This window comes from Gluconacetobacter aggeris (assembly GCF_014174395.1).
GTDB lineage: Bacteria > Pseudomonadota > Alphaproteobacteria > Acetobacterales > Acetobacteraceae > Gluconacetobacter > Gluconacetobacter aggeris.
The window spans coordinates 57,672-99,270 of the sequence record NZ_JABEQD010000014.1 but is presented as its reverse complement, the minus strand read 5'-3'; the positions used below and the strand labels follow the sequence as shown (position 1 = coordinate 99,270).

The 41,599-nt window shown below is 66.9% G+C and carries 40 protein-coding genes and 1 pseudogene; 12 read left to right on the top strand and 29 right to left on the bottom strand.

Going from position 1 to position 41,599, the window contains the following annotated elements:
* The 4 genes and pseudogenes from HLH36_RS16440 to HLH36_RS16425 form a co-directional block, all read right to left on the bottom strand.
* Nucleotides 1–111: pseudogene (locus tag HLH36_RS16440) on the bottom strand (efflux transporter periplasmic adaptor subunit); the annotation flags it as partial.
* Nucleotides 112–143: 32 nt separating this feature from the next.
* A complete protein-coding gene (locus HLH36_RS16435) occupies nucleotides 144–338 on the bottom strand; it encodes a DUF1656 domain-containing protein (RefSeq protein WP_182987389.1) in 195 nt (64 codons plus the stop codon).
* An 8-nt stretch (nucleotides 339–346) separates the two neighbouring features.
* Nucleotides 347–2,533 carry an FUSC family protein gene (locus HLH36_RS16430; protein ID WP_182987406.1) on the bottom strand — a complete coding sequence of 729 codons (2,187 nt, stop codon included), beginning with the start codon at nucleotides 2,531–2,533 and terminating at the stop codon, nucleotides 347–349.
* Between the two features lie 20 nt (nucleotides 2,534–2,553).
* Nucleotides 2,554–3,081: a MarR family winged helix-turn-helix transcriptional regulator gene (locus HLH36_RS16425; RefSeq protein WP_182987388.1), complete on the bottom strand. Its 528-nt coding sequence runs from the start codon at nucleotides 3,079–3,081 to the stop codon at nucleotides 2,554–2,556.
* Between the two features lie 215 nt (nucleotides 3,082–3,296).
* Here HLH36_RS16425 and HLH36_RS16420 point away from each other — a divergent pair, with 215 nt between their 5' ends.
* Entirely contained in the window at nucleotides 3,297–5,735 is a 2,439-nt protein-coding gene (locus HLH36_RS16420) for a TonB-dependent receptor (protein WP_246376969.1), read from the top strand.
* Between the two features lie 40 nt (nucleotides 5,736–5,775).
* Entirely contained in the window at nucleotides 5,776–6,849 is a 1,074-nt protein-coding gene (locus HLH36_RS16415) for a glycerophosphodiester phosphodiesterase family protein (protein WP_182987404.1), read from the top strand.
* A 186-nt stretch (nucleotides 6,850–7,035) separates the two neighbouring features.
* Here the strand turns inward: HLH36_RS16415 and HLH36_RS16410 are convergent, their stop codons facing one another.
* Nucleotides 7,036–7,272: a hypothetical protein gene (locus tag HLH36_RS16410; RefSeq protein ID WP_182967385.1), complete on the bottom strand. Its 237-nt coding sequence runs from the start codon at nucleotides 7,270–7,272 to the stop codon at nucleotides 7,036–7,038.
* 300 nt (nucleotides 7,273–7,572) lie between these two features.
* On the opposite strand from HLH36_RS16410, the gene HLH36_RS16405 reads away from it, so the two are divergent.
* The gene (locus HLH36_RS16405) at nucleotides 7,573–8,751 is read left to right on the top strand and encodes an AI-2E family transporter (RefSeq protein WP_182987387.1); all 1,179 of its coding nucleotides are present in this window, start codon (nucleotides 7,573–7,575) and stop codon (nucleotides 8,749–8,751) included.
* Between the two features lie 186 nt (nucleotides 8,752–8,937).
* On the opposite strand, the gene HLH36_RS16400 is transcribed toward HLH36_RS16405, so the two are convergent.
* The 3 genes from HLH36_RS16400 to HLH36_RS16390 all read right to left on the bottom strand — a co-directional run bounded on the left by HLH36_RS16400 (nucleotide 8,938) and on the right by HLH36_RS16390 (nucleotide 13,874).
* Entirely contained in the window at nucleotides 8,938–9,354 is a 417-nt protein-coding gene (locus tag HLH36_RS16400; RefSeq protein ID WP_182987386.1) for a c-type cytochrome, read from the bottom strand.
* Entirely contained in the window at nucleotides 9,354–10,955 is a 1,602-nt protein-coding gene (locus tag HLH36_RS16395; protein ID WP_246376967.1) for a flavin monoamine oxidase family protein, read from the bottom strand. The genes HLH36_RS16400 and HLH36_RS16395 overlap by 1 nt, the downstream gene beginning before the upstream one ends.
* Before the next feature lie 243 nt (nucleotides 10,956–11,198).
* Nucleotides 11,199–13,874, bottom strand: coding sequence for a TonB-dependent receptor plug domain-containing protein (locus HLH36_RS16390; RefSeq protein ID WP_182987385.1), 2,676 nt, complete (start codon nucleotides 13,872–13,874; stop codon nucleotides 11,199–11,201).
* Nucleotides 13,875–14,311: 437 nt separating this feature from the next.
* Between HLH36_RS16390 and HLH36_RS16385 the strand changes: the two genes are divergently transcribed.
* On the top strand, nucleotides 14,312–14,953 hold the full coding sequence (locus HLH36_RS16385; RefSeq protein ID WP_182987384.1) for a LysE family transporter: 642 nt from the start codon (nucleotides 14,312–14,314) through the stop codon (nucleotides 14,951–14,953).
* Nucleotides 14,954–14,972: 19 nt separating this feature from the next.
* Here HLH36_RS16385 and HLH36_RS16380 read toward each other — a convergent pair whose 3' ends face one another.
* Nucleotides 14,973–15,740 carry an SDR family NAD(P)-dependent oxidoreductase gene (locus tag HLH36_RS16380; RefSeq protein WP_182987383.1) on the bottom strand — a complete coding sequence of 256 codons (768 nt, stop codon included), beginning with the start codon at nucleotides 15,738–15,740 and terminating at the stop codon, nucleotides 14,973–14,975.
* 109 nt (nucleotides 15,741–15,849) lie between these two features.
* On the opposite strand from HLH36_RS16380, the gene HLH36_RS16375 reads away from it, so the two are divergent.
* Nucleotides 15,850–16,740, top strand: a complete 891-nt coding sequence (locus tag HLH36_RS16375; protein ID WP_182987382.1) for a LysR family transcriptional regulator — start codon at nucleotides 15,850–15,852, stop codon at nucleotides 16,738–16,740.
* 36 nt (nucleotides 16,741–16,776) lie between these two features.
* On the opposite strand, the gene HLH36_RS16370 is transcribed toward HLH36_RS16375, so the two are convergent.
* From HLH36_RS16370 to HLH36_RS16310, 13 genes are all read right to left on the bottom strand, one after another.
* The gene (locus tag HLH36_RS16370; RefSeq protein ID WP_182987381.1) at nucleotides 16,777–17,808 is read right to left on the bottom strand and encodes a fatty acid desaturase family protein; all 1,032 of its coding nucleotides are present in this window, start codon (nucleotides 17,806–17,808) and stop codon (nucleotides 16,777–16,779) included.
* 41 nt (nucleotides 17,809–17,849) lie between these two features.
* The gene (locus HLH36_RS16365; protein WP_182987380.1) at nucleotides 17,850–18,122 is read right to left on the bottom strand and encodes a hypothetical protein; all 273 of its coding nucleotides are present in this window, start codon (nucleotides 18,120–18,122) and stop codon (nucleotides 17,850–17,852) included.
* Nucleotides 18,123–18,138: 16 nt separating this feature from the next.
* The gene (locus HLH36_RS16360; RefSeq protein ID WP_182987379.1) at nucleotides 18,139–18,915 is read right to left on the bottom strand and encodes a hypothetical protein; all 777 of its coding nucleotides are present in this window, start codon (nucleotides 18,913–18,915) and stop codon (nucleotides 18,139–18,141) included.
* Nucleotides 18,915–19,649: a hypothetical protein gene (locus HLH36_RS16355; protein WP_182987408.1), complete on the bottom strand. Its 735-nt coding sequence runs from the start codon at nucleotides 19,647–19,649 to the stop codon at nucleotides 18,915–18,917. Before HLH36_RS16355 ends, HLH36_RS16360 begins: the two co-directional genes overlap by 1 nt.
* Before the next feature lie 213 nt (nucleotides 19,650–19,862).
* Nucleotides 19,863–20,345, bottom strand: a complete 483-nt coding sequence (locus HLH36_RS16350; RefSeq protein WP_338030479.1) for a hypothetical protein — start codon at nucleotides 20,343–20,345, stop codon at nucleotides 19,863–19,865.
* Entirely contained in the window at nucleotides 20,342–20,761 is a 420-nt protein-coding gene (locus HLH36_RS16345) for a hypothetical protein (RefSeq protein ID WP_182978447.1), read from the bottom strand. Before HLH36_RS16345 ends, HLH36_RS16350 begins: the two co-directional genes overlap by 4 nt.
* 43 nt (nucleotides 20,762–20,804) lie before the next feature.
* Nucleotides 20,805–21,713, bottom strand: a complete 909-nt coding sequence (locus HLH36_RS16340) for a phage tail protein (protein WP_182987378.1) — start codon at nucleotides 21,711–21,713, stop codon at nucleotides 20,805–20,807.
* Between the two features lie 260 nt (nucleotides 21,714–21,973).
* The gene (locus HLH36_RS16335) at nucleotides 21,974–22,663 is read right to left on the bottom strand and encodes a hypothetical protein (RefSeq protein ID WP_182987377.1); all 690 of its coding nucleotides are present in this window, start codon (nucleotides 22,661–22,663) and stop codon (nucleotides 21,974–21,976) included.
* Complete coding sequence (locus HLH36_RS16330; protein ID WP_182967409.1) at nucleotides 22,657–23,136, bottom strand: GNAT family N-acetyltransferase; 480 nt, start codon at nucleotides 23,134–23,136, stop codon at nucleotides 22,657–22,659. Before HLH36_RS16330 ends, HLH36_RS16335 begins: the two co-directional genes overlap by 7 nt.
* Entirely contained in the window at nucleotides 23,133–23,477 is a 345-nt protein-coding gene (locus HLH36_RS16325; protein WP_182967411.1) for a hypothetical protein, read from the bottom strand. The genes HLH36_RS16330 and HLH36_RS16325 overlap by 4 nt, the downstream gene beginning before the upstream one ends.
* Before the next feature lie 162 nt (nucleotides 23,478–23,639).
* Entirely contained in the window at nucleotides 23,640–24,407 is a 768-nt protein-coding gene (nagB, locus tag HLH36_RS16320) for a glucosamine-6-phosphate deaminase (protein WP_246376965.1), read from the bottom strand.
* A 44-nt stretch (nucleotides 24,408–24,451) separates the two neighbouring features.
* Nucleotides 24,452–25,213 carry a GntR family transcriptional regulator gene (locus tag HLH36_RS16315; protein ID WP_246376964.1) on the bottom strand — a complete coding sequence of 254 codons (762 nt, stop codon included), beginning with the start codon at nucleotides 25,211–25,213 and terminating at the stop codon, nucleotides 24,452–24,454.
* A gap of 7 nt (nucleotides 25,214–25,220) precedes the next feature.
* On the bottom strand, nucleotides 25,221–26,147 hold the full coding sequence (locus tag HLH36_RS16310; RefSeq protein ID WP_182987376.1) for an N-acetylmuramic acid 6-phosphate etherase: 927 nt from the start codon (nucleotides 26,145–26,147) through the stop codon (nucleotides 25,221–25,223).
* Nucleotides 26,148–26,263: 116 nt separating this feature from the next.
* Here HLH36_RS16310 and HLH36_RS16305 point away from each other — a divergent pair, with 116 nt between their 5' ends.
* From HLH36_RS16305 to HLH36_RS16295, 3 genes are read left to right on the top strand one after another with little or no spacing between them, the layout of a single operon-like run.
* Nucleotides 26,264–27,730, top strand: coding sequence for a sodium:solute symporter (locus HLH36_RS16305; protein WP_182987375.1), 1,467 nt, complete (start codon nucleotides 26,264–26,266; stop codon nucleotides 27,728–27,730).
* On the top strand, nucleotides 27,727–28,992 hold the full coding sequence (locus HLH36_RS16300) for an exo-beta-N-acetylmuramidase NamZ family protein (RefSeq protein WP_182987374.1): 1,266 nt from the start codon (nucleotides 27,727–27,729) through the stop codon (nucleotides 28,990–28,992). Before HLH36_RS16305 ends, HLH36_RS16300 begins: the two co-directional genes overlap by 4 nt.
* A gap of 13 nt (nucleotides 28,993–29,005) precedes the next feature.
* Nucleotides 29,006–29,959 carry an N-acetylglucosamine kinase gene (locus HLH36_RS16295; protein ID WP_182987373.1) on the top strand — a complete coding sequence of 318 codons (954 nt, stop codon included), beginning with the start codon at nucleotides 29,006–29,008 and terminating at the stop codon, nucleotides 29,957–29,959.
* A 30-nt stretch (nucleotides 29,960–29,989) separates the two neighbouring features.
* Here HLH36_RS16295 and HLH36_RS16290 read toward each other — a convergent pair whose 3' ends face one another.
* Genes HLH36_RS16290 through HLH36_RS16280 form a run of 3 tightly spaced genes read right to left on the bottom strand, consistent with a single transcriptional unit; the run spans nucleotide 29,990 to nucleotide 33,707 of the window.
* Complete coding sequence (locus tag HLH36_RS16290) at nucleotides 29,990–31,138, bottom strand: serine hydrolase domain-containing protein (RefSeq protein ID WP_182987399.1); 1,149 nt, start codon at nucleotides 31,136–31,138, stop codon at nucleotides 29,990–29,992.
* Nucleotides 31,139–31,157: 19 nt separating this feature from the next.
* Entirely contained in the window at nucleotides 31,158–32,459 is a 1,302-nt protein-coding gene (locus HLH36_RS16285; protein WP_182987372.1) for a serine hydrolase domain-containing protein, read from the bottom strand.
* A 21-nt stretch (nucleotides 32,460–32,480) separates the two neighbouring features.
* On the bottom strand, nucleotides 32,481–33,707 hold the full coding sequence (locus HLH36_RS16280) for an FAD-dependent oxidoreductase (RefSeq protein ID WP_182987371.1): 1,227 nt from the start codon (nucleotides 33,705–33,707) through the stop codon (nucleotides 32,481–32,483).
* Nucleotides 33,708–34,104: 397 nt separating this feature from the next.
* Between HLH36_RS16280 and HLH36_RS16275 the strand changes: the two genes are divergently transcribed.
* Complete coding sequence (locus HLH36_RS16275; RefSeq protein ID WP_246376963.1) at nucleotides 34,105–37,065, top strand: TonB-dependent receptor plug domain-containing protein; 2,961 nt, start codon at nucleotides 34,105–34,107, stop codon at nucleotides 37,063–37,065.
* 68 nt (nucleotides 37,066–37,133) lie between these two features.
* Here the strand turns inward: HLH36_RS16275 and HLH36_RS16270 are convergent, their stop codons facing one another.
* Both HLH36_RS16270 and HLH36_RS16265 read right to left on the bottom strand, forming a co-directional pair.
* The gene (locus HLH36_RS16270; RefSeq protein WP_182987370.1) at nucleotides 37,134–37,643 is read right to left on the bottom strand and encodes a hypothetical protein; all 510 of its coding nucleotides are present in this window, start codon (nucleotides 37,641–37,643) and stop codon (nucleotides 37,134–37,136) included.
* Between the two features lie 69 nt (nucleotides 37,644–37,712).
* Nucleotides 37,713–38,327, bottom strand: a complete 615-nt coding sequence (locus HLH36_RS16265) for a DUF1826 domain-containing protein (protein ID WP_182987369.1) — start codon at nucleotides 38,325–38,327, stop codon at nucleotides 37,713–37,715.
* Between the two features lie 85 nt (nucleotides 38,328–38,412).
* Between HLH36_RS16265 and zigA the strand changes: the two genes are divergently transcribed.
* The 3 genes from zigA (at nucleotide 38,413) to HLH36_RS16250 (ending at nucleotide 40,949) form a co-directional block, all read left to right on the top strand.
* Complete coding sequence (zigA, locus tag HLH36_RS16260) at nucleotides 38,413–39,624, top strand: zinc metallochaperone GTPase ZigA (protein ID WP_182987368.1); 1,212 nt, start codon at nucleotides 38,413–38,415, stop codon at nucleotides 39,622–39,624.
* A 282-nt stretch (nucleotides 39,625–39,906) separates the two neighbouring features.
* Complete coding sequence (locus HLH36_RS16255) at nucleotides 39,907–40,386, top strand: GNAT family N-acetyltransferase (RefSeq protein WP_220792894.1); 480 nt, start codon at nucleotides 39,907–39,909, stop codon at nucleotides 40,384–40,386.
* Nucleotides 40,383–40,949, top strand: coding sequence for a cysteine hydrolase family protein (locus HLH36_RS16250; protein WP_182987367.1), 567 nt, complete (start codon nucleotides 40,383–40,385; stop codon nucleotides 40,947–40,949). The genes HLH36_RS16255 and HLH36_RS16250 overlap by 4 nt, the downstream gene beginning before the upstream one ends.
* A 51-nt stretch (nucleotides 40,950–41,000) precedes the next feature.
* Here HLH36_RS16250 and HLH36_RS16245 read toward each other — a convergent pair whose 3' ends face one another.
* Entirely contained in the window at nucleotides 41,001–41,183 is a 183-nt protein-coding gene (locus HLH36_RS16245; protein ID WP_246376975.1) for a DUF1272 domain-containing protein, read from the bottom strand.
* Nucleotide 41,184: 1 nt separating this feature from the next.
* On the bottom strand, nucleotides 41,185–41,586 hold the full coding sequence (locus HLH36_RS16240) for a rhodanese-like domain-containing protein (protein ID WP_182987365.1): 402 nt from the start codon (nucleotides 41,584–41,586) through the stop codon (nucleotides 41,185–41,187).
* Nucleotides 41,587–41,599: the final 13 nt, after the last annotated feature.

Here is a 41,599-nt window from a genome sequence, read left to right as displayed (position 1 = left end):
CGTCCATGGGGCAATCATATACGTGTCCCAAAGGGTCACCCCCAGAACGATCGCCAGCACAACGACGCTCAGGGTCAGGACCACACGGATCAGGGTACGCAAAAGAGGCATCGGGGGGCTCGGATCTTTTCGTTGCCGGTACTTCAGACGTACCGGATCAGGAGGCAGAGCGTGCAGAAATACAGCGCCAGGTCGAACAGCGCGACATGCCAGAACAGGCGCATGCCTCCACACCATGCCAGCACCGCGCGGATCGCGATGCTGGGCACCAGCGCCGCCAGCGCATAGACCGCGAGCGGCGCCAGGAACACGCCATGCAGGTCGAATTCGCTCAGCATGCCGCTTATTACCCGGGCTGACGCCGCGCGCGACCCAGCAGCGGCGTATAGACCGGCACCGGCGCATCGAGCGGCCGATGCGCGTCCGGCATCTCCGGCGACAGTTGCAGCGGGCCGTGGCGATGGAAGAAACCGGGCACCGCCCGCAGGATATATGCCGCCTGTCGCAGGCAGGCGACTCCCCGCCGCGCCGCCAGCCCGTCCTCGCCCGGGCCGGCACGGTCCAGGATCGCCTGCGCCGCCTCCACCAGCCCGCGCGCCGTCGCTTCGGGGTCGCGCAGCAGACCGTCGAAGCCACGCAGCGCGGCGCGCATGGCCTGGGCATCCGCGGTGCCCAGCGCCGGCAGGTCCGCGATCCGCCGCGCCCGCACCACCAGCCGCCCCAGCGACACCGCCCCCAGCGCGGCATCGGTATAGGCCTGCCGCTCGGCCGGCATCACGCCCACCGACAGGCGCATCGCCAGCCGCCAGATCTTCTGGATCTGCAATCCTTCCCACACGATCCAGTTCTCGGGCGCCACAGGCAGCACCAGCGCCAGCCGCCGCAGCGCCCGCGACAGCGAGCCCACCAGCCGCGCCGCATCCAGCCGGTCGTCGGGCGGCAGGATGACGCGAAAGCCCAGTACCAGCAGCGCACTGGCCACCAGAAAGGCCAGCCACGTATTGGTCAGCGCGATATCGTTGTAATGCATGGGATTGGACACATCGAGCATCGCGGCGAAGAACACGCCATAGCCGAACGCCCCGATCCCGTAGCGCGGGCTGAACTGCAACCATATGCCCGGCGCCAGGAACATGCACAGCGCAAACCACAGCAGCGGAAAACCGTCGATGCGCGGCAGCACCAGCATATGGCACGCAATCCCCGCCGGCACCGACAGCGCGGTGCCCGCCGCCATCAGCACGCTGGAGCGCGAGGCCGAAGGCGTGGTCGCAACCAGGCTGGACGCCGCGACGATATACAGCATCAGCATCGGCCCGGCGCTCCAGTGCAGCACGTACCACAGCAGCCCCGCCAGCAGCGCGATCACCCCGCCGCGCGCGCCGTTGCGCAGGGCCGTCGGCCAGTCCAGGAACCAGCGCAGCCGTACCCGGCGCGGCATGGACGGCGCCCCCAGCATCCGCACCACGGCATCGACCTGCACCAGCACGTCGCGCATATTGTCGATCGCCGACAGCATCGCGATGTCCTGCTCCGCCCGCTCGGCCGCCGCCAGCGCGTCCAGCGCGCTGCCCAGCACGGAGAGCACCGCGCGCGGATCGTCCATCCAGTCCATCTGCCCCGTCAGCGCCAGGATCTCTTCCATCAGGGACGCGACGCGCGCGTGCAGGCCGCGCATCGACGCCGCGTCGTTCTCCAGGTCGTGCCAGAGCGGATGATAGGTGGCGACCACGCCCGCCAGCCCGCTCAACCCCACCCGCAGCGCATTCACCCGGCGCGAGATCTCGTACGTATCGGCCGCCGCATATTCCACCGACGACATCAGCCCGTTGATCCGCGCCAGCAGCGCGCCCCGCCGGTCGTTCAGCGGCAACGGCAGGGTGCGGAACCCGCCCAGCACCACCGCATCCTTCGTCGGCGCGTCCGGCGAACGGCCGCCGGCATACTGGAAGCGATGAAATTCCATGGCATAGGCGATCACGTCGCGCACCATCTGCCCCACCTGCGTCATGATCCGGTCGGGACGGCGCACCGAACTGGTCATGAACACCACCGCCGTCGCGACGATGCCGACCGTCACCGCCGACAGCCGCGCCATGGCGCTGAGGAAGATACCGTCCGGATCGGCATAGGACGGCGCCGCGACGATCACGATCGTATAGCCCGTCAGCACGGCGGCATAGGCGCGGAACAGCCGCAGGAAGGTCGCGACCAGGCAGGCGAAGGCCACTGCCACCGCCAGCAACATCGTGTACAGTACCGGCGACTGCGCCACGACCGCCATCAGCGCGATGCTGATCGTAGCCCCCAGCAGGGTGCCGATGATGCGCCACATGCTCTTGGCCATCAGCGCGCCGACCGTGGGATTGGCCACGATCATCACCGTCGTCACCGACGACATCGGGGATTCGAGCTGGAAGAAGAACGAGCAGGACAGGGCCAGCCCGATCGCGGCGAAGGTCCGCGCGCAGAAGGCCGCGCGCCCCACCGTCTCGCGCCACTGCGCATCGCCGGCCAGGAAGGCCGGCAGCATGCGTGAAGGGATAGTGATCGTCACGCCGCCTCGCCGCCAGCGGGCATGTCGGCGGCCGGCGGCCGCGCGGCATTGGCCAGCACATGCTCCAGCCGCGCCACCAGTTCCACGATCTCCCCGGCCGACAGGCCCTCCGTCAGTTCGGCCTCCACCCGCGCCCCGATCTCGTGGAACGCGCGGCACTTGCGCCGCCCGGCATCGGTGATGAACAGGTTGTTGGCCCGCCGGTCGACGGAATCGGGCCGGCGCTCCACCAGACCGGCCGCCTCCAGCAGGTCCAGCACCCGCACCAGCGCCGACGTATCGGTATCCAGCGCCGCCGCCAGCTCCCGCTGCGACGTGCCCTCCTGCATCATCATCAGATAGACCATGGGCCGGAAGCCCGCGACGGTCATTCCCGTCGGCTTCAGCTCCCGCTCCAGCCGCGTACGCCACACCGCACCCAGCCGCATGACGCGAAAGGTGACGGACATGCCGGGAAATGGGGATTCGTCGATATTGAGGAGCGCGCGCAGACCCGTCGCCTGCGGCCTGTTTCCGTCGGTCATGCCTGCCGCTTACGTTTTCATCAAAATAATTGCCATGCCCATTAATTGTATGGCCGCAGATTGTCCAGCCCCAAACGGCTTTCCCTTCACGGAAACGTTAATTTTTGCGGTGTGACCGCGCTGCATCGTCTTCAAAGCTTCACATGAAAATCCGCCAATCAGGCGCCAATGAAGGGGGAAACCACACCGGCGACGAAAGAACAGCGACCCCGCCCATGTCTTTCCATGTATTTTCCTCCCGTTCCGTCCACGCCACGCATGGCCGCCGCCTGCTGCTCGGCACCACATTGCTGGCCCTGGGTGCCGGCCTTTCGGCCGCCAACGCCGCCCCGGCCGACACGGCGCCACCGGCCGTCACCCACCCGGTACGCGCGGCACGCGCGGCGAAACCGGCTGCCGCTCCAGCCGCCCCCCCGGCCGCCGAGCAGATCATCTCCACCGCCCGCCGCACCCGTTCGGAACAGAGCGTCGGCCATGTCGAGATGCAGCGCATCCTACCCGGCATCAACCCGGTCAAGGCGCTGGAAATCCTGCCCGGCGTGGTGTTCGAAAATGCCGATCCCTGGGGCAATAACGAGCAGAATTCGTCGCTCTTCATCCACGGCTTCAACCAGAACCAGCTCGGCTTCACGCTGGACGGGGTACCGCTGGGCGACCAGGCCTACGGCAATTTCAACGGCCTGACCCCCCAGCGCGCCGCGATCAGCGAAATCATCGGCGCGGCTTCCGTCGCCACCGGCGCCGGCGCGCTGGGCACGGCCTCGACCAGCAATCTGGGCGGCACCCTGCAATTCCAGACGCAGGACCCGGCCCATCGCGCCGGCGGCCAACTGGCGCAGACCTTCGGAAGCTGGTCGACCTTCCGCACCTTCGCCCGCATCGACACCGGCGATTTCGGCAACGGCAATGCGGCCTATGTGGCCTGGGCGCGGCAGGATGCGCGGGCATGGGATTTCGCCGGCCATCAGGGCGGCAACCAGGTCAACGCCAAGTTCGTCCACCAGGGCGACCATGACCGGATGACCGCCTTCTTCGACTGGTCGGACAAGATCGAACCGAACGAGGACGGTATCGTCGAACCCGCGGGCGGCTCGCTCTACAAGCGCCCGTTCATGTATCCGAACCTTCAGGAAGCCATCAATTATTACAACAATTCAGCGGCCTACAAGGCAGCCGGCCTGAATTACCGCAACTACTATTCGGCCGCCCAGCGCCAGGATTTCCTGGCCTACGCCACATGGTCGCACGATTTCTCGTCGAACCTGCATTGGGACAACCAGATCTACTACCATCATGACCTCGGCGAGGGCGTGGTGGCCGGCCCGATCACGGCGGCGGGCCTGCCGACCCTGTTCGGCGCCTATTTTCCCGACAACACGGCCTCCCAGCTCTCGCAGGTGTTCGGCGGAAGCGGCATGGCGACGCGCACGACCGAATATTGGGACAATCGCGGCGGGCTGCTCTCGACGCTGCGCTATCACCTGGGCCGGCACCATATCGAACTGGGCGGCTGGTACGAGCGCAACAACAACACGCAGGCCCGGCGCTGGTACCCGTTCTCGGCCACCAACCCCACCACGCCCTACGACCGGCAGCAGAACCCGCTGATCCACCAGTACACCAACTATTTCTACACCAATAACTGGGTCACGCACCTGCAGGATTCCTGGCAGGTCTCGAAGCATTTCACCCTGAATGCCGGCTTCAAGTCCGAACTGGTCTACACCAACGGCACGCTGCCGGTGGCGGGCCTGCCGGGCTCGCTGTCACCCAGGACGGCGATCACCGTGCCCGGCGGTACCATCGCCGCCGTCCGGCCGTTCCTGCCCGCGTTCGGCGCATTGTGGAACATCACGCCGAACGAGGAATGGTTCGCGAACATCCAGGAAAACATGCGTTCGTTCCAGGATGCCGGCTATGGCAACGCAACGCCCTGGGGCGTGACCAGCCAGCAGGCGTTCGACAATTTCCGCGAGCACGGCAAGCCCGAAACCGCCTGGACCTATGAGACCGGCCTGCGGACCAACCGCGCCCTCTCCTTCGGGCCGCTGACGCATCTCGGCGGGCAGCTCGAATATTACCACGTCCATTTCTCGAACCGCCTGCTGGCGGTCTCGTCCTCGCCCAACCTGGCCTCGATCGTCGGCAGCGCCACCATCCTGACCAATGTCGGCTCGGTCACGACCGACGGCATGGATTTCTCCTTCACCGCGCAGTTCGGCCCGCATTTCTCGTTCTACAACGCGCTGTCGTACAACAAATCCGTCTATAACGACAATTATTCCAACGGCACCACCATCGTTCCCACGGCGGGCAAGAATGTCGCCGGCGTTCCCGACTGGACCGAGAAATTCGTGGCCTCGACCGATTGGGGCGCCTTCAACGCCCAGTTCATCGGCGACGTGATCGGCCGGCGCTACACCACCTTCACCAACGACCTGCATGCCAGCAGCTACGCGCTGTTCAGCCTCAATGCCGGTTACACCATCCACGGCATCCCGCATGTGCGCGGGCTGAAAGTACAGGGCAACATCACCAACCTGACGAACACGCGTGGCTGGTCGACCTTGAACACCTCCAACGCTTCGAGCCAGTATACCGCCTTCCCGATCGCCCCGCGCATGTATTTCCTGACCTTGAGCGCCCAGTTCTGAGGCTTCCCACGTGCTGACACGCAGAAACACCCTCTCCCTCATGGCGGGTGCCACGATCCTGGGGGGCGCATCGCGCGCCCGGGCGGCGGCATCGCTCGCGCCCCGGCCGCTGGTGTTCGCCCATCGCGGGGCCTCGGCCCTGCGACCGGAACACACGCTGGCCTCCTATGCCAAGGCGATCGCCGACGGCGCGGATTATATCGAGCCCGATCTGGTGCCGACCCGCGACGGCGTGCTGGTCGCCCGCCATGAAAGCAACATCGCCGGCACCACGGACATCGCGACCCGCCCGGAATTCGCCTCCCGCCGCCGCACGCTGACGATCGACGGCAAGGCAGAGACCGGCTGGTTCACCACCGACTTCACCCTGGCGGAACTCAAGACCCTGCGCGCCCGCGAGCGCCTGCCCACCATCCGCGCGCAGAACACCCGCTATGACGGGCATTTCGACATCCCGACCTTCGAGGAGGTGATCGATTTCGTCGCCGCCGAAGCCGCCGCGCGCGGCCGGACGATCGGCCTGATCCCCGAAATCAAGAATTCGACCCATTTCCACGCACTCGGCCACACGCCGGAGGAAACCTTCCTGCGCGTGATCGCGGCGCACGAGTACACGCGCTACGCCCCGCTGGAGGTCCAGTCCTTCGAGACCACCAACCTGAAGATGCTGCATGGGCGCGTGCAGGCCATCAACCCTCAGGCCCGGCTGATGTTCCTGATGGGCGAGCGGACCGAACGCGTGCCCGACCTCGTGGCGGCCGGCGCGCGCACAACCTTCGGCGACCTGATGACACCGGACGGCCTGCGCCAGGTCCGGGCCTACGCCGACGCCATCGGCCCGTCCAATACCGACCTGATCCCGCGCGACGCCTCGGGCGCATGGCAGGCACCGACCAGCCTGATCGACGACGCCCACGCCGCCGGCCTGCTGGTCCATTCCTATACCTGCCGGCCCGAAAACCGTTTCCTGCCCCGCCAGCTCCGCAACGACGCGGGCGACGACGCCCGCAACCCCGAAGGCTCGATCGCCGAAATCCGGCGCTATCTGGATCTGGGCCTGGACGGCTTCTTCACCGACGACCCCGCTCTCGGCCGCCGCGCCGTCGACGGCTGATCCGGTCGGGCGCCCGAGAACCTGACCGAAAATGCGGGCTGGCGCGCGAGAGCGGCCCAGAGGGCCGCGCCCGGCGTGTGTTGCCGAGCATCGGAGCGGAGTGGCCTTGATGGCCATGAGCACCGAAGCACAGGCAACGCGCGCTGGATCGCCGCCAGCGCGCATTTTCGGTCAGGCTCCGTCGGATCAGGCCCTGCCTGAAGCACTCCCCGCCCTCTCGGGCGCCGGCGCGCGGGGCCGGGCCGTGGCGCCGGGCTCTTCCCCCCGACCGGACCGGGTGCGCAGCCGCCTGCCCGCCTGCCGCAGCGCGCTGCGATGGGCGGCATGAATCTGTGCCGGCGTCAGCGCGACCCCATCGGACCGCCCCGCGTTGGACACGGGCGACACGGAGGCTGCTTTTCCCTCGGCGGATGAAACCGACATGACGATCCTCCTGCTCAAGGTGCCCCGGCAACGGGCCGGAACGGCTTGGCTCATCCATATAGGGTGCGCATGCGGCATTTTAAGGGCGGGTGCCCCTGAACGGGCGTATGGCGGCCTTGCATGACGGACGGATTTCGTACTGAAATCGAATCATCCCGTCCCTCACAGGGCGCCCCCCCGGGAGCCTCGCGCCGGCCGCAACCCACCCCTCGGGCTGCAACGCCAGGCACCCGGCACCGTTATCACTGTTCGCGCCACCAGCCGGCAAACCATTGACACAGCCCCTTGAATCGAGCCCGCATGCCCGTGCCCCCGCATTCCTTCGTCCACCCCGCCAAGCATGGCGCCCCCCGCCCCACCGCCACATTACCCGGTGGGCCACGCACGACGCTGCAATGCTGGGCCCAGGGCGCGCTGACATTCGGCGTGATCATACTCACCCTGTTCATCCTCGGGCGTTTCCGCTCCGCCCTGTTCTGGGGCGGCGTGCTCGCCATCGTCTGCTGGCCGCTGCTGACGAGGCTGCGGCGGAAATGGCCGTCGCCCCACGCCGCCACGATGGCACCGGCCGCCATCGTCCTCGGAATCGCGCTGGTCTTCATCATACCCTCCGCCCTGCTGATCTCGGCCGCCGCCGGCGAGGCCAGGCAAGGCGCGCAATGGGTCCGGCAGGCCACCGAACAGGGCATCCCCGCCCCGGCATGGCTCGACCGCCTGCCCTGGGGCCGCGCACAGGCCCAGCATTGGTGGCAGACCAACCTGGCGACCGCCGACAGCGTGCATGAGCTGATGGACCGCCTCCGGCCGGAACATGCCCTCGCAACGGTGGAACAACTGGGGCACGACCTGGCCAACGGGCTGGTCATCATGGGCTTCGCCCTGCTGATCCTCTTCTTCTTCCTGCGGGTGGGCCAGCCGCTCGTCACCCGGATCGACCTGCTGGTCTGGCGCCTGCTGGGCGCGCGGGGCGGCATGGTCCAGCGCCAGGTCGTCGGCGCCGTACGCGGCGCGCTGGCCGGCCTGGTGCTGGTCGGACTCGGCGAAGGCGTGCTGATCGGCCTCTCCTACGTGCTCGCCGGGGCACCGCAGCCGCTGCTGCTGGGCATCTTCACCGCGCTGGCCTGCATGATCCCGATGGTAGGCGGTTTCGCACTGGCCCTGTGCGTGCTGGCCATCCTCATCAAGGGCAGCAGCCTGGCGGCCGCCATCGGCGTGGGCCTGTTCGGCACGGTCGTGCTGTTCCTGGCCGATCATTTCATCCGCCCGGCCCTGATCGGCGGATCGATCAGGCTGCCGTTCATGTGGGTGCTGCTCGGCATTCTCGGCGGGCTGGAAAGCTGCGGCCTGCCCGGCCTGTTCATCGGCCCGGCCGTGATGGCCGTGGCCCACCTGCTCTGGCGCCTTTTCTCCGGCCGCGCCGCACGGCCCCTCCCCGAGGGGGTGGGGGCCATCCGGGTGGTGAATATCCACGAAAATTGAAAAGGCAGGCGCTTCTGTTCTTCTTTGAAAAAGAAGACGCAGGCTCTGCACGCGATGGGATGAAAACAGGATCATCCCCGCCCCGATATAGAGGGTGATCGATTGCATGTTCCGACCTTAACAGCCAGGGCCGGCCGGCGGTAGGGAAGCATTCCGGCGAGGAAAATCCCCGCCGGAATGGCACCATTATTCCTCCAGCGTGATCGGCTGGCGCATTTCGCGCACCTGCTCCGGCGTCACCGGGTCCATCCAGCGATTGCCCAGATGGCTGCGGATATAGGTCACGACATCCGCAATCTGCCTGTCGGTCAGGATGCCCGCGAACCACGGCATGCCGCCATGGCCGTTCAGCACCATCATGGTCGGATAGGCGGCGATCGCCAGTTTCGGGTCCCCGGCCAGCGCCGGGTATTTCGCCCCGGCACCGCGCGCCCCCTTGCCGTCGGCCATATGACAGGCGGCGCAGATATGATGATAGACCAGATCGCCATTATCCAGCCGGGTCATGGTGCTGGGCACACCCCCCGCCGTATCGGCCCGCGCCGGCGCACCGGACAGACTCATCCCTGCCAGGAGCAGGAAAGAAAGAGAAACGCCCCGCATCAGCCCGCTCCCTGCGCCCGCTTGTGAACCTGCTCGACGGCGGCGAGCGACGACAGGATCGCCCCCTCCTGCCAGCAACCGACATAGGACGCATGCTCGCCGGCCAGCACCAGCCGGTTCTCCATCGCCACCAGCGTCTTGTAATGCGTCTTGCGCGCCTGCTCCGACCACATGGAACAGCAGCCCAGGGTCCAGGGCATGCGGCTCCACGCCACCGCCACACCGTTGCGGAACTCCTGGCGGTAATCGGGGTGCAGCGCCTGTCCCTGCCTCAGCCCCTCCTCGATCCGCTGTGCCGGGCTCATGGTCGTGAAATCCATCGCCGCCGGGCCGAACATATAACCACCCAGCAGAACCGCCGGCCCCGGCGAGAACGTGCCGTGGCTGGGATAGGCAATCTGGCCGATCGGCTGGTCGGTAAAGCTGATCCCGCCATAGATCTGGTCGTCCTCCTCCCAGAAGCGCCGCTTGAACTCCATGCCCAGCTTGACCGACGACGCATACGGCACCGCCGCGATCGCCGCCTTCATCCTGTCGCTGACCTGCACGTCAAGCTGCGACAGCACCGGCAGCGGAATCGTGCAGACGCAGTAATCGGCCTCTTCCACCCGCGCGGCACCACCATGCGCGACGTCATCATAGAGGATCTTCACCCCATGCTCGTCCTGATGGATGGCGGTGACCATGCAGCCCAGCGTGATCAGGTCCCGGACCTGCCGTGCAAAGCCCTTGCCGATATTGTCCATCCCGCCCACGGGCTGGAACATCGTCGTCTGCATGTCGAGCTGTTCGGGAAAGGCCAGCCACTGCGCCAGACCGGACGCCATCACCTCGGCACGCGGCGCCGGGGTCGAGAAGGTCGGCGCCCCATCCATACCGGCTCCGCGCGCCTTGTCATATCCCCGGTGCTGCGACGACCGCGCACCGGCACGCCACACGCCGTCATCGTCCAGATTGGCCCAGGTCGCGACGGAGGAGAGCACATGCGCCCGCTCCTCGGGCGTCACGATATCATCCAGCCGGTGCTGGTTGATCGCCTTGGTCAGCAGCTCCGCGGTATAGCCCGAGAAATCCGCCGCGAATTCCCGATAGCGCAGACGCCTGCCGCCGTAAGCCTGCGAGGAATGCAGCCAGGCATTGTGGTTGAGCTGAATGAACGGCTCCAGCGCCACGCCGAACTTCCGGCAGTAATAAAGCAGCCCCTGATGATGGTACGGAATGCGCCAAGGCCCCGGATTGATATAATTGCCAGGAGAAAAGCCGACCGTCTGCGTGGCGCCGCCCAGTTCCGTCACGGTATCGCCACCGCGCAGCGAGATATTGCGTCCGCCCGCCCGGTTCTGGAATTCCAGCAGCCGAACCGCATAGCCCGCCTGCCGCAATTCATACGCGGCCAGCAATCCCGCCAGACCGGCCCCCAGCACCACGACACGCGTGCCCGGCTTCGCGCCCGACAGTTTCGGCGGCCCCTTGAAATCCGTGCCCATCGCATGACCCATGCTGGTCATCGCCTGATAGAGCCCGGCACTTCCGGCCAGAATCCCGATTTTTGTCAGAAGCTGACGGCGCGTCTGTGCCTGAAAGCCGGATTCTCCGGTCATTGGTCATCCTTCTCTTGTCTGGGGAGGCCATCCTGAAAATGCCATAGCCGGCACCGGCATATGGTCCTGCGCATCGCAGCGGCGGCACGGCCTGCCGGCCGCCACAAGCGCGAAGGAGATACGCGGGCCATGCCGCAGGCTATATTTTCAAAAGCGCCTGAAACAAAAAATGCCGCATACGCGGCATGAATTCCAGAACGAGGATGGATACCGAAATCGCTTCCGGTATCCATGCCGTTTTCGTCAGAACGTGGCGTTCAGACGGCCATAGTAGTAGCCGCCGGTGATCGGCACCTGCAGCGAGAACTGGTCGTAGATCTGGGCACCGTAGGAATTGACGTCCTGCGAGACCCGGCGGGGACGCACGTTGAAGACGTTGTTGGCGCCGACGGCGAAGTGCAGGTGATCGGTGAACTGATACCCGATTTCGATATCCGTCAGCCAGCGCGGCGTGTTCTTGAACTCCTTGAAGCAGGTGTTCGAATACTGGATCGACTGACCATCCGAACACATGATGTTGGAATTCGACCAATCCGCGTACTGCATCATGTCGGTCGTCTGGCCATAACGGGTCTGGCGAACGTTCACGTCCAGCTTGCCCACCTTGTAGTAGGCATTCAGGATGATCTTGCTGCGCGGATAGGCCGTGGTGATGTAGCCGATATTCTGCGCGTTCAGGATCTCCGATCCGTTCGGGGCGATACCGTTATGATGCAGGCGCGTCCGGTTCAGGTCCAGCGCCATGCTCAGATCGAGATTGCCATACTGATGCAGGTGGAACGCATAATCCGCCTTGATGTCCAGGCCCTGCGTGCGGGTGCTGGCACCGTTGGTCAGGTAATAGGCGCTGTCCTGATTCTGGTCATCCAGCGCTGGACCAGCCAGCGTATAACCCATCGCCTGGATCGCCTGCACCGCCAACGGTCCGTTAACGGTACCACCGCCGACGATACGGTTGCGCAGGTTGATCTGGTAGACGTCGGCCTCGACATGGAAGCCATTGACGGGCTCAAGAACGATACCGCCCGACGCGCTGACCGACTGCTCGGGCTTCAGCGGCTGGGCACCCAGCGCACGCGCCGCCGGCGAATCCACCGCCAGCAGGCCCGAGGCGCTGGAGGGGCCGACATTCATCGCGCTGTAATGCTGCTCGGCCAGCGTCGGCGCACGGAAGCCGGTGCTGATCGTGCCGCGGATCGCGATGCGACGCGAGAAATCGTAGCGGGTCGAGATCTTGCCGTTCTGGGTGTTGCCCACGTCGGTGTAGTGCTCGAACCGGCCGGCGAAATCCAGGTCCCAATGCTTGGTCAGGCGGAAATCACCGTCGATATAGGCGGCGAAGATGTTGCGGTTCCAGTTGCCGGAGCTCTGCGGGCCAAGGCCGGCATAGCCCTGCGTGCCGCCCAGCTCATAGGAGTTCGGATTGCCCGGCTTGATCTGGTAGGTTTCCATACGGTGCTCGCCACCCACCGCCAGCGTCATCGGAACGACGTTGCCAATGTTGAAATGACGGCGGAAATCCAGGTTGTTCGTCCACTGCGCCAGGCGGTACGTTTCCGCCAGCGTCGAGGTCGGCGAGTAACCGCACCCTTCCGAGGAATAATAGGCGCTGCTCGGATTGGTCGAGCAGGTCGCGGCCAGCATACCGGTATTCGCGGTATTCTTGTTGCCGATCTTCGTGCCGTCGGCGCCGTAGGTCGAGCTGGCGTCCCAGTCCCAGTCGCCGAACAGCTCGGCGCCCTTCAGGCCCATGGTCACGGCGTAGTCGTTTTCCTCGTTCGTCTCGCGCGGCGAGAAGCCCGACGGGTAGATCGACGGCGCGCGGGTCGGGATACGATAGTTCTCGTACGCCTCGCCATGACGGTGCGCATAGGTCAGGTTGCCGTAGAACTGCAACCGGTCGCCGATGATGTCCTTGCCCCAGTCCATCCCGAAATTCTCACGGGTTTCCTCGGGGCGGCCCATGATGTGGTTGGAATCGGTGGGCACGTTCAGCGGGCCGGTATAGTTGGCGCCCGTATAGGCCCCCACCGGCGCGGCGCTCAGCGGCAGCAGGCGATGATCGGTCGACGGCGCCACGAAGAAGTCGGTGTGATAGACCTGACCGCTGAGGTGCAGGAAGCCGTCATTGCCCCACTTGAAGCCGGCATCGCCATTGACCTGGTACTGCCACGCCTGGCCGCTATAGGCGTTCGCGCCGGTCGTGGCGCTCAAATTATAGCCGTGATCCTGCTTCTTGGTGATGATGTTGACCACGCCGGCGATGGCGTCCGAGCCATACATGGCCGCCGCGCCGTCTTCCAGCACTTCGATATGGTCGATCATGTTCGACGGCAGCGTGTTCAGGTCCGCGCCGGTCGAGCCGAACTGCGGGCCGGCATCGGCAACGATGTTCGCGGTCGAGTGACGGCGCTTGCCGTCGACCAGCACCAGCACTTCGTTGGGGCCCAGGCCACGCATCTGGATGGACTGCGTCAGCGCCGCGGAATCCGCGGCCATGGCGACCACGTTGATCGACGCATAGGTCTTGGTCAGCGCGTCCGACAGGTTCATCTGGCCCGAACGGGTCAGCGTCGCCGCCGTGACGACCGAGATCGGCGAGGAGCTCTGGCGCGCATGGCGATGGGTGTCATGGGTGCCGGTCACGATCACGGCTTCGCCCGAATCAGGCGGTGCATGATAGACGGGCTCGAGAACCGGAGCGACCCGCGCGGTCGGGGCTGCGACAGCCGGCGCCACCGTCGCCTTCACCTTCGCGGTGGAGCGGGCAGGCGCACTGACCCCCTTCTTGGCCTTCGCCGTGTGGCGATGAGTGGCCGTCGACGTCCCGGACGTCGTAGCCGTTTGCGCCACCGCAGCGGCGACGTCGAACTGAATGGCAAGAATCGTGGCCGCGATAAGGCTTCGCCTCAGGGTCATAGACTTAACGTGCTCCCGCGAACGTCGTTACTTTACCGCTACATCAGGAGACGGAAACCGACCTTAATTCAATACAAAATCATAACCACCCATAACGAATTCGGAATGTATGACATTTTTATCACAATCGCCGTGCCGCCGGAGCGCCAACAAACCAATCAATTGATATAACACGATAATTTTATGATATTTGGAACACACTCTCAGGAGACCCCGTCGCCGATCCGCCTGATCTCCCACGATTTTCAAGGGCAGGCTCAGTCCTTTCCAAATCGTTCCATTCAAAAAATATATAACATCCAGACCCAAAATGAGGATGCCGCGCGCGGACAATCGGACCGCCCGCCCGGTCCGGCGATTGCATCGCCTGCGCACCTGTCGTGAAATAGCAACGATCCACCTGCCCCAGGCGCCTGCCGAACGAAGAAGGACGTATCATGAACCTCGCACAGGATGTCTCGGTCATCGGCGCCATCTCCGCCTTCTGGCTGGTCGCCATGATCGTCCCCGGCCTCGACTTCCTGCTGGTCACCCGCCTGGCCATGATGAAGGGCCGCATGGCCGCACTCCGCGCCACGCTGGGCATCGCGACCGGCGTCGCCGCATGGGGGCTTGCGGGCTTCTTCGGCATCCGTGCGCTGTTCATCGCATCGCCCTGGCTCTACACGCTCCTGAAGGTCGGCGGCGGCCTGTACCTGTTCATCCAGGGCGCCCGGCTGTTCGCCGGAAGCTGGAAGCACGCCCCCGCCGAAGGCCAGCCCGCCAATCCCGCCTTCGCGACGACCCGCGCCTTCCGCATGGGGCTGCTGACCAACCTCGCCAACCCCAAGGCGCCCATCTTCGTCTCCAGCCTCTTCGCCGCCGCCCTGCCGCAGCATGCCTCCATCGGCCTGGGCCTGACCTGCGTGGGCACGATGTTCGTCATCGCCGTGGCCTGGTTCTCGCTGGTCGCCACGGTGCTGAGCCTGCGCCACGTCTCCCGCGCCTTCCTGCGGCTGCGCCACTGGATCGACCGCGCCTCGGGCCTCGCCTTCATGGCGCTGGGCATCCGCTTCGCCACGGAACGCACGGCCGGGTAAAGGCGGGAGGCCGCGGCCTCTAGACGAACATGCCGCCCGAAATCTCGATCCGCTGCGCGTTGATCCAGCGATTCTCCTCCATCAGCAGCGATGCCACCGCCGGGCCGATATCCTCCGGCCGGCCGGGCCGGCCCAGCGCCGTCACGCTGGCGACGAAGGCGTTGACCTGCTGGTTGTCGCGCACCGCGCCGCCGCCGAAATCGGTCTCGATCGCGCCCGGCGCCACCGTGTTGACCGCGATGCCGCGCGGGCCAAGCTCCTTCGCCAGGTAGCGGGTCAGCACCTCGACCCCACCCTTCATCGCGGCATAGGCCGCGTATCCCGGCAGGCTGAACCGGGCCAGACCGCTGGACAGGTTCACGATCCGGCCGCCATCTTCAATCAGCGTCAGCATCGCCTGAGTCAGGAAGAACACCCCCTTGAGATGAACGTTCATCAGCCGGTCGAAATCGGCCTCCGTCGTTTCGGCGAAGGACGCATGGATGCCGATACCGGCATTGTTGACCAGGAAATCGAACCTGTCGCGGCCCCATATCGCCGACAGCGCCTGCCTCACCTCCACCGCGAAGGCGGCAAAACCGCCCGCATCGCCCGTATCGAGGCGGAACATCACCGCCCGACGCCCCAGCCCGGCAATGGAGGCCACCGTGGCATCGGCCTCATCCCTGTTGCTGTGATAGGTACCGATCACGTCCACGCCCTTGCGGGCCAGCGCGATCGCCATGCTGCGCCCCAGCCCGCGGCTGGCGCCGGTGATCAGGGCAATCTTCGTGCCGTTCGTCGTCATGGTGCCGATCCTTTCATGATCCGATCGCTTCCGAGGATCTCAGGATGCCGCTTTCTCCCGCCCCCATAATCGGCCAATATTCGCGTTCACTATCCGGCGGAGGCGAATAATGGATCGCATCGACACCATGCGGGTGTTCGCAAGGGTGGTGGAACGGCGCAGCTTCATCCGCGCGGCGGAAGATCTCGCCCTGCCCGCCTCGACCGTGACCGATGCCGTCAAGGCGCTGGAGGCCCGGCTGAAGGTCCGGCTGCTGCACCGCACGACGCGGCAGGTCCGCGCAACCCTGGATGGCGAGGCCTATTACCGGCGCTGCCTGACCATCCTCGAAGAGATCGAAGAGGCCGAAAACGCCTTCAGCGACACCCGGCCGCGCGGGATGCTGCGCGTCGATGTCCAGGGCGCGCAGGCACGGCGCCTCATCATACCCGCCCTGCCCCGCTTCTTCGCCGAATATCCCGACATCACGCTCTCGCTGAGCGAGACCGACCGTTTCATCGACCTGGTCGGCGAAGGCGTCGATTGCGCATTGCGCACCGGCACGCCGAAGGACAGCGACCTGATCGCCCGGCGCATCGCGCTGCTGCCCGAAACGACAATCGCCTCACCCGACTATCTGGACCGGTTCGGCACGCCGGAACGATGGGACGGGCTGGACGGGCACCGCATGGTCGGCTTCCATTCCTCCGCCACCGGCGGCGTGCTGCCACTGGAATTCATGGTGCGGGACACACGCCGCACGGTGATGCTGCCGTCGCTACTGACGGTCAACGGCGCCGACACCTACAAGGAAGCCGCGATACAGGGGCTGGGGCTGATCCAGGTGCCGCGCTACGCCGTCGCGCGCGAACTGGCGGCCGGCACCCTGGTGGAATGCCTGCCCGACACGCCCCCCGCCGCCTCGCCCGTCCATGTGCTCTATCCGCGCAACCGCCAGCTCAGCCCCCGGGTCCGCGTCTTCATCGACTGGGTGGCGAAGCAATATGCCGGACACGCCTGAAAATCGGGCGGCGCCGGCACGCCACCCGCCCCACCGTCAGGTGACGGAGCGCAGATCCACCATGGTCCGGTTTTCCTCGTCCCACAGCACGTTGATCCGCGCCTCCCGAATCCCGTCCCGCCAGGTCAGGACCTTCACGCCCTGGAAGACGGCATGCGCATCGTGACACGCCACCAGACGATAATTGGGAATGCCGGGGGCCGCGTGATGCACATGGTGCGTGCCGATATCACCGGTAAACCAGCGCCAGACCCGTGACAGACGCATGAACGAACAGCCGGTCAACGCGGCCTCGAAATTGTTCCATTGCGGGTTCTGCGCCCATTGCACCCCTTCGAACTTGTGCTGTACCAGAAACAGCCAGACCCCGATCACGGCGGCGGGATAGATCACCAGGACGCTGACCAGCGCCACGAATTTCAGCCCGACGAACCAGACCAGCGCCCCATAGCCGAGCAGCAGGCACAGATTGGTCAGATAGACCCCAAGCCGTTCCCGAACCCAGTGACGCGGCGTGTCGAACGCAATCCGGTAGACGATGAAGAAAATGAACGGAGGCATCACGAATACGCTCAGGATCGGATTCTTGCTGATCCGATACAGCGCCTTCTTCAGCCGTGTCATCTTCCGATATTCGGCCACCGTGATGCAGTCCGAATACAGGTCCGACAGCCGCCCCCGCGTGTCCATATTGTTCCACGACCCATGATGCAGCCCGTGATGCTTCTTCCAGTGATCATAGGGCGTCAGCGTCAGCAGCGAGCAGAGCCGTCCCGCCAGGTCGTTCGCCCACCGGCTGCGGAACAGCGAACCATGGCCGCAATCATGCTGCAGCACGAAGGTGCGGATGGACAGGCCGGACGCCAGCGGCGCCAGCAGCAGCACCCCCCACCAGCCATGCATCAATCCCGCATAGAGCAGAACATAACACGCCAGGAGCAGGCCGACGGTCGAGACGATCTGGAAAAGACTGATCCCGAGATGTCCGCCCTGATATTGCCTGATCGACCTGATTGCATCATCGGAATAATCTGAAGCCGCCAGTCTGTCCGCCGCACAATGGTCCATAGATATTCCGAAATTTTCTGTATGAACCATTCCTATATTATTCACATTAAACAATCAACATCAGATATGATAAATAATCCCAATGAAACATTAAACAAAAAATACAACATATTTTCAATCACTCCGCAGGCCGCCGAGGCAGCCCCCCCCACCAGGCGCCCGGCTGCGCGCGGCCCGGAACCCACGGAGAAGAGGCTGTCTCCCTTCTTTCCGGAAACGGGAAAGATCACGACCCGTTCGGGATTCCTGTTCTGGTGCCGCAAGATTCCCGCGACCGGATAAAAGTCTCCGGTTTCTTCTTCGGCAGGAGACAAAAGACCCTCCCCGCCTTCACCCCGGCATGGCCGCCTCCCCTTCCAGAAACGCCGCATTCGCCGCCGCCAGCGCGTCCCAATCTTCGCCGGCCGGCATCAGTTGCCGCCAGGCCAGCCCGTGGCATTCCATGATCCGCGCGCGCACCCAGCGCCATGTCGCGCGCTGGATACCGCCCCAGGTCAGCAGAGACACAACGGACTCGTCCTCCACCCCGTCATAGGACCATGCCAGCAGGCAATGCCCGCCCCACGATCCCGGCGTCTGGTCTCCGGGCGTGGTCGTGTCCCACACGCCCCCTTCCGCCTGGTCGGCCGACGCCAGTTGCACGCCCAGATAGGCGGCCCCCATACCCGCCATGACCAGCCGCAGCGCGTTCAGGTCGTCCGGCGCGGCCGAACCCCAGGCCGGATAGAATGTCTGGTCCGCCAGCGCGTAACCGTCGCGCGCGGCACAGGCCAGCACATCGACCTCGACCCCACCCCGATCGGTCGCCGGATCGGCCGGCGTGTAGCCGGTCGCGCGTTCATAGAACAGGATGGCATCCGCATCCCGCACCGCCACCTGAAACCCGGCCAGCGCGGCTGTCGCGCGCAGATGGTTTCCCAACCCGGCCGACGTACAGTCCCCCAGCCGGTCATTGCCCAGCATCAGCGGCGCCGGATCGATCCCCTCCCGCAGCAGCCGCCCAGGCGCCCGCCGCGCCATCATCCGCAACCCGGCCAGCAGCGGCTGGCCGGGGCGGGTTTCGGCGGGCAGGCAACCCAGCCGCCTGCCTGCGGCACGATGCGCCATCACACGCCCCGATACAGCGCGGCGCGCACCGCCGGCGCGTCGCCGGCCGCCGCCACCGACACGCTCGCCGGTGCCAGCCCCACCGCCGCCTCGATCAGCGGGATGATCTGCTCGGCCGTGGCGATATAGCCTGCCACCGCCGGGTCCAGCGCCGAGGCCACCGTGCCCGCAATGGTCAGGATGGTCTGGAATTCCCCCGCCAGCGAAGACGCCCAGCCCTTGCCGGTCTCGATATCGATCGCCCCGCCCGACGCGGCATCGACCTGCGCCGTAATGGTGCGGATCTGTGTCAGGGCATTATTGACCCGCGCCACCTGGTCGGTGGAGAGATGCGCCGACAGGCCCGGAATCGCCTCGATCGCCTGCGCCGCGAAATCGATCGCCCCGGCATCCGCCGCCAGTTCGGCGGTATCGATCCGGGTGGACCCCCCGATCGTGGCACAGGCTCCCAGACTCGCCGCCACACCAAGCCCCAGCGCCAGCATGATCGCGGCCATACCCCCGCCATCCTTCCCCGGCGCGGCGCCAGGCTGCGCCCTGTTCGCAACATTGCGGAAATTCTGCGCCAGCAGGTTCAGCACCGCATACAGCCGCCCATAAACCGACCCCGCACTGGCCGGCACCGGCAACCACGGCATCAGCGCCGCACACACACCGCACAGCGCGGCAACATAAATCACATCCCGAACCGGCACGACCGCAATCAGGGTCTGAAGAATCGTGATAGAATCCATGGATCATTCCATCCTGTATTACGAAAGGCCCTTACACTTGGCCGATATTTTGAACCTCTGATCCTGAGGGAAAAAGTGGGCTGGCGAGCGAGAGCGGCCCAAGGGGCCGCGCCCGTCGTGTGTTGCCGAGCACCGAAGCGGAGCGGCCTTCATGGCCGTAAGCATCGGAGCACAGGCAACGCGCGTCGGATCGCCACCAGCGCGCATGTCCGATCACGCTCTGATTGCGGTGGTGAAGGCGGCTATGTGCACACTATCCACCACCCCCGCCCCCAGCGCGCTGTTATAAACCCGCTTCCAATAGGTACAGAGCCCGACCGCATCTTTCGCAGCCGGTACCGGCGCCGGATCGAAGACATACTTCACCCGCGCCATCGCGCAGCCATAGCGCAGATTGCCGATCAACTGCCGCACCCGCGGAATGTCCGCACAGGCCATGCGCGCCACGCGGGTTTGCAGATCGGCATGCTCCGCCCCCTCCAGCATGCCCCACAGCGCATCATGGGTCGCGGGCTCCATCTGCCACATACCCAGCGCCGGGCCGCCGCCATCCTGCACCAGCCGGGCGGCGCGGGATTCGACCAGCGCCGTGCCCGTCAGCAGATTCACGGCGGCCGCCCCGCCCAGCCCCAGCCGGTCGAGCACCGGCGCCACCACCCGCCATTTCAGGTCCGAGGGATCGATCCCGCCCATCATCCCCCCTCGCCGCGCATCACGCGGCCCAGCCATTCGACAAAGGGCTGATAGCCCATCAGCGCCGACACCACGCCCCCCAGCGCAAAGCCCGCATTGCGAATCAGCCTGACGCCACCGGCAATCTGCGCATTCATCGCAATCAGCGTCTGCTGCGATTCCGCCAGCGGCGCCGTGGTGTCGGCAATCACCGCCCGCATCTCCCGCCGCAGATCCACAATCGCCAGGCGCGTCTGCTCCACGTCGCGATCGGCCCGCTGGTCCTGATGCGCGCCACGGGCCCGCCCCTCGGCCGAAATCTCGACCAGCTTCATCATCATGTCCCTCTGTCCGGCCTCCAGCCGTCCGATCCGCGCATCATGCTGGCGCAGCGTGTCGGACAGCCCGGCCGGATCAGGAACGGCCTGCGCGTCGTTCATGTCACCTTCCCATCTTTTCGAAATATCAACGGCCGGCAGGGCGTCAGCCGCCCACCCCGGCATAGATGATCCTGTTCAGCATCATGGCCGGCGGCATGTTCTGGCTGTCGCCATTGCCCGCCGAGACGATCGTCAGCCCCGTGGCCGCGCTGGTCGCCGCCAGCCCCGTCGTCGCGGTGGCGGTCTGCGCCGTCGCCTTTTCCTCGACATCGCCGCCACCGGCGAACACCGCATCCATCTCGCCGCCCGATCCCTGCGGAACGACGAAGCCGCTGCCATGATTGGGCCCATGCCCATGGCCGGGATCGGTCAGAGCATGCGTATGGCCCGGATCGGCGACAGCATGCGTATGCGCCGCCGCCGACTGGCTGCCGCCCACGGCCCCCAACTGCACACCGTTGACGTTCGACCCCGCCATCGTCACCAGGTTGGCCGCTTCCCCGCCCATATTGTCGACACCGAACGTCGCCCGCCCCCGCAGATCCGGCAGACCGAAATTCGTGGCCCCATCGCCCGCGCCATACAGCGTGCCCAGCACCCCGAACAGCGCGGCATAGACCGTCCGGCTCACACTCTGCCCGCAGCACAACAGCCACCCGGCAGGCGCGACGGCCCCCGCATGATCGACAATGGCCCCCACCGGCACCCCGCCGCCCGCGTCCCCGCCGGCCGCCCCCACCGGGTCCATGGTCCAGATCTGGTTGCCGGCGGCATCGCACAGCATGACGGCATAGGCCGCCCCACCCATCAGGAAGACGTTCCCGAACTGCCCGCTCGCATCCGCCACCACCGGGTTCGGATTCGCCACCGTCAGCCCCGCATCGGCATAGGTCGCCAGCGGCGTGGTGCTGCCGCTCTGGCAGAAGAACAACCGCGCGCCGGCACGCGGCACACCCGTCGCATCCACGCTGAAACTGTTGGGCCAGACAAAACGGGCGGCAGAATAAGCCATGCACCACTCCCACGCTTCTCAGTGCGCGTCTCGTTAGGGGCGGTGCCTGTGCCCTGATGGGGTCGGATCATAACCGGCAGCTCGGCTTCCGGCAATTCCACACTGAACGATCCGAGAAATATCCTTATGAAGAATATATTTTTCTGGTCCGATTCGACGCAGGGCTCCCCCTCCGTTGGCATTCCGTCGGCAGCGCCGACGGAACCTTGGCCAACTCCGCCCTGCACCCGCAAGAGGATGGTCATCCCCTTGACCCCTGTTCAGAAGTCGTAGCTGCCGCCGTTTCCGGCGCCATACAGATTGCCCAGCACGCCGGGCGAAGCGTTCGACCCTGCCAGCAATGCCAGCGCATTGCCCACGCCGGACATCAGCGCGGCATTCGACCCCGTCGTGCCGCGCGCCAGCGCATTGCCCTGCCCGCTCAAGGCACTCAACAACGTGCCGGCCGAGCCATTCCCCTGGCTCCCCAGCGCAGACGCCGCCGAACTGCCCATATTCGCCAGGCCCGACAGCGCATTCATGTAATTGCCGAACTGCTGGCCGGCATAATTCTGGGCATAATTCTGCAGCGCATTCATCTGCCCGCCCGACAGCGCCAGCCCCCGCGCAGCGGCCGAGCGGTCCAGCGACTGCTCACCCTGCTGCAACGGAAACTGGTAATAAGGCGTATCGGTAAACGCCTGGTACGCCGCCGCCGCACCCGATCCCTGCCCCGATACCCCACCGGGCAAGCCCAGCAGAGATGCCAGGCTATACAGCGCATTGGTCCCCGCCCCCACATAGGGCGACAGGTTCCGGTCCGTCTGGTCATAGACATTCTGCTGAAACTGCTGCGCCTGGCCATAAGCCTGCGCCTGCTCCCGCGCCGCCTTCGCGGCCGCGTCAGACCCTGCGATCCCGCCCGCGATCGACCCCAGCGCCGACAATCCACCGCCAATCGCCGTTACCATGCTCCGATCCACTTCCCATACTGGCGTTCCATCTCCACCCAGCCCAGCCGGCGGAAGATCGGCCCCACATCCAGCGACCGGCCGGAGGGCGCAACATGCAGCTTGGTGCCGGTGATCATCCGCCGCACCCCGCGCGCCGCCAGCGTACGCTCGGCCTCGCGAAACAGCCTGATCCCCGCCGTCCATCGCCGATGCGCCGGCCGCACATAATACAGGTCGAAAAACGCATGGCTGACACTGCGATGATGCAGATGCGGCCACACCAGCGCCACCAGATACCCGGCCAGCACCCTGCCCTCGCGCATCGTCAGCACATGCAGCGCCCCGGCCGCCTCCAGCCGCCCGTAAGCCTCCAGGTCGGGATCGAGCGGCGCACGCTCCTGATCACTGGCCACCTCGCGGAAATGCGCCTGCCACAGTCCGCGCATCTCCCCCACCACGTCGCTCCATGGCTCGACGGCATAGAGCGTCACGATACGGTCACCAGCAGCCCGCCCGCCGAAATCGTCAGCGCCCCGGCGGCGGAAGCCTGCGCCGCAATCGCATCACCCGGCTGCAACACCCGGCCGATTTCATTGGGACTGTTCCAGGTCTGTCCGGGCAGGATCGTCTGGCCAAACGTCGTCGCCGTCCCCGGCCCCGCCACCTTTCCGGCAGGCACCAGATACAGCGTCACCGAAACCGGCACCGCCCCGACATTGCACACACCCAGACTGTCGATCCGCGCGATCACCCCACCCGGCGCGGTATAGAGCGCCGCCGCCGCGCTGGGCACGGCCTGCGCGGGAATCAGGGCAACGGGCTGAACGGACATGGCATCGACCTTCGCGCAATACCCCAGAGGGGGCCGGATGGTGGGCGATGCCTGCGCCCGATGGGTTTTTCTCCCGATGGGTTTTTCTATCGTATGGACAGTTTTCCATACAAGCGGAAACGCGCGCCGGATCGCTCCGGGCACGCAGCCCCGGACACGCGTTTACCGGTCCAGACGCAACAGCCCCGCCGCCTCCGAATCCAGTATCACCGTGCAGGCCGGATGCTGCCGCAGGGCAGAGGCGCTGACCATCGGCGTCACGGGCCCTTCCAGGGCATCGCGCACGATCCGCGCCTTGGCCGCACCGGTCGCCACCATCAACAGGCGCCTTGCATCCAGGATCGTCCCCACACCCATGGTCAGGGCCCGGCGCGGCACATCCTGCCAGCGATCATCGAACATTTCCGCATTCTGCCTGCGTGTTTCCTCATCCAGTTCGACCAGCCGGGTGCGGGTGGCGAAATCCGACGGCGGCTCGTTGAAGCCGATATGCCCCGTCAGCCCGATGCCCAGAAGCTGCAGCCCGATCCCACCGGCCGCGCGGATGGCGTCTTCATAGGCGCGGCATTCACGCTCCGGTTCGGGCGCCGCGCCGTCGGGCAGGCGCGTGCGCCCGGGCACGATGTCGACATGGCGGAAAAGCTGTTCATGCATATAGGCGTGGTAGGATCGCGGATCGTCGCGCGCGATGGGATAATATTCGTCCAGGTTGAACGTCCGGCACCGCGCGAAGGACAACCCGTCGCGATGCATCCCGACCAGGGCGCGATAGACCGCCTCCATCGTGCGGCCGGTCGCCAGACCCAGCACCGGGTCCGGCGCCCCGCGCATATAGTCCGCGATCCGCGCGGCCGCCTCGCGGCACGCCGTCATGGCGTCGGGTGCCAGGACGATCTCCATGCGGCCCTGTTCGATCACGACATGTCGCATCGTGCTTCCTTCCTGCATTCCAGCCTATTTTTCCGGAAAGGCTCTCAATCCTCGCCGCGATCCGTCCTGAGTTCGACGACGAAATCGTACAGATCGGCCCGATAGGCCGAGAACGTGACTTCCAGCAGCCGCCCGTCGGCCAGGAAAGACCGCCGTTCGATCCGCAGGATGGGATTGGGGCGCGCCAGCCCCAGCAATTCGGCTTCCCGCGCGTCGACCAGCCCGGCCCGGATGCGCTGGAGGGCCCGGACCGGATACAGGTCCCGCGCCTTCAGCGCGGCATAGAACGACGCGCTGACCGCTTCCGGCGCGGGCAGGTCGTCCCGTGCCACGATGGCGGTCTCGATCGCCATCGGCTCACCGTCGGCGGTCCGGATGCGCTTCAACCGCGACAGCGCGGTGCCCGGCGCCACCCCCAGCGCCATGGCCTCGTCCGGGCTGGCCTGCGCCACGCCCCGTTCCAGCCAGACCGACCCCGGCACCCGCCCGCGCGCGCGCATGTCTTCGGAAAAACCCAGCAGGGCGGTCAGCGGCTGCTCGATCCGGCCGGAAACGAAGGTCCCGGCCCCCGGCCGCTGGATCAGGCGACCGGTCTCGACCAGCCGTTCCAGCGCCTTGCGCACGGTCACGCGGGACACGCCCGTCATGTCCGCCAGTTCGCGCTCGGGCGGCACCGCATCGCCCTGGCACAGCGCCCCGCTCCGGATCAGCCGGCTCAACCCGGCTTCGAGTTGCAGATAAAGCGGCTGGCGGCTGTCCGGGTCCGGCGCCAGGCCGCGAAACATGCCGTCATCGGCGTGGCCCATCGCGTCCTCAGCCACCCGTGGGGACGACGGACGGCAGGATGCGCCGCAGGTCGCCGCCATGGCGGCCCAGCGCCTGCTCGGCCTCGCCGGGCGTCATGCCGGCACGGACCAGCACCGCGCGCTTGACGTTGCCGCCCGTCGCCACCAGGGCGGCGCGAACCTCCTCATCCGACCCGCCGGCCAGGTCGGCCACCATCCGCGCGGCCCGGCGATCCAGCTTCGCGTTCATCACGCGCATATCGACCATCCGCCCGCGATAGGCATGGCCCAGCCGGATCATCAGCGCGGTGGACAGCAGGTTCAGCGTCGCCTTCTGCGCCGTGCCGGCCTTCAGCCGCGTCGAACCGGCAATCGCCTCCGGCCCCGTGACGGTCACGATGCCGTATTCCGCCTCGCGCAGCAGCCGCCCCGTCGCGTTGCAGCTTATGCCCACCGTCAGCGCGCCGCATTCCCGCGCGGCGGCGACGGCAGCACAGGTATACGGCGTCCCCCCGCTGGCGGCGATGCCGAACACCACGTCCCGCGCGTCCGGCGCGTGGGCCAGCAGCTCGGCCCGGCCGGTATCCTCGCGATCCTCGGCGCCCTCGGCGGCCTGAAAGATCGCCTGCGGCCCGCCGGCCAGCAGCAGCACCAGCCGTTCCGCCGGCCAGCCGAAGGTCGGCCCCAGCTCGACACCGTCCTGCAGCCCGATCCGCCCCGACGTCCCGGCACCGACATAGACCAGCCGCCCACCCTGTCGCAGGCGCGGCAGGGCGGCATCCACCACCGCCTCGATCTCCGGCACCGCCGCGCGCACGGCCGCCGTCGCCGCCATCTGCGCCTCGGCCAGCGCGTCCAGCACCGACCGGACCGGCCAGATGTCGATATCGGCATAGCGCGGGTCCCGCTGCTCGGTCCCGGTGATGGGGGTGGCGGGCCGGTCGGTCTCGGTCATGGCGGGTCCTGCGGGCGGTTGAACAGGCCCCTTTCATAACGCCAGAACAATACCATTGCAAAACCAATTTCCGTATGGTTCTGTCCTGGTATTGACCAGGAACGCCCGGGAACGCCATGTCAACGCTCGATCTTCTGGTGATGGGCCTTTATCTCGCCGCCCTGCCGCTGCTGACATTGTGGATGGCGGGGCGGCAGAAAACCGCCCAATCCTATCTCGGCGCCACGCACGACCTGCCCTGGTGGGGCATCTGCCTGTCGCTGGTCGCCACCGAGACCTCCACCCTCACCGTCGTCAGCGTGCCCGGCGTGGCCTTCCATCGCGGCATGGTCTTCGTCGGGCTGGCGATCGGCTACCTGACGGGGCGCTGCCTGGTCGCCTGGCTGCTGCTGCCACGCTACTTCGCGGGGGGCATGCGCACGCCCTACCAGTTCCTGGGCCAGCGCTTCGGTGCGCCGATGCAGCGCGCGGTGTCCCTGACCTTCCTGATCACCCGCGTGATCGGCGAGGCCGTGCGCCTGCTGGCCGGCACGCTGCCGCTGGCCATGCTGCTGGCGGCCTTCCACCTGCCCCACGGCCCCCTGGCCATCATGGGCGCGCTGATGGCGATGACGCTGCTCTACACGGTGTTCGGCGGGCTCAAGGCCGTCATCTGGTCCGACGTCATCCAGTTCTGCACCTACCTGCTGGGCGCGATCCTCTGCGCCGCCGTCATCTGGCACGGGCTCGGCCCCGGCACGGTCGCCGACCTGGCGCGCGCCGGGCGCTTCCACCTGTTCGACCACGGCACGGCGCTGCTGGCGGACCCGTTCGCCCCGGCCTCGGCCCTCATCGGCGGCGCGGTCATGGCCATGGCGTCGCACGGCACCGACCACCTGATGGTGCAGCGCATCCTGGCCGCCCGCAGCCTGCGCGACGCGAGGCTGGCGCTGGTCGCCAGCGCGCTGGTGGTCGGGCTGCTGTTCGGCGCGCTGTCGCTGCTGGGCATCCTGCTGTCGGCCACCCCGGCCGGCGGCGCGCCCTACCACAGCCTGCGCGGCGACGACATCTTCCCCTACTATATCGTCCACGACGCTCCGGCCGGCCTGTCCGGCCTGCTGGTCGCGGGCATCCTCAGCGCCACCATGGGCTCGCTGTCCTCGACGCTCAACGCCCTGACCAGCGCGGCGATGACCGACTTTCCGGCGCAGTGCCGGCGCATGGCCGGCGCCCTGGGCCTGCACGACCTGTCGCTGGCCCGCTGGCTGACCTGCGTCTGGGCGGTGCTGCTGATCGCGGTGGCGCAATCCTTCGGCCAGGGCGCGACCTCGCTGGTCGTGTTCGGCCTGTCGGTCGGTGCCTATGCCTACGGCCCCATGCTGGGCGCCTTCCTGTTCGGCCTGGTCGCGCGCCACACCGACAGCCGCGCCGTCATGGCCGCCTACGGCGCGACGCTGGCCGCCGTGGCCCTGGCCGAATTCCAGCTCCGCCCCGGCGGGCAGGCCATCAGCTTCGCATGGATCGTCCCGCTGGGCGTCGTCCTGTTCTTCTGCTTCGCCACCCTCGCTTCCGGCTTCAGACGCTTCCAGAAGGCCACTCCATGACGACAACCCGCCGGACGGCCCTTGCCGGCCTGGGCGCCGGCGCGCTGGCCGCCGCCATGCCCCGCTCCCGCGCATGGGCCGACGCCCCAGGCGCCCTCTCCCGCCCGGTCACGACCGGGTTCGAGCGGCTGCGCGCCGACGGCTATCGCCTGCTGGCCGGGCACAAGGTCGGGCTGGTCGCCAACCCGACCAGCACCGACCGCACCCTGCGCCATATCGCCGACATCCTGCACGCGGTACCGGGCATCCAGCTTCAGGCGATCTTCGGGCCGGAACACGGGTTTCGCGGCTCGGCCCCCGCCGGCGCGTCCGAACCCCGCACCACCGACCCGGCCACCGGCATCACCGTCTTCGACATCTACAACACCGCAGGCGCCCCGCTGGAGCACATCCTCCAGACATCGGGCATCGACCTGCTGCTGTTCGATATCCAGGATGTCGGCGCGCGCTTCTACACCTACGCTTCGACATTGTATGACGTCATGGCCGCCTGCGCGCGGCTGGCCATTCCCGTCATCGTGCTGGACCGCCCCAATCCCATCGGCGCACAGGCGCCCTCCGGCCCGGTCCTGCAACCGGCCCAGGCCTCCTTCATCGGCCGGGCGCCGATCGCCCTGCAACATGCCATGACGATGGGCGAGCTGGCACTGTTCTTCCACCGCTACTGCCTGCATCCCGCCGGCGCCCCGCCGCGCGTGGTGACGATGGAAGGCTGGTCGCGCGCCCTGTTCTTCGACCAGACCGGCCTACCCTGGATCGCCCCCAGCCCCAACATGCCGACGCTCGAAACCGCCATCGCCTATCCCGGCACCTGCCTGTTCGAAGGCACGGTCCTGTCGGTCGGGCGCGGCACGGCGCTGCCGTTCCTGCAACTGGGCGGGCCGGAAGTCGACGCCCACCCATGGGTCGCCGCCCTGCGCCAGGCCGACCTGCCCGGCCTGGCGATCCGCGAGACCTGGTTCACCCCCAGCAGCTCGGTCGACCGCGACCGGCTGGTCCATGGCCTGAACCTGATCGTCACCGACCGCCGGCGCTTCGACGCCCTGGCCACCGGCCTCGCCCTGCTCTGCGCGGCCCGCCCGCTCTGCCAGGGCCCGCTCTGGCGCGGCACCGGCCGGACCGCCGACCTGCTGTTCGGCACCGACAGCATCCGCCACGCCATCGACGCCGGCACCGCCCCGCGCGCGATCATCGCGAACTGGCAGGGCGAGCTGGCGGATTTCGAACGCCGCCGCCGCACCGTCCTGCTCTACCATTCCTGACCGGACACCGATCATGACCTGCATTCTCGCCGTGGATGCCGGGGGCACCCGCACCCAGGCTGCCCTGGTGACGCGCGCGGGCCTCGTCCCGTCCCGGCGCGAGGGCGCGGGGGCCAACGCCTTCGACCGGCCGGACTGGCTGGACAATCTGCACGCCACCCTCGCCCCGTTGCTGGCGGCATCCCCCCAGGCCCTGGTCCTCGGCCTGGCCGGCTTCAGCAGCCGGCGCCCGTCCTCCGCCGCCCAGTCCCGCGCCCTGGCGGACTGGACCGCGCCCCTGCCGACGCAATTATGCAGCGATGCCGACATCGCCCTGGACGGCGCGCTGGGCGGCCAGCCGGGCATCCTCGCCCTGTCGGGAACCGGATCGATCGTCCTGACGCGCGCCGCCGACGGCACCACGCTGCGGGTGGGCGGCTGGGGCTATCTGCTGGGCGACGAGGGCAGCGGCTACGCCATCGGCCGCGACGCGATGCGGTATCTGACGCAATGGATCGATGCCGGCGCGCCCGCCGACGACCCGCCGGACGTGCATCGTCTCGCCCGGCGCCTGGCCCAACGGCTGGGCATCGCCCCCACGCCGGACGGCCTGCTGGAATGGCTGCGCGGACAGCCCCATCCCCGCTCCGCCATCGCCGCCCAGGCCGCCTTCGTCGCCACCTGCGCCGATGAGGGCCTGCCGGAGGCGATCGCCATCCTGCACCAGGCGGCGGAGGCCCTGGCCGGACAGGTGCGCACCGCCGCCACCCGCGCCGGCCTGCCCGACGGGCCATGGAGCCATAGCGGCAGCATCTTCAACAGCCGCCCGTTCCTCGCTCATATGGAAACGACGCTGGGCACGCCTCCCCTGCCGCCGGTCCTGCCGCCACTGGGCGGTGCCGCCCTCCGCGCCGCCCGCCTGGCGGGCTGGCCGGTCACGCCCGAATGGATCGCAACCCTGGCCGCCTCACTCGCCGCGCCCCCGTAAAAGGCCCCTTCAGGAGCCTCCGAGCCCCGGCTATGCGATCCCCAGCGCGCGGGCGGCGGCGGTCGCCACATCATGGCGCAATTGCACGATCTGCCGCCCATGGCCGCCATCGGGATGCACCCGGTTGGTCAGGATCAGCACGAAACTGTCGCTGACCGGGTCCATCCACAACGACGTGCCGGTAAAGCCGGTATGGCCGAACGAACCGACAGGAAAGAGGTCGCCACGCGGCGTGGAATAATGGGTGGCGATGTCCCAGCCCAGCCCGCGCAGGTCGGTCCTGCCGGCCGGCTGCTGCGGCGTGGTCATCAGCACCAGCGTCTCGCGCTTCAGCGGAAAGGCGCTGGGCCGCCCGGCACGCCGGTCCAGCAGGGCCCGCGCATACAGCACCATGTCGTCGGCATCGGAAAACAGGCCGGCATGGCCGGCGATACCGCCCATGCGCCGCGCCGTCGGGTCATGGACCACGCCGCGCAGGATCGCATGATTCTCGTCGAACTGGGTGGGCGCGATCTGCGGGACCAGCCCCGCATCGGGGCGGAAGCCGGAATGCACCATGCCCAGCGGCGCCAGAATATGCAGCGCCGCGTACCGGTCCAGCGTCTGGCCGCTCAGCGCCTCCACCAGCAGCCCCAGCGTGATGAAATTGATGTCGCTGTAGACGAACCGCTCGCCGGCCGGATGGTCGGGCCGGGTGTCCATCACGCGGCGCACCGCCTCATCCTTGCCCTTCCAGGGGGTGGACAGCTCCAGGTCGGGCGGCAGGCCGGAATAATGGGTCAGCAGGTGGCGGATGGTGATGCCCGCCTTGCCCGCGCGCGCGAACTCCGGAAGGTAGCGGCAGACCGGCTGGTCCAGCGCGAAGGTCCCCTGTTCCCAGAGCTGCATCACCGCCAGCGCGGTGATCGTCGGCTTGGTCAGCGACGCCATGTCGAAGCGCGTGGTCCAGCTTTGCGGTTCGGGCACCGGCAGCAGGGCCCGATGGCCATAGACGCCGCGATAGACGACGCGCCCGTCATGCCCCACCGCCGCCACCACGCCCGGCACGTCGCCACGCGCCACGGCCTCGCTCAGCAGGCGGCCGACCGGCGCGAAATCGCTCCCGCCGGCACGCGACGCGCAACCCGCCACGCCGGTCAGGCCCAGCAGGGCGCCACCGCGCAGCACCTCCCGTCTCATCAGGCCGGACAGGCGCGGATCAGAAGCTGTCGGCACGGGCAAGCACTCCAAGAATCTCTTCTTCCACGCGGGTGAAGTACGAATAGCGGCCCGGCCGCGTCTCCGGATCGGACGGGTATCCGGTGGCGGCGAACAGCAGCGCGTCACCCGTCTTAGGATCATACCACAGGCCGGAATGCAGCCCGTACGCATTGCCCAGATGGCCGCGCAGGCCACCGCGATAACCGGGATACGGCGTGTCGCCCCGGCCCGCGGCATCGCGCCGCCCCAGCAGGCAGATGACGGACAGGCCATAGCAATCGATCGGCCCCTCGCCATCGGCCCCCGACAGGCCGTTATGCCCGTCATAGGTCCAGGTCGGACGTTCCATCATCTCGACCGAGGCCGGCGACAGGATCCGCACGCCATCGAGCGTACCCCGCTGCATCATCAGCCGCGCGATCCGCGCCATCTCGGGGATCGACACCCGCAACCCGCCCTGCGGCGAGAACAGGGTGCCGTTGCTGCCCACCCGATAATGCGCCAGTTCGGCCGGCGTCCGGCCGCGCAGGGGCCGGTCATCGGCCGTCGCCACCCATCCCTGCGGCAGATGGCGGTACAGCGTGGCCAGCGCATCGGGGTCGGGCAGCGCCAGCGGGTCGTAGCCACCGGCAATGCCCGCCGGGTCCAGCACATGGGCGCGCATGTAGCGGTCGAAACGCTCGCCGCTGACCCGTTCGATGATGGTGCCGACCAGCCCGTAGCAGAGGTTGCAATATTCGAACCACGCCCCCGGCGCCCGGCCGGCGCCATGGGCGAAATGATCGCCGGTGGGGCCGGGCGGGTGCGCGGTATCGAACAGGGTCGCGATATCCTGCCCCGGCGGAATCAGGTAACCGTCGGCATCGCGGATGCTCGACGTATGGTTCAGCAACATCCGCACCGTAATCGGCGCCGACGGAAAATCGGGATTGCGCAGCGCAAAGCCCAGATAGAACGACGCATCGTCATCCAGCCGCACCCGCCCCTGTTCGACCAGCCGCATCAGGCCGATCGTGGTGACGAGTTTCGAGACCGAGGCAATCCGAAAGCGCGTCTGCGGCGTCACGGGCAGGCTATGCCCGTCCGTGCGATAGCGAAATCCGCTGTAATGGCTGTAGACCATCCGACCGTCATGCAGCCGCGCCGCCGCCAGCCCCGCCAGCGGCTGCGCCTCGCCCTGTTGCACGATCGTCTCCAGCGCCGTGTCGGACGCATTGCTGCTGGCCGCACCGGCACCGGCCGGCAGGGCCGCCAGGACAAGCGACAGCCACAGGAAACGCGGAAAGGCGGAGCGGGCCATACAGTCAGATCCTTCGTGTGATCACGGGACGGGCGCGCCGGCGGCCTCGCCACCGGCCAGCAGGGCCAGCAGGGTGGCGCAGGCGGGGGCCAGTGTGAAGCCCAGCGCCCCCTGCCCGGCATTGACCATCAGGTTGGCCCGGCCGGTATGCCCCACCACCGGCAGTCCGGTGGGCGTGGCGGGCCGAAAGCCCGCCCAGGCTTCCGCATCGTCATACGGCCCGGCATTGGGGAAACTGGCCTGCGCCAGGCGCCGCAACTGCGCGATCCGCCGGGGCGAGGCGCCATCGTCATCGGCGCCGATATCGACCATGGCGGCAATGCGAAACCGCTCGCCCAGCCGGGCATAGACCACGCGATTGTCGTAGTCGGTGACGCTGATATCCGGCGTCCCCCCCGCCCGCACCGGCAGGGTCAGGCTGTATCCCTTCAGCCCATATAACGGAATATCCTCACCCACGGCGCGCAGGAGCGCGCGCGTGCGCAGCCCGGCGGCAACGACGATCAGGTCGGTCTGGGGGCCGGCCTGGCCGTCGATCCGCACCGCGCAGCGATTGTCCGGCGCGGCCTCCAGCGTCGCCACGCCCCGGACATGCGTAAAGTCCGGGCTGGCAACCAGCCGCGCCAGCAGCGCGCGACAGAACAGGTGGCAGTCGGCAACCTCCTCGCCTTCGGTAAAGATTCCGCCCGCCAGCGCGCCGCGCAATGTCTCCAGCGCCGGCTCGCGCGCCACGCATTCGGCAGCCGTCAGCACCGACTGCGCATCGGGCTGCGTGATGCCCCGCGCGGCATGCGCCAGCGTGGCCGCCGTGCGGTGAACGATCATCTTGCCCGGGCGGCGCCAGCAGAATTCCTCCAGCCCCTCGGCGCGCCATGCCGCCAGGACCCGCTGCGCCAGCAGGGCGATATCCAGCAGGCGGTGCGCATGCGCGCGATTGGTCCCGGCCCGGCACGCCGCGAGAAAGGACAGCAGCCACCGCCATTGATCCCGATCGGCGCGCAGCCGCAGCGATACCGGCGCACCGGGGCGCATCATCCAGGCCAGGGCCTGGCGCGGCACGCCGGCATCGGCCAGCGGCGCGACGTAACGGTAGCTCAACTGCCCGCCATTGGCGAAACTGGCACCCTGGCCGACCTCGGAAAGCTGTTCCACCAGGCGCACTGCATGACCCTGCCGGATCAAGGCATAAGCGGTCGACAACCCGACCACACCGCCTCCGATGACCGTAACCGAACGCGCGTGCCGCATACCTCTGATCGATCCTCCCGTACCGAAACCGCGCGCCGTCGCATGACACGGCAACCGCGCGCCGTCGCATGACACGGCAACCGCGCGCCGTCGCGCGACACGGCCACCGCGCACCGTCGCGCGACACGGCCGCGTTCCCGCAATAGGGCGCGTCCGGGGGCAGGCACCAATTCCAATATGATGCATGACGTTAACCCCAGGTTATTCCCGGCCCGACAGCGCCCCGAGCGGTTAACCTGACGTTATATGCCGCCGACGATTCGGCATTTGACCTGTGACTGTTACGTTATCACTTCATTCCGTTACGAAACCATGTCAGGTGGCGGCTGCTCCGTCCGTCGGCATGAATTCGTGCCGCCACACGACGCGACAGTCTGTTCAGGGATTCGCTTTCACCATGCCTCCATCGTTCGACAGAAAATGGCTTCTGCCGCTTCCGGCCCTCGCCGGCGCGATCGTCCTGGCCCCGGCGGCCGGTGCCGAGACGTCCGTCGGGACCCAGCCCCATGCCGCCCAGCACCGGACAGCCGCACACCATGGCGCGAACCGCACGGCCAGACCCACGGCAGCAGCAACAGCCGCACCGGCGACGCCGGCGTCCGCCCCGGCCCCGGCAGCACGGGAGAGGCAGGCGCAGGTAGCCCGCCTGGTCGCCGCCCCGATGCCCGGGCCGTCGGCGCCGGAATCCGTGGTGGTCACGGGCTCGATGCTGCAGACGTCGAACAATTCCAACGCCAACCCGGTACAGATCATCACCGCCAGGGATATCCAGCGCACCTCGGCCACCACCCTGTCGGACTATCTGCAACGGCTGCCCTCCATGGGCACGTCAGGCACCTATAACACGTCGACCAACGGCGGCGGCGGCATCGCCTGCCCCGATATCCGCAATCTGGGCTCCAACCGGGTGCTGGTTCTGGTCGACGGCAAGCGGCAGGTGCAGAATGGCGGGGCAGGCAGTTCCTGCGTCGACCTCAACACCATCCCCGCCTCGATGGTCGAAAGCGTCGAAATCCTGAAGGATGGCGGGTCCGAACTCTACGGCGCCGACGCGGTATCGGGCGTCATCAACGTCAAGCTGAAACACGATCTGACGACCGGCAACGTCACGCTGAAAGGCGGCCTGACCCAGTACGGCGACAACCGCACGGGCATGATCTCCGCGATCAAGGGGTTCGATTTCGACCATCATCGCGGCAACGTCACGATCGGCGGCCAGTATCTCACCCAGGGCGCGATCATGCAGCGCGACCGCGCCTGGGGCTACAATCCGCAGATCAACAACCCCGCCCCCGGCGGCACCATCGTCTACGGGTCGGGCATCACCCCCACCGCCACGCCCATCGTCGGCGGGGTCGAGATGTTTCCCAACGGCAATGGCGGCTTCTCGCCGCTGACGGCGTCCGAGCGGTACAATTACGGCCCGCAAGGCACGCTCTACCAGTATGTGCAAAGCGCCGCCGCGACGGGTGACGCGCATTACGACGTCGGCGACCACCTGACCCTGTACGCCAACGCGCGCTACACGCACAAATCCTCGCAGGCCCAGCTCTCGCCCCAACCGCTGACCGGCAGCGTCGGCGTCAACGACCTGCCGCCCGCCTTCGTCCTGCCCGCCGGCAACCCGTACAATGTCTGGGGCCACAATGTCAGCATGTACAAGCGGACGACCGAATTCGGTCCCCGCCAGTACGATTCAGCCAACGATACCTGGCAGGTCGTGGCCGGCGGCAAGGGCACCATCGTCGACAACTGGAAATACGATGCGTCCATGACCTACGGGCAGACGCAGAACACCATGCGCACCCAGGGCATGGTCAATTATGCCGACATCATGCAGGAACTGGGCGTCTCCACGGCGGGCGGCCGCGTCTCCTACGATCCGTCGGTCTGTACCAGCCAGCCGGGTTGCACGCTGTTCAACCCGTTCCGGACCTGGCCCGATTCCGCCGTCAACTATGCCAAACATACCGAAGTCGACCACGCCACCTACCAGCTCCGCGACTTCAACCTGCGCGTCAACAACAACGAGGTGGTGAAACTGCCCTATGAAGGCGGCGGCCCGATCGGCCTCGCCCTGGGCCTGGAACATCGCAGCGAACAGCTCTCCTATTACGCGGACCCCCAGGTCCAGGCCGGCAACATCGCGGGCTCCTATACCTCGTCCACCAGCGGCGGCTTCAACGCGACCGAAATCTATGGCGAAGCCAAGATCCCGCTGCTCCACAACGTGCGTTTCGCCAGGGACCTGACGATCGACGCCCAGGGCCGCTGGTCGCACTACAACACGTTCGGCAATGCCCAGAACTGGAAGACCAGCATCAACTGGGCACCCGTGCGCGACATCCGCTTCCGCGCCACCCTGGGCACCTCCTTCCGCCAGCCCAACGTCTACGAACTCTATGGCGGCCAGTCGGTCGGCTATCCGGCGGCGGTCGATCCCTGCACCCGTCCGTCCTATTACGGCGCGGCGGCAGCGACGGTCGTGGCCAACTGCGCGCGCTACGGCGCCAACCTGGCCCACCCATCGCAGGCCTATGCCAACCAGTTGCCGACGCTGGAAGGCGGCAACCCCAAACTGCGCCCCGAAATCGGCCGCACTTACACGTTCGGCACGGTGGTGACGCCCCGCTGGGTCCCCGGTCTCTCGGCATCGGTCGAATACTGGCACACTTCGTTGCAGAACACGATCGGCAGCGTCGGCACGCAATATATCGTCGACCAGTGCTATACCGGCTCTTCGCCGGGCTATTGCGCCGACATCTCGCCGCGTGACGCCAACGGCCAGATCACCATGGTCAACGCGACGATGCAGAATCTCGGCACGATGAACACCGACGGCATCGATTTCGACCTCGACTACCGCATCCGGCTGACCTCGCTCGACGTGCTGAGCGTCTCGAACAACTTCCAGGAACTGATCGCCTACAACGTGCGCCCCTATGCCGGCTCGCCGGTACTCAACGGCGCCGGACGGCTGTATTACGCGGGCGGCGGCGCCTATGCCGGCGCCGGCGTCGCCCATCCGCGCGTGTCCGACTACGCCACGGTCACATGGACGCACGGACCGTACAGCATCACCTACATGATGAACTATATCGGCGGCATGAAACTCAATAACGGCTCGAAGGACCTGCTGCCCGCCTCGGCAACCTACTACAAGGTTCCGGGCATCTTCACGCAGGACATCACGCTGGGCTATCGCCTGCGCCAGTGGACGTTCCAGGCCGGCGTCAACAACCTGTTCGACAAGAACCCGCCCTTCGTCCCCGACGGCGTCATCAACACCGACCTCGCGGCCTACGGCCAGAACGTGATCGGCCGCTACGCCTTCGTCCAGGCCGGCATGGATTTCTGACCCGGACCAGGGCCCGCGCGCTGGCGACGAACCAGCGCGCGGGTCCCGCCCGTTCGCCCGCACGGCTTCTACCCGGCCACGATCTCCAGCCCCACCGCCCGCTCCCGCAGCCGGGCGAACCGCCACGCCACATGCGCCTCGCCCCAGGCAGGCACGAAGGCCAGCGCATAGGGTGACATGCTGCTGAGCAGATCGCATCCCCCCACCCGGCCCGACACCCAGTCCACCGTGCCCGCGCCATAGCAGCACAGCGCCCGCAGCCGCCCGGCCGGCAACGGGCCCGCACCCGGCCACGCCGCCAGATCGCCCAGCATGACGGTCAGGCTCGTACACACCGCAAGCGCCGCCACCAGGGCCGCCGTCTGCGCGACATCCTCGATCAGAAACGCCGGATAGCGCCGCCGCAGATCGGGCCGCCGCAGCGCAAGCGTCACCTCGTCCAGTGTCCCGGCCAGGGTGATGCACCCGTCCGGCAGGGCGTACGTCTCCAGCGTCTCATGCCAGACCGGCGGCACGTCCCGCGCCCACACCACCATGTCCACGCCAGGCGCGGCGAGATCCACCAGACTGCCGGGCATGCTGGAGGCCCGAACGCGCGGAGCCTCTCCCATCGCCGGAGCCGGCCAGCTTTCGATCGTGAACACCGCTCAGGCCGCGACCGTCACAGGCCCATCGTCGGCCCCGCCGCAGGCATCGGCCGCATCGACCGTCAGCAGCAACCGCATCCGCTCCGTCACGGGCAATGCCGAAAGCGGCGGCGAACGGTGCAGGACGCCATGCTCCTCCGTCCAATTGGGAAAACGCCGCCCCTTCAGCAGCACCACCGCTCCGGTTTCGGCCTGCCCGATGGTCGCGCCGTCATCCGCGGTCCACTGCACGCCCGGGCCCAGATAGGCACACAGCAGACGCAGGCCGACATGATCGACATGGAATTTACGGCAACTGTCGGTGACGATCCGCTCCAGGCGCACCCGCAGCAGCGGCTGCCGCGCCACCGTGGCATAAAGCGTCGCCAGCACCAGCGCATCGTCCAGCAGCGCCCCGGTGCGTACCGTAAACGCCCCGGCAATCCGCCGGCGAATGTCCTGAATCGTGCCCCGTGCCTGGACCAGCCGCGCGCCCTCCGTCACATGCAGGCGCGCCGCGTCCAGCACCCGCGCGCCAGGCATGCGGGGATGCACCAGGATGGACCGTCCGGCCGCCCGGATGGCACCGCAGGATGCCAGATCGGTCAGGCGATGGCGTGTCGGGCAGGAAGACATCGGCAGGTACAGCTCCAGCACGTATTGATATATTATAACATACGGTCTAGAGGCCGGAAACGCAACCGCCACGGAGCATCGCGTCATGGACACCCGCCTTCCCGTCACCGTGCTGTCCGGCTTTCTCGGCGCCGGCAAGACCACGCTGCTCAACCACATCCTCAACAACCGCGAGGGCCGCAAGGTCGCGGTCATCGTCAACGACATGAGCGAGCTGAACATCGACGCCGACCTGGTCCGCAACGGCGGCGGCGACCTGTCGCACACCGACGAAAAACTGGTCGAGATGAGCAATGGCTGCATCTGCTGCACCCTGCGCGACGATTTGTTGCAGGAGGTCGGGCGCCTGGCGCGCGACGGCCGTTTCGATTACCTGCTGATCGAATCCACCGGTATCGCCGAACCCCTGCCCGTCGCCGCAACCTTCGCATTCCGCGACGAACGGGGCAGCAGCCTCAGCGACCTTGCCCGGCTGGACACGATGGTCACGGTGGTCGATGCCGCCAACCTGCTGAACGACTACGCATCGGCCGATTTCCTGCGCGACCGGGGCGAGGTCGCGGGCGACGGCGACGACCGCGCGCTGGTCGATCTGCTGGTCGAACAGATCGAATTCGCCGATGTGGTGGTCCTGAACAAGACCGCCAGCGCCACCCCGGCGCAGCGCGACGCCGCCCGCCAGATCATCCGCGCGCTGAACCCCGACGCCGACCTGGTCGAAACCGACCACAGCCGGCTCGACCTCGCACGCGTGCTGAACACCGGCCGCTTCGACTATGAACGCGCCCATACGCACCCGCTCTGGTTCAAGGAACTTCACGGCCACACCAAGCACGTTCCCGAAACCGAGGAATACGGCATCTCAAGCTTCGTCTACCGCGCGCGGCGCCCCTTCGTGCCGGCGGCGTTCGCCCGCTTCATCGAACAGGGCTGGCCGGGCCTGGTCCGCGCCAAGGGCTATTTCTGGCTCGCCACCCGCCCTGACTGGGTGGGCGAACTCAGCATCGCCGGCGCCCTCGCCCGCCACCAGGCGGCCGGGCGCTGGTGGGCCACCATCCCGCACCAGCACTGGCCCCTGGACGAAGACTGGCGCCGCACGCTCGCCGGCAACTGGGACGACAGCTTCGGCGACCGCCGGCAGGAACTGGTCTTCATCGGCACAACCATGGACCAACCCGCCCTCCGCGCCGCCCTGGACGCCTGCCTGGTCCCCGAGCCGGACTTCCTCCCGCACCGCCACGCCCACCTGCCCGACCCGTTCCCCCTCTGGGCCGAACAGGCAGCAGAGCCCGCCTGAGCAAACCGAATCATGCCCGGACAAGTCTGCGAATACACAATGCCGGCGCGGGAAAGAGGCGCTCCACTTCGCGATGTCCGCTCACCACAAGCGGACATCTTTCCATTGCGCAAGAGGCTTTAATATGGCACGCATGAATCCATGACCCACACAGAAAATACAGCTTCACATGTCTGGTGGCGCTCCGTTCGCGGAGCGGCATAGGGTCTCTTTTCATGACTCAAGCCGCATCAGTCGGCTTGTGTTGAGTCATTTTACCAGAAACGACCAGTCAGGCTGACGATGGAGGCTTCCCAGGAGGAAACAGCCATCATGTCTCCCGGTCTCCAGGACCATTATCCCTTACCTGAGGGATACGCCTTCCGCGCGGGCGTTCCCGACGCAGAAACCTATTGCCGTCTGCGCAGAATAAGCGGTCTGACACCGCGCAGCCTGCGCGCCGCCCAGATGGGCCTGCCCCATACACTCTACGGGGTGCATGTCGTGTACGATGCTGACATCGTGGGGATGGGACGGATGATCGGCGACGGCGCGCTCTTCATCCATCTCGTCGATATCGCCGTCGATCCTGCCCATCACGGGCACGGAATCGGGTCTGCGATCGTGGGCGCTATCATGCGTCATATCCGATCCACCATTCCTGCCGAAACATATGTAAGCCTGATGGCAAATGGCGAAGCCTGGCGGCTCTACGAACGATTCGGTTTCTCGAATGTCCTGCCAGATGCAAGAGGAATGGCACTATGGATCGACAGCCAATGACAACAGCCCTTCTCATCATCGACCTCCAGCGGGCCATCCTCACAGGGCTGGCCCATGCCGATCGGCAATCGTCCATCGATGCCCGCCTCGATGCGGTCGCGGCCCGATTGGGCCGGATGAAACATGCAGCGGAAGCATCGGGAATTCCCGTCATCCTCGTTCAGCATGACGGGAACGCCGGGCATCGTCTGGCGGTCGGAACGACCGGCTGGCTGTTCCGCGACGAAATCGCACCGCGCGACGATACGCTCATCGTCCACAAGCGCAGTTGCGACTCGTTCCACGACACGGACCTGAGCGAACGTCTGGCAGAGCTTGGTGTCGATCGTCTGATAATCGGTGGCTGCATGACCCAATTCTGCATCGATACCACCACACGGCGGGCCGTTTCGTTGGGCTTCGACGTGCTGTTACTCAGTGATGGTCATACAACCGCCGATTTCGGCCCACTGACTGCCGAGCAGATCGTCGATCACCACAACCGCTTGTTATCGGGGTTCGACGCCGGATCAAGAACCGTTCGCGTGGTGCCATCGGACACGGTTCGCTTCCCTATGAACTGATACAGGGTCATCGCCCCAGTCGCAAACTGGTCAGGATACGAATTTCGCACGTCACGCCGAAGCCGGCACATCGCGGATCGGCCTCCTGACCAGATCCCCACCACAATTCGGACACCGATGGTCCAGTACCTCCGACGCGCAGGCCGCGCAGAAAGTACACTCGAAAGAGCAGATCATCGCCTCGGCCGATGATTGCGGAAGCCCCCTGCCGCAACAGCCGCAATCGGGGCGCATCTCAAGCATGGGTGCCATTCTCAAGGGCAAAACCCTCATCCAGCCAGCCCATCACACCACCAGCCATGATCTTCACCGGCCGCCCCAACCGGGCCAGACGCAGGGCCCCGCGCGCCGCGCCATTACAATGCGGCCCCGCGCAGTAAACAACGAAAACCGTCTCGCCAGGCCACATTGCCATGCGTGCAGCCGTGATTTTCCCATGCGGCAGATCGATCGCCCCGCCCACATGCCCCCTGGCGAAGAGATCCGGGTTCCGCACATCAAGCAACACGAAATCGGCCTCCCCGGCCAAAGCCTCATGCACATCCCAGCAATCCGTCTCGAACGCGAACAGCGCCGAGAAATGCGCAACGGCTTCGGCAGACGACGCGGGCGGGACAAAGGTGACGGACGTTGCCATCGAAAGCCTCCCT

What these genes read in the sequence shown, in the direction of transcription:
- zigA (WP_182987368.1), top strand. Translation starts at nt 38,413, where the DNA reads ATGGACACCCGCCTTCCCGTCACCGTGCTGTCCGGCTTTCTCGGCGCC.
- HLH36_RS16280 (WP_182987371.1), bottom strand. Translation starts at nt 33,707, where the DNA reads ATGCGGCACGCGCGTTCGGTTACGGTCATCGGAGGCGGTGTGGTCGGG.
- HLH36_RS16430 (WP_182987406.1), bottom strand. Translation starts at nt 2,533, where the DNA reads ATGCTGCCGGCCTTCCTGGCCGGCGATGCGCAGTGGCGCGAGACGGTG.
- nagB (WP_246376965.1), bottom strand. Translation starts at nt 24,407, where the DNA reads ATGCGACATGTCGTGATCGAACAGGGCCGCATGGAGATCGTCCTGGCA.
- HLH36_RS16245 (WP_246376975.1), bottom strand. Translation starts at nt 41,183, where the DNA reads ATGCGCCCCGATTGCGGCTGTTGCGGCAGGGGGCTTCCGCAATCATCG.
- HLH36_RS16415 (WP_182987404.1), top strand. Translation starts at nt 5,776, where the DNA reads ATGGCGGGTGCCACGATCCTGGGGGGCGCATCGCGCGCCCGGGCGGCG.
- HLH36_RS16385 (WP_182987384.1), top strand. Translation starts at nt 14,312, where the DNA reads ATGAACCTCGCACAGGATGTCTCGGTCATCGGCGCCATCTCCGCCTTC.
- HLH36_RS16325 (WP_182967411.1), bottom strand. Translation starts at nt 23,477, where the DNA reads ATGTCCGTTCAGCCCGTTGCCCTGATTCCCGCGCAGGCCGTGCCCAGC.
- HLH36_RS16335 (WP_182987377.1), bottom strand. Translation starts at nt 22,663, where the DNA reads ATGGTAACGGCGATTGGCGGTGGATTGTCGGCGCTGGGGTCGATCGCG.
- HLH36_RS16405 (WP_182987387.1), top strand. Translation starts at nt 7,573, where the DNA reads ATGCCCGTGCCCCCGCATTCCTTCGTCCACCCCGCCAAGCATGGCGCC.
- HLH36_RS16310 (WP_182987376.1), bottom strand. Translation starts at nt 26,147, where the DNA reads ATGACCGAGACCGACCGGCCCGCCACCCCCATCACCGGGACCGAGCAG.
- HLH36_RS16400 (WP_182987386.1), bottom strand. Translation starts at nt 9,354, where the DNA reads ATGCGGGGCGTTTCTCTTTCTTTCCTGCTCCTGGCAGGGATGAGTCTG.
- HLH36_RS16275 (WP_246376963.1), top strand. Translation starts at nt 34,105, where the DNA reads ATGCCTCCATCGTTCGACAGAAAATGGCTTCTGCCGCTTCCGGCCCTC.
- HLH36_RS16295 (WP_182987373.1), top strand. Translation starts at nt 29,006, where the DNA reads ATGACCTGCATTCTCGCCGTGGATGCCGGGGGCACCCGCACCCAGGCT.
- HLH36_RS16340 (WP_182987378.1), bottom strand. Translation starts at nt 21,713, where the DNA reads ATGGCTTATTCTGCCGCCCGTTTTGTCTGGCCCAACAGTTTCAGCGTG.
- HLH36_RS16425 (WP_182987388.1), bottom strand. Translation starts at nt 3,081, where the DNA reads ATGACCGACGGAAACAGGCCGCAGGCGACGGGTCTGCGCGCGCTCCTC.
- HLH36_RS16270 (WP_182987370.1), bottom strand. Translation starts at nt 37,643, where the DNA reads ATGCCCGGCAGTCTGGTGGATCTCGCCGCGCCTGGCGTGGACATGGTG.
- HLH36_RS16305 (WP_182987375.1), top strand. Translation starts at nt 26,264, where the DNA reads ATGTCAACGCTCGATCTTCTGGTGATGGGCCTTTATCTCGCCGCCCTG.
- HLH36_RS16375 (WP_182987382.1), top strand. Translation starts at nt 15,850, where the DNA reads ATGGATCGCATCGACACCATGCGGGTGTTCGCAAGGGTGGTGGAACGG.
- HLH36_RS16420 (WP_246376969.1), top strand. Translation starts at nt 3,297, where the DNA reads ATGTCTTTCCATGTATTTTCCTCCCGTTCCGTCCACGCCACGCATGGC.
- HLH36_RS16345 (WP_182978447.1), bottom strand. Translation starts at nt 20,761, where the DNA reads ATGAACGACGCGCAGGCCGTTCCTGATCCGGCCGGGCTGTCCGACACG.
- HLH36_RS16300 (WP_182987374.1), top strand. Translation starts at nt 27,727, where the DNA reads ATGACGACAACCCGCCGGACGGCCCTTGCCGGCCTGGGCGCCGGCGCG.
- HLH36_RS16290 (WP_182987399.1), bottom strand. Translation starts at nt 31,138, where the DNA reads ATGAGACGGGAGGTGCTGCGCGGTGGCGCCCTGCTGGGCCTGACCGGC.
- HLH36_RS16395 (WP_246376967.1), bottom strand. Translation starts at nt 10,955, where the DNA reads ATGACCGGAGAATCCGGCTTTCAGGCACAGACGCGCCGTCAGCTTCTG.
- HLH36_RS16285 (WP_182987372.1), bottom strand. Translation starts at nt 32,459, where the DNA reads ATGGCCCGCTCCGCCTTTCCGCGTTTCCTGTGGCTGTCGCTTGTCCTG.
- HLH36_RS16380 (WP_182987383.1), bottom strand. Translation starts at nt 15,740, where the DNA reads ATGACGACGAACGGCACGAAGATTGCCCTGATCACCGGCGCCAGCCGC.
- HLH36_RS16240 (WP_182987365.1), bottom strand. Translation starts at nt 41,586, where the DNA reads ATGGCAACGTCCGTCACCTTTGTCCCGCCCGCGTCGTCTGCCGAAGCC.
- HLH36_RS16435 (WP_182987389.1), bottom strand. Translation starts at nt 338, where the DNA reads ATGCTGAGCGAATTCGACCTGCATGGCGTGTTCCTGGCGCCGCTCGCG.
- HLH36_RS16250 (WP_182987367.1), top strand. Translation starts at nt 40,383, where the DNA reads ATGACAACAGCCCTTCTCATCATCGACCTCCAGCGGGCCATCCTCACA.
- HLH36_RS16255 (WP_220792894.1), top strand. Translation starts at nt 39,907, where the DNA reads ATGGAGGCTTCCCAGGAGGAAACAGCCATCATGTCTCCCGGTCTCCAG.
- HLH36_RS16390 (WP_182987385.1), bottom strand. Translation starts at nt 13,874, where the DNA reads ATGACCCTGAGGCGAAGCCTTATCGCGGCCACGATTCTTGCCATTCAG.
- HLH36_RS16360 (WP_182987379.1), bottom strand. Translation starts at nt 18,915, where the DNA reads ATGGCGCATCGTGCCGCAGGCAGGCGGCTGGGTTGCCTGCCCGCCGAA.
- HLH36_RS16315 (WP_246376964.1), bottom strand. Translation starts at nt 25,213, where the DNA reads ATGGGCCACGCCGATGACGGCATGTTTCGCGGCCTGGCGCCGGACCCG.
- HLH36_RS16410 (WP_182967385.1), bottom strand. Translation starts at nt 7,272, where the DNA reads ATGTCGGTTTCATCCGCCGAGGGAAAAGCAGCCTCCGTGTCGCCCGTG.
- HLH36_RS16350 (WP_338030479.1), bottom strand. Translation starts at nt 20,345, where the DNA reads ATGATGGGCGGGATCGATCCCTCGGACCTGAAATGGCGGGTGGTGGCG.
- HLH36_RS16355 (WP_182987408.1), bottom strand. Translation starts at nt 19,649, where the DNA reads ATGGATTCTATCACGATTCTTCAGACCCTGATTGCGGTCGTGCCGGTT.
- HLH36_RS16265 (WP_182987369.1), bottom strand. Translation starts at nt 38,327, where the DNA reads ATGTCTTCCTGCCCGACACGCCATCGCCTGACCGATCTGGCATCCTGC.
- HLH36_RS16370 (WP_182987381.1), bottom strand. Translation starts at nt 17,808, where the DNA reads ATGGACCATTGTGCGGCGGACAGACTGGCGGCTTCAGATTATTCCGAT.